This window comes from Paractinoplanes ovalisporus, assembly GCF_016834655.1.
GTDB lineage: Bacteria > Actinomycetota > Actinomycetes > Mycobacteriales > Micromonosporaceae > Actinoplanes > Actinoplanes ovalisporus.
In genome coordinates this window covers 561,027-618,697 of the sequence record NZ_JAENHP010000003.1, presented here as the reverse complement: position 1 = coordinate 618,697, position 57,671 = coordinate 561,027, and the positions used below count along the sequence as shown (strand labels likewise).

Below are 57,671 nucleotides of genomic sequence, written 5' to 3'. Positions count from 1 at the left end.
ACTCCCAGCGAGCGCAACGTGCTGCAGCTGATGGCCCGCGGACTGCCCAACGACGCCATCGCCACGTCGCTGAGCCTGAGCGCCAAGACGGTCCGCAACTACGTGAGCAACATCTTCGCCAAGATGCACGTGGCCTCGCGGGCCGAGGCGGTCGCCCGGGCCCGCGACGCCGGGATCTAACCGGCTTCGCCACGGGCGACCAGCGCCCAGCAGAGGAAGCCGAACGCGGCCGTGGTGGCGATGGTGCGCACGAGGTTCCAGGCGGTCCAGCGGGCCTCGTGGAACGCCTCCCGCACCGCGGCCGGGTCGGCCATCGTGAACGGGTCGCCGGCCGCCTTCAGGGCGTCGTTGAGGGGCACGTTGACCGCCACCGTGATGCCGAAGACGATCACGTAGAGGATCAGGGCGGCCAGGACCCAGGGCAGGATCCGGCGGTTGCCGTTGAGGAACGCGGCGACGGCCGTGAACACCAGCGCCCCCACGAAGCTGAACAGGAACCAGGGGTTGAGGATGGCCCGGTCCAGGGCCTGGAAACCGCCGATGAACGTACGGTCGTCGGAGCGGCCCAGACCCACCATCACCGTGTGCTGATAGAGCCCGAACACTCCGGCCATCAGCCCGGTGGTCATCGTCGCCGCGATCAGCGCGGTCACTCTCAGCGTGAACATGCGTCCAGTCAACCGGCGCGGCGGGCGGCGGGACATCGCTGAGGATCCAGGGCCCATACGCGTGGGGCTCACTGTGACATCCCCGACGTCCGGTCAAGTGGCAGGCCCGCGCGCCGATGTCCATCGAGTCCCGCAACTTCGGTGCAACCCAGCGGAGATCCGAATGCCCTTCCTGCCCGGCGAGCCCGCCGTCGCGACCCGGTCCGGTCGCGCCTGGCTGTGGTTCCTGCTGGCCGGGTCGATCGCCGCGGTCGCGTACATCGTGCTGCCGCAGAACCAGATCACGAACTGGATCTTCCCGGCGATCAACAGCAGCGGCGCGGTGGCGGCCTGGATCGGGTTGCGCCGCGGCCGGCCGCGCAACCGCGGGGCGTGGACCATGCTCGCGGCCGCGCTCTCGCTGTCGGCCGCCGGCGACATCATCTTCGCCGGGTACGACCTGTTCCACGCCGAGGCGCCGTTCCCCTCGGTGGCCGACGTGCTCTACATCGCGGCGCACCTGCTGGCGGCGGCGGCCGTGGTCAAGATGAGCCACCACGCGGGCCGCGACAGCATGCTCGAGGCGGGCGTGCTCACCGTGCCGCTGGCGCTGCAGTACTGGATCCACTTCATCAGCCCGACCCTGCAGAGCGGCGGCGCCACCCTGGCCGTGCTGGTCGCCGTGGTCACCCCCATCGGCACCCTGATCGTGCTGTTCGGCGCGCTGCGGGCGGGCCTGAGCATGGAGATGCGGCGGGCCCCGGCCCGTCTGCTGGTGGCGGGCATGGTGGCCTGGTTCGTCCCGGACGCCTACTACGCGACGGCCAGCCTCAACGGCACGTACGTCGGTGGCGGCTGGATGGACCTGGGCTGGATGCTGATGCCGCTGCTGCTCGGCGCGGCCGCCCTGCACCCACAGATGCCGCAGCTCAACGTGCCGCTGCACACCTCCACCAACATCCTCAGCGTGCGCCGCTATCTGCTGGTGATCGCCGGGGTGCTGGCCCTGGACGCGTACGCGGCGCTGACCGCGGACGGCGCCGACCAGCTGGTCGGGGTGGCCGTGCTGATCTCGGCCTCGCTGGCCGCCATCCGCATCCGCCGCCCGCTGCGCGACATGGGCCTGCGCGCCACCCAGGACTCCCTGACCGGGCTGCCCAACCGCACCGAGCTGCTGCGCCGGCTCACCTTCGCCCTGGCCGAGCTGCCCGCCGACGGCAGCAGCAAGGTCGCGCTGCTCTTCTGCGACCTCGACCGGTTCAAGGACGTCAACGACAGCCTGGGCCACGCGGCCGGCGACCGGATGCTGGTCACGATCGCCGAGCGGATCGTCGCCTCGGTGCGCGACGGCCGCGACATCGTGGCCCGGCTCGGCGGCGACGAGTTCGTCATCCTCATGCCGGAGGCCACCGACGCCGACACCGACGTGGTGGCCGAGCGGCTGGTCACCACGTTCACCGAGCCGATCGTCATCGACGGCGTCGAGCTCTACCCGTCGGTCTCGGTCGGGGTGCGGACCACCGACGACTACCGGGCCGACCCGGCCACGCTGCTGCGCGACGCCGACACGGCCATGTACGCGGCCAAGAACGGCGGCCGGGGCCGGGCCGAGCGGTTCGACGACCGGTACGCGGCCGAGGCCAGCGCCCGCCTCAAGCTCGACACCGACCTGCGGCACGCCCTGGTCAACGGGGAACTCTTCTGCGTCTACCACCCGGAGATCGACCTGCGCACCGGGCGGCTGTACGCGTTCGAAGCCCTCGTACGGTGGAAGCACCCGGACCGTGGGATCCTGTCGCCGGACGAGTTCGTGCCGCACGCCGAGACCGTCGGCATCGTGGGGCAGTTGTTCGAGCTGGTGCTCACCGAGGTGCTGGTCCAGCAGGACGCCTGGCTGGCCGAGTTCGGCTGGCGCCCGCCGGTCGCGGTCAACGTGTCACCGCGGCAGCTGAGCGACCCCCGGCTGGTCCCGATGGTGCTGGCCGCCCTCGAGGCTCACGGCGCCCCGCCGGAAGCCCTGATCCTCGAGGTGACCGAGACGGCCCTGGTCGACGAGACGGTCATGACCGGCACCCTGGCCGAGCTGCGGGGTCACGGCGTGGCGGTGGCCGTGGACGACTTCGGCACCGGCTACTCGTCGGTGTCGCGGCTGGCCGACCGGCACTGGGACGCGCTGAAGATCGACCGGAGCTTCGTCTCGGGCATCGCCACCGACGAGTCGCGTGAGGGCGTGGTCCGCGCCATGATCGCCCTTGCGCACTCGCTGAAGCTGCGGGCCATCGCCGAGGGGGTCGAGGACGAGGAGACCCTGGCCCGGTTGCGGGAACTGGGCTGCGACGCGGCCCAGGGCTACCTCTACACCCGTCCCATCGACGCCGCGGCGACCACCGAGATGATCGCCGCGTCGCCGCAGTGGGAGGCGGTGCCGGCCGCCGTCTAGGAGGCCGGCTCGATCCAGACGTTGCGGTACTGGACCTTGTTGCCGTGGTCCTGCAGCCGGATGGCGCCGGTGGCCGGGCCCTCCGGGATGTTGCCGCCGGTGCCGCGCGGGATCTCGACGTCGTTGTGCACGGTCTGGCCGTTCCAGACCACGCTCACCCGGGCGTTCGACGTCTTGGCACCCGCCTCGTCGTAGCGGGCCGCGCGGAACGTGATGTCGTACGTCTGCCACGTCTCGGGCGCGGTGGCCGCGTTCACGTCGGGTGCCTTGACCGTGTAGATCGCGCCGGCCTCGTTGTCGGCGAGCGTCGTGTCCCCGTACGAGTCGAGGATCTGGACCTCGTAGCGCTCCTGCTGATAGACGCCGCTGTTGCCCCGGTTCTGCCCGGTCACGTCGTCCGGCAGCAGCGGCACCTTGAACTCGACGTGCAGCTTGTAGTCGCCGAACGCCTCCAGGGTGCGCAGGTCGCCGCAGCAGACCTCGGTCGCGTCGGGTGCGACAGCAGGCCACTGCGGGCGGCGCCCGTCGGTGTGCTGCCAGTTGTCCAGGCCGTGGCCGTCGAACAGCGTGATCCGCTCGCCGGGCTTGCGGACGCTGATCTGGTCGAGGTTGATGTGCCCGGTGTCGGTGGCGTCGACCCGCCACTGGATCGTGTTGACGCCCTTCTTCAGCTTCAGCGTCTCGTAGACCGAGGCCCACTCGTCCCACGTGACCGTGGACGGCAGCGACACCTGGCGGATCTTCTTGTTGTTGACGTAGACGCTGACCGTCTTGGTGCCGCTGAACGGGTTGGGCCCGTTGGAGTAGCGCAGCCCCACCTTGTAGTCGCCGGCCTTGTCGACCGTGACGTGGTTGGTGGTCGACGCGTTCAGGCCGCCGAACCCGGCCACGAACCCGATGCCGGAGAACCCGCGGTGGTCGGTGGCCAGCGTGGCGCCGCCCTCCCGGTTGCCCTCCTCGGCCTCGTAGAAGACCTGCTGCTTCCGGGGACCCGGCTTTTCGTTCATGGTGTACCAGGCCTCGGTGCTCCACAGGGCCTCACCGTCGCGCGCGGCGAACGGGCGCGGTGAGCGCAGGTGCACGACGCGGTCCTTGCGCAGCCCCTCGACCGTCAGGGTGACCGTCTTCTTGTCGCCGGAGACCTTGGCCGCGCTCACGGCGAGCGTCTCCTTGTCGACCTCGGGCCCGCCGTACTGCGCGGTCGGCACGTAGCGCCACTGCTCCAGTGTGTACTTGGAGGCCAGCGAGGCGATGGTCTCGTCCGACAGCGGCTTGGTGTACTCGATCTTGAAGCCGGTCCGGGTGGCCTTCATCGTCTTCATGTCGAAGACGTTCTTGCCGTTCGGGGTCAGCTTCTGCAGGCCGAAGCGCAGCTTGCCCTCCTGCCCCCAGTTGCCGTCGGCGCCGAGTCCGCCGACGTAGATCGCGCCGTCCGGCCCGAGCGCCACCCGGTTGATGCCGGCCTCCAGACCCTGGGTGTGCCGGAAGATCGCGCCCTGCTCGACACCGTGCACGGTCTCGAAGGCGGCCCGCTGCAGACCGCCGTACGTGACGTCGCCGATCACGAACTGGCCCTTGTACGGGCCCGACTTGAGCAGCACCGGCGTGCTGGGGGAGTTGCCGATCTGGTTCTGCGGGATCCACAGCACCGGCCGCGTGACGGGGTTGGCGTCGAACTTGCCGTCCGGGTTGGTGAAGTGGTTGTAGAACGCGTCCTCTTCGATCTTGAGCAGCTTGGAGGAGGGGAGCCAGCCGCCCTGGTTGTCGGTGACGTAGATGTCGCCGCCCTCACCCCAGCCGATCCCGTTGGGCGTACGCAGTCCGCCCGCGACCGTGGTGACCTTGCCGCTCTTGCGGTTGACCACGATGTGCGTGCCCCGCCCGCCGACCGGCTGGGGGTCGGTGGTGGCGCCGCCCAGGTTGATCGACACCGACAGGTTGAGGTAGAAGTTCCCGCCCTTGTAGAGCAGCCCGAACGCGAACTCGTGGAAGTTGCCGCCGAACGGCCACGTGGCCACGGTCCGCTTGGTGTCGAGCACGTCGTCGCCGTTGGTGTCCTTGAGCTCGGTCAGCTCGTGCTTCTGCGACACGTAGACCAGGCCGTCGACAACCGCGATGCCCATCGGTTCCTTGAGGCCTTCGGCGATCTTCTTGTACGAGACCTTGTCCGCCCCGGTCGTGCCGGTGACGTTGGAGACCAGGTAGACCTCGCCCTTGACCTGGTCCGAACCGCCCCACGTGCTGATCAGCATCTTGCCGTCGGGCCGGAACGCGATGCCGGTGACCTGGGGCTCGAAGCCCGGCGGGCGCAGGTCGGTGAGGGTGTAGCCCGGGTTCACGGCCGTCAGGGGCAGGCCGTCGCCCGGCGTGTCGGTGCCGGCGGTGCACTCCTTCTGGCCGGGCGCGGTGACCCGCACGACCCCGGCGTCGGTGGTGAGTGCGGTGTTCGGGACGACGGCGAAGTCGTTCGCGCCGGGCGGTCGCCACGACAGGGTCAGACGCTGCCCGCCCGTACGGTCGAAGTGCTCGACCCGCAGCTTGTGCACCCCGGCGGTCAGCTCGACCTGGCCCTCGCCCGGGGGCTCGACGTCGTGCAGCCCGTCGTGGTCGACCACCAGCGCGTCGTCGAGGTAGAGCTTGGAGCCGTCGTCGCTGACCAGCCGGAACGCGTACGTGCCGGTGGCCGGAGCGGTCAGGTTGGCGATCGCGTGGGTGACGAAGTTGTCGTTCAGGCCGAACTGGTCGGTGGTGGACCAGTCGATGGTCGGCATCAGCTTGTCCACATTGGGCGTCTGGCCCGGCTTGAGCTCACAGACCTTGCTCATCGGCGCGCCGATGTCGTACGTGCGAAGGGTCACGCCCGGTTCCTGGGGCGGGTCGGCGGCGGCGTAGGCCGGCGCGGCGGTGAACGTCCCGACGAGCAGGGCGGCCACGAACAAACGTTTCATCGGCACTCCCGGGTTACCGAGTGAATTCAGGGTGGTGAATACCTTCGTTTGCTTTCGTTGGAAAGTCCATGGCTTTCCGTCGATTGGACAAAACTTTTCCCGTACGAGCCGAAAGTTGGGTGGACCTTGACTTGTCGAGCGCCGTCTGTCCAGGGTGGAGGTCCCGAGGAGCGGCCATGGCGACCACCGACGCCTTCCCGACCCGCTATCTGCCCGCACCCGAGATCCGTGAGATGCCCGACGAGCCGCGCCGCTACGGCAAGCTCATCGGCCCCGGCATCATCGCCGCCGGCGTGGGCCTGGCCTCCGGCGAGTTCGTCCTGTTCCCGTACATCGCCTCGCAGGTCGGCCTGGTCTTCGTCTGGGCCGCACTGGTCGGGCTGATCACCCAGTACTTCCTCAACATGGAGATCGAGCGCTACACCCTGGCCACCGGCGAGACCGCGCTCACCGGGTTCAGCCGCTACTGGCGGCACTGGGGTCTCGTGTTCGCGATCCTCACCTACTTCGCGAATCTGTGGCCCGGATGGGCGACCAGCTCGGCCACCCTCACCACGTACATTTTCGGCGGCAACCGCACGGTGATCGCGGTCTGCATGCTGGTCGTGATCGGCCTGATCCTCACCCTGGCCCCGGTCGTCTACGTGGCCCTGGAACGCGCGCAGATGCTCAAGGTGGCCGCCGTCCTCACGTTCTTCGTGGTGGCGGCGATCTTCGCCATCGGCGCGTCCGCGTGGAGCGACCTGCCCGACGTCGTGACCCGGCCACGCCTGCCGATCGCCGAGCTGGGCTTCGCGCTGCTGCTCGGCGCGCTCGCCTTCGCCGGGGCCGGGGGAGGGCAGAACCTGGTGCAGTCCAACTGGATCCGGGACAAGGGATACGGCATGGGCACGTACGCCCCCCGGCTCGTCAGCCCGGTGACCGGCCAGTCCGAGGCGGCGCCCAGCACCGGTTACGTCTTCGAGCCGACCGACGAGAACCTGCGGCGGTGGCGGGGCTGGTGGAAGTTCGCCAACGTCGAGCAGCTCACCACGTTCGTGCTGATCACGTTCGTGACGATCCTGTTCACGTCGCTGCTGGCCTTCTCGACGGTGTTCGGCCGCGAGGGCCTGGAGAACAGCATCGGCTTCCTCGAGGTCGAGGGCCAGGTGCTGGCCGACCGCGTCGGCAACTGGTTCCAGTACCTGTTCTGGATCATCGGGGCGTTCTCACTGTTCGCGGCCGCGCTCGGCATCGTCGACTACACGAGCCGCCTCGCGGCCGACGTCATCAAGACCTCGTACGCCCGGGACGCCGACGAGAGCAAGGTCTACGCCGGCCTGGTCTGGGGCCTGGTCGCGATCGGCATCGTGGTCCTGGTCGCCGGCTTCGACCAGCCCATCGTCCTGCTGATCATCTCAGCCGTGGTCGGCGGCTTCATGATGTTCATCTACTCCGCCCTGCTGATCCTGATCAACCGCCGCATCCTGCCCGCCCCGATCCGCGTCCGCGGCGTGCGTCTGGCCGCGCTGGTGTGGTCGTTCGCCCTGTTCGGCGTCCTCTCGGTGGCAACGTTCATCGACCGGGTCTTCTGACGCCGATCCCTGAGCCGGAATCAAGCGCCGGGTGTCCTCGGTGAACACCCGAACGGTTACTTCTCATCCGTGAGCGAGCGCGGCAAGCTTTGCCGCAAGTGGAGGGCTTACGACGGCGGAGATTCGTAGATCAGTGTCGACCAACAGTTCGCACGCCTGGCGGGCCCGGATCGAGACGATGGACGGCGTCGCCGTTCTGGGTACCGGGTTCCTGGTGGACCGCCGGAGCGTGGTGACCTGCGCGCATGTTGTCGCCGGCCGGGACCGGGTGCGGGTCACCTTTCTCGGTGCGGCTGAAGCGGTCACCTATGAGGCGGAGGTCGACTTCCGTGGGGAGTGGCGCCCGGGGAGGGATGTGGGTGACGTCGCCGTCGTCAAGCTGCCGCAGGCGGTCGCGATCGAACCCGCCGTGCTCGACGGATCGTCCACGGTGCTGCTCCGGCGCCGTGACGCGACACCGGTCGTCCTGCACGCCCACGGCTACCCACCGGCCTATCCGGAAGGCGCCGACACGCAGGTCCACGCTCCCTATCACCTGAACGGGGCGGAATGGCTCCAGCTCGAGGCCGTCAGCGATCGGGGCATCACGCTCCAGCGGGGTTTCAGCGGCGCGGCGGTGACCCGGGCCGACACCGGTGAGGTGGTCGGGATGGTCATCGGCGCCGAGGCCAGCCTGACCACGGCAACCGGCAAGATGCTGCCGCTGGGCGTCATCGAGAAGCACTGGTCCCAGCTCGGAGACTATTTGCCGCTGGGTGACCTCCCGGCCGACGCCGGACACGAGCTGCAGGAGATTCTGAGCGTGGCGAACGTCGGCTGCTCGCCGTCCGAGATCTACCGCCGTTCTCTCCGCTCCGGGATCGGCCCGACCGACGCATCCTTCGCGACGTTGTGGGAGGCGGCCCGCTTCGCGGCCGCCAACACGAACTCCCGCAGCGCCGACGTCCGGGACAACCCGCTCGTGCGCTTCTGCGCGGTCGTCCTTCGGCGGGCCGCGACGGCCCGGGCGGCCCAGCGGTTGCGCGAGTGGATGCGGCACCACCTCGGCATCGACGACATCCTCACCCTGGACGAGGACGACGGGCAACCGACCACCGGCCGGGTGGTGATCCGCGTCGTGCCCAGCGCCGAGGCCGGGCACTGCAATCTCACGATCCAAGCCTTCGCCGCTTCCAGCGGATACGTCGTCCACACCGGCCGTACCAGAGTCACCCGGCTGCGCGCCGTCGTGGAGGAAATGCTGCCGGCCGCGTTCGCCCGGATACCGGAGTGGATTCCCAAGGAGAACCTGATCGTCCAGTTCGAGTTGCCGAGATCGAAGCTCGGCCTGCCGGTCGACCAGTGGCGAGCCGGTCGGCACCGGAGTCCGATCGGATGGCGGTACCCGGTCGTGGTCCGCGACCTCGAGGACGGGGCCGACGACATGCGCCGCGAGGCCCGGGCCCGCTGGCAGATCCTCGGGACCCAGGCCAAGTCGAGCCTGCACACGGTCGACTGCCGAGACTCCCGGTCCAGCCCGGTCCTCGAGGCCTGGGTGCTCGCCGACGAGGAGCGCACCATTCTCGCCCTGTCCAACCCGCCGCAGGACGGTGTGGCCCGCAAAGCCCTGTCCGCGGGCCTCGCCAACGGTGTCCCGGCGATGCTCTGGACGCGGACGAGATGCACCGACGACCACGAGGAGATCGCGTTCTGCGGCGGCGACCGGTTCCTCGAACTGCTGGCCATGGCGTTGGAGCACGCGGCGCCGCGTGAGCTGCCGGAGAAGGTCCGCCGCCTCCGCGCCCGGGCCGAGGCCGACGGCGGCGAGCTGGCCCGATGCAAGGCGGTCACCCTGTTCTGGCGCCACCTCGACCTGGAACCTCCCGACCCGAGCCCCCTCGTCCTGGCCGAATAGGTGGAGAACCCATGAGCTGGCTGATCTACAACGGCAGCGGGCGACCGCACAACCACATCGAGCGGCTTCCCGAACCTCCCCCGTGGCGCGTCTTCGACGGCGGTCCGCCGCTGGCTCCACCCACGACCGACGCCCAGAGCCGGACCCGGGTCGCCGAGATGCACCAGGCGGTCGCGTACCAACCCGAGCCCGAAACGGTCGAGCTGGTGAACGCCGCCCTCTACCTCCGGCGGCCCCTCCTGGTCACCGGCCGGCCCGGCACGGGCAAGTCGACCCTGGCCTATGCGATAGCCCGGGAGCTGGGCCTCGGACCGGTTCTGCACTGGCCGATCACCAGCCGCTCCACCCTGAAGGACGGCCTCTACCAGTACGACCCGTTGTCGCGCCTGCAGTCCTTCCGGCCCGGCGCCGACCCCGGCACCGGCGATGACATCGACATGTACCTGCGGCTCGGCCCGCTGGGCACGGCCCTGCTCCCGTGGGAACGACCCCGGGTGCTGCTCATCGACGAGCTCGACAAGAGCGACATCGACCTGCCGAACGACCTGCTCACGGTGTTCGAACGCGGCGACTACAAGATCCCCGAGCTGGTACGCATCGCCGAGCGCTACCCGCAGTGCTCGGTGCCGGTGGAGGACAGTGCTCAGCGGGTGACCGTCACGGACGGCCTGGTCCGCTGCCGCGCCTTCCCGATCGTGATCATGACCAGCAATGCCGAGCGGGAGTTCCCGGCCGCGTTCCTGCGCCGCTGCGTCAGCCTCCACCTGAAGGAGCCGGGTGCCGGCCAGCTGGTCCAGATCGTCCGAGCCCACCTCGGCGGTCTCGCCGACAGCGGCGCCGACCTCATCGAGCGCTTTCTCGCCCGGCGCTCCCAGGGCGCCCTGGCCACGGACCAGCTTCTCAACGCGATCTATCTGCTGAACCAGGCGGAGCTGGCGCGTGAGGAGGGCACGCTCGAAGTGGACCGGCAGGTGCTGGCCGACCGGATCTTCTCCTACCTTTCGGACACCGCGGAGGACGCCGAGTTCGAGCTGAGCCTCGATGAGAGCTGACCTTCTCCGCGCGATTCTAGGGGAGGTCACCGGGCAGAGCCCGACCGCACTGGAGATCGCGGAAACGCTGTGGCTCGCCGGTCACGCCGGCGAAGGCCACCGGGGGCCCGACCCGGTGGCGGTGGAGCCGGCGGCGGCGGACCCGTTCGAGGGCCCAGCCGTGACCGCCACCGGGAACGAAGCCGAGACGGCGGCCAGCCTGTCCGAGTTGCAGGCGATGCCGGCGCCGGCCGATCCGGAGCCGGCGACCGTGCCCGCCATGGAGGATCCCGCCCTCTCCCTCCACGTCGACGCGGACGGCCAGGATTTCGAAGCCTCGACCGGAACCTTCGAGACAGTGGCGGTTCCGTCGGCGGAGACCCTGCACGACCGGCTCGGTCTGCAACGCGCTCTCCGTCCCCTGAAGCGGCGCGTGCCTTCGCCCCACGTGCGGGTTCTGGACGAGATCGTGACGGCCGAACGGATCGCGGACGAGCTGATGCGGAGCCGTCCGGAGGGTCCGGGCCGGGGCTTGTCGCTGCGGCCCGCCGAGGAGCGCTGGCTGCGGCTGGACATCGTCTTCGACGCCGGTCCCAGCATGGCGATGTGGCGCGATCACGTCGTCGAGCTGGAGCGGCTGATGAACCAGGTGGGCGCGTTCTCGGCGGTCCGATGCTGGAGCCTGGAGGTGGCCGCCGGCGTGGCGACGCTGCGGACCTTCGGAACCCGGGCCGGTGGCCGGGCGCCGGGCGCGATCCTGGGCGTCGAGGGTCGGCAGGCGATCCTGGTTGTCAGTGACTGCTCGGGCGCGAACTGGTGGCGCGGAACGCTGCCGGGGGTCGTGGCCGGCTGGGCGCGGCGAGCCCCGGTCGCCATCATCCAGCCCCTTCCCGAGAGGCTCTGGGCGCGGACGGCCGCGCCGGCCCGACCCGGCTCGATCAAGGTCGCCGAGCCGGGTCTGCCGAACAGCCGGCTCCGCTTCACCCCGTCCGCCGACTTCGCCGGCCCGGTCCGCGGCGGCGTGCCGGTCCCGGTTCTGGAGTTGTCCGCATCGTGGTTCGGGGGCTGGGCGTCGACGGTGGCCGGCGTTTCGAGCGCCGCGTTTCCCTGTGCGGTCGCCCACCTGCAAGGCTCGGGGGCCCGAGCGGTGCCGGCGTCGTTGCACGCCGACCTGACCGCCGAGGACCGGGTCCTGCGGTTCCGCTCGTCGGCCTCGCCGGACGCGTTCCGGCTGGCCGGCTTCATCGCCACCACGGTGCCGACCGTCCCGGTGATGCGGCTCGTCCAGCAGGCCATGTTCGGCCGCAGCTCCCCGGCCCAGCTGGCCGAGGTGATCCTGAGTGGTCTGTTCCGCACCGACTACTCGGGTGCGCAACGGTTCACCTTCTTCGACGGCGTCCGCGAGCTGATGCTGAGCACGCTCACCAAAGTCGACGCGCTGAGCGCGGTCCGGGTGCTCCAGGGTGTCTCGCAGCTGATCGAGTCACGCGCCGGGGAGACGGACGTCAGCTTCCCGGCTCTGCTCGGTCTCCCTCCGGGCCAGGGCGCCGGGGCGGATCGGGGCGGTGCGTCCTTCGCCCTCGTGAGTCCCGAGGCGCTGGCCCGCCTCGCGCCGGCGGCCCTGACCCGTACGTCTTCCGGCCCGGCCACCACCCCGATGCCGGAGCCGGAGCGGCGACCGCGTTATGCCCCTCTGCCGGCCTGGATACAGGTCCGACGCGTGACCTCGAGCATGCTGGTGCGCCAGCCGATGCTGTTCGTGGGGCTCGGAGGCACGGGATGCCGGGTCGGGGCGGAATTCGAGCGACGCCTGCGGGAGGCGTTGTGCGGATCCGACGGGATGGCTCTGCAGGAACGCCTTTTGGATGAAGAGCGTCTGCCGTACCAGCTTCCGCGGTGCACGCAGTTTGTCTACGCCGACCTGAGCGCATCCGAACTCGCGCGGGTGCGCCGTACGGTCGTGCCCGGCCCCGAGCACGAGCAAGCCGCGCAAATGACGATGGGTCTGGTCGAGGATCTGGTTCCGGCCGGCTTGAACAACTCTTCCGAGGTCGCTCAGAGCCTGCGGATCCACCTGGACGACGACATGATCGGCTGGCTGCCGCCGCGGGACACCGATCCGCGCATCGGCCCGCTCGTCCGCGGAGCCGGCCAGCTGCCCACCGTCGCCCGATCGGCCCTCTTCGAGACTCTGCGCCGCGACGCGGACGCCGCGACCTCAGCGATCCGTACTGCGCTCTCCGAGATCAACAAGTCTGCGGGCGATCTGCGGGAACTCAGCGGCGGCCTGCCGCGACATCGCACCGTCCTGGTCTTCGTCGCCTTCTCGGTGACCGGTGGCGTCGGCAGTGGGCTGTTCTACGACTACCTGCATCTGATCGGTGACCTGTTCGTGCGTGGTGGCCTGTCGGCCGAGATCTACCCACTGGTGCTGATGCCCTCGGCCTTCGACGAGGGGCAGGGCGGCGGCCGTGCCGTCGAGCTGAACGCCGGGTCTGCGCTCATCGACCTGTTCCGCCTGATCGACGATCAGAACGCCATGGGCAGCGTGGATGATCTGGATGTCTCTAGGCGCCAGTCGTCGGTGGCCGTGCGTCACCCGCGCTCAGGGCTGATCCGGCTGCCTCCCAACATGATTCAAACGGCGCTCCTGTTCGGTCGCTCGGCGCCCGGCATTCTCCGGGAGGATCTGCATGAGTCGATGACGTCGTTGATGACGTCGTTCATGAGCGCCGCGCCGCCGGGGGAGTGGCCGGACGCCGCGGCGGCCGATGCGCACCTGTCGTTCGCCGACAGCTTCATCAATGGGGCGGTCGAGCGCTCCTCCGTGGCCGACGCCGGTTTCGGAAGACGCGGAGTGACCACCAGCGCGGTGGCCACGGTGGCCACGCCACTGGCCGAGATCACCGATGTCATCGCCGGGCGTCTGCTGGCCCGTGCGGTGGAGGAGCTACTGGTACCCCCGGGCGCCCTGGAGAACAACAAGTCCTACATTCGGGCCTTCATTTCAGTGGCCGGGCTCGATGCCATGCTGGAGGCTCGGCCGCGACCCGTAGCCTTCCGGGGAAGCGATGCAGTCGGCCATCAAGCCGTACTGAACGCGTTGGTCGGACGAGCCGACGACATGGCCGCAAACGTACGGGACAAAGGCGTGTTAGCTCCTGCAGTCGCCGGGATGGCGCAGGGTGTCCGGTTCGAGGCGGCCACGGCCCGGGTGTTGCGCGACATAGATCTGTTCCGGGCGTGCCGAGTTGCCGTCGGGCACGCCGAGCTGACCGACCCGATCGACCGCGGTGGATTCTCGGGTCTGCTCGACAGCTGGTCGCAGACGCCGGCGCCGCCGGCTGGTCTGGATTCCGAGCTGCCGCCGAAACCGGGCGTCCTCCCGCGCAAGCTTCTTTCGCGTGTCCGGATGGCCGACCCGGAGGTGCGGGAGGTCATCCAGCGGCAGGACTCTTGGTACGCCTGGCAGACACGGCGGCTGTACAACGCCTGCTGGAACGACAGCCGGCGACTGTGGGAGCGGCCGTGGCGCTCCTACATCGACGAGCTTTCGGCACTCGTCCAAGGGTTTCATCAGCACGTGAGCGAAGACCGCCAGTCGTTCGAGGTCCGTTCTCGGGAGCTGTATCGGTCCCGGCCGGGTGCCGCGTACATCCTGCCTCCCGAGAACCGTGGCCTGGAGGGGCTGTATCGCGCCGTGGTCGACCGGATGCAGGCGGAGTACTCGGCGTCGCTGCCGTCCAACGCGCACGAGGGTCACGTGCTCAATGCCCTCCTGGGCCCGGACAACTGGCAGCGGGCGTACGAGGCCGGCCGCCGAGACCCGATGGGCGCGGTGGGTTTCGTCCGGCAGAGGGTCCGGGAGGCGGTCGCCGCGCACCTGCATCCCCCCGGCCACGATCGAGTGGCTCTCGTTCCGCGGATGGAAGACCTTCTGCGCGCCGCCGCGACCGAGCACAACCGCTTTGTTCCCGACCAATACCACGTCCAGCTGCGTGAGAAGCTCGCCGACCTGGTACCCCGGGGTCTTGTCCCGGCCGGACGGGCCCCGGTCCGCGCGCTGATCACCTACCCGTCCCTGGTGCCGAGCGAACCGATCGAGCACTATCTCCATCGCGAGGTCGCGCTCCGGATTGACCCGGAGGCCGTGGTCGAGTTCCGCGCGGTGCCCGGTGAGAGCGTCACTGTCATCATGAATCGGACCGGCATGGGTGTGACCGATGTTCCCGAGGTACGGCGTCTGCTGAAGGTCTGGTCCGACGCGCACCGCCGGCCCGAGCCGCACGACTACCTGGCCTGGCGTAGACGCCTGGAGCCTGATGTCGGCTACCGGTTGCTGGCCCGGGACGACCGCCCTCGCGTCCTGCATCACCTGCTCTGCGCGGCCTGGAACGGGGCGGTGACGGTCGGCGGCGACGTGACCAGCCCGACCGAGATCGTGGTCAGTTCCGGCGGCCGGGACAGCATCAGTATGAGGTTGGATCTCTCGTCGTTCGGCACGCTGTCCTCGTGGGGCAACCTCCTCCAGGCGTACGAGAGCTGGACCGTGACCGACGACGATCCTGCCCGCGGCGAACTTGCCGCCCGACTGATGTGGATCGAGCCGAAGGGCGTCGACCACTCGCTCCAACCGCCCAGCCCGGTGTACACCGCAATCGTGGAACAGGCCGAGCGTGAGGTGGGGAGGATCGAAGAGGCGGCGGCGAGCCGGGCGCTCAGCCGCGACCCGCAACTTGTCGTGCTCGGTGAGTTCTGGCGGGAGCTCTTGCCGGCCGCTCTCGCCATGCCGATCGGGGTCGACCGTCGCCGTCTGACCGATCTTCAGGCTCAATTCAATGTCGCCGGCGGGCCGGGCGAGTAATCCCGATGGAAGGGTGATGCGTGTGTCGCAAGTGGTGACGTATCGGCTGGACGACGCCGTCGAGGTGCAGTTCGAGGTCGACCCGGTGGCGGGCTTCGTGCCCGCGGGGGCCGAGGAGGTCGTCGTCCAGGTGCGGCAGGCCATCGAACCGGCCATAGCCGCGGCTCGGGTCGTCCTGGACCGGGCCCGGTCGCTCAGCCCCGACGGCGTCGAGGTCAAGTTCGGGATCAAGGTGACCGGCACGGCCAACTGGCTGATCGCGAAGGCCGCCACCGAGGGCAACTTCGAGGTCAAACTGTCGTGGGCCGGCGACAACGGCGCCAAGGACGACGGAGACTGACGCCCTTAGCCCCGCTTTAACCTTCAACTATCACCGGGTCGCCGGTCCCGGCCACGAGTCGCCTGACCCCGCGTACTGCCGCCTAGATCTCGTAGAAGGCCGGCGGCAAGGGAAACGGCTCGGTGCCCGGTGCGTACGCCAGCACCGGGCTTCCCTTGACCACACCCTCCTTCGGGTGGTGCCAGCCGACGTCGAGGCTGACGGCGGCGGCCACCTCGTTCGCGTCGGGGATGTCCCACCAGTCCTCGGCGTGGTCCTCCGGGCGGCCGGTCAGGCCGTCGCGTTCAAGGGCCTCGCGCTCGATCGGCAACGGCTCACCGGAACAGGTCTCCAGCGCCTCGCTGTCGAACGTGCGGACGACCACGCCGTCGCGCACGATGTGCCAGGCCGAGCCGTCACCGCGTTCTCCGAAGTAGAACGCGTGGGCCTCGCCGAACTCGACGCTCAACCGGGCGATGGTCTCCCGCACCTCCGCGGCCCGGTCGCCGAAGGCGTCGCACCACGGGCCCATCAGAGGAACCCATCCGTTGATCGAGGGGCCGACGTAGACCAGGCCGATCGGTGCGTCCTTGTCGTGCTCCAGCGTGTCGATGACGACCGAGGCGAGCGCGTACGTCGTCTCGCGGACCCCGGTCAGCCCGAGCGCCTCGATCACGGCCGCCTGGTCGTCGCCGCGGATCGTCCACCAGTAGGTCCAGCAGGACGTCACGCTGCCGATCGGGTCGGTGCGCCGCCGGATGCGGACCAGCCGTTCCACGGCCCGCCGGTCGGCCGGCTCCAGCGCGGCCTCGCCGCCCAGGGTGGCCAGCGCCTCGAGGGCGGTGCGGCGCAGCCGGCCCGGTCCGTCGCGCCGCACCGCGCGCAGCTCCTCGATAGTCTCGGTGGTGTTCTCCAGCCGGCACATCAGGGTGCGGCGCTCGGACGGGCTCGCAGCGGCCAGCTCCTCGGCAATCACGCCGGGCACCTTACGTCAGCGGCGCTTGGCGGCGATCTTCGCCCGGACGCGGGCGACGCGGATGGCCTCCTTCAGGGTCGCCACGTCGTAGGCGCCGTAGTGGCGGCGGCCGTTGATGAAGAACGTAGGCGTTCCGGAGACGCCGCTCAGGTCGGCCGACTCCAGATCGGCGGTGATGTGTTCCTTGCAGGGCGGCTTCATCATGTCGTCGTGGAACCGGTCCTGGTCGAGGTTCAGCTGGCCGGCGTAGGCGATCAGGTCGGCGATGCGCAGATGGTCCTGGCGGGTGAACATCAGGTCGTGCATCTCCCAGAACCGGCCCTGCAGACCGGCCGCCTCGGCGGCCTGCGCGGCCAGCTGGGCCTGGGGGTGCACGTCGGTCAGCGGCAGGTGACGCCACACGTAGCGCAGGTCGTCGTCGGTCAGCAGCTCGCGGACCACGGGCTCGGCGCGGCCGCAGTACGGGCACTGGAAGTCGCCGTACTCGACCAGGGTCACCGAGGCGTCGGCCGGACCCCGTACGTGGTCGCGGTCGGGGTCGACGTCGGGGATCAGGTCGGTCAGCTCCTCGACGTCGCCGAGCAGGGCCACCGCCTTGCGGGGCTTGGGCAGGCGGCTCGTCACGAAGAAGACCGTCCACGTGACCAGGGAGGCGCCGACGATCGCCAGCAGCAGGCCCAGCTTGACCTCGGACAGGTACGGCTCGTCCAGCGCCAGGTTCGCGATCAGGAACGAGACCGTGAACCCCATCCCGGCGATCGTCCCGGTGCCGAGCACGGACGCCCAGCCCGCCCCGGGGCGGATGCGGCCGCCGCTCATCCACGTGACCAGCGCCGACACCCCGGTGATGGCGACCGGCTTCCCCACCACGTACGCCAGGAAGACGCCCACCGTGACCGGGGACATGATCGCCTCGCCGAGGAAGTCGCCGTGGATCTCGATGCCCGCGTTGGCCAGGCCGAACAGCGGCACGATCAGGTAGCTCGACACCCCCGACCACGTGCGCGTCAGCCGGTCGTTCGGGGAGAGCGACCGCAGCACGCCGATCCGCGCGAACCGGGCCAGTTCGGGCGTCGGCTGCTCGCGGAACGAGCGGAACAGATCGCTGGCCTGCTCCAGTTCGCCGCGGGCGGGCGTGTACGCGGCCGCGGCCAGGCCGATGGCGAGACCCGACACCACCGGGTCGACGCCGCTGTGCAGCATCGCGCCCCAGATGACCAGGCAGAACGGCAGATAGATGAACCCGCTGCGGACGCCCAGACGCACCAGCACCAGCGTGAACGCGTAGACCGCGAGCGCCAGCAGCAGCGGGGCCAGCCGGAAGTCCTCGGTGTAGGCGGCGCCGATCACGATCAGCGCCACCACGTCGTCGACCACCGACACCGTGACCAGGAAGAGCCGCGCCTGCACGGGCACGTTCCGGCCGACCAGCGCGAGCAGGCCCAGCGCGAGGGCGGTGTCGGTCGACATCGCCGCGCCCCAGCCCGCCACACCCGGGCCGCCGTGGGTGAAGGCCAGATAGATGCCGATCGGCAGCATCATCCCGGCGATCCCGGCCAGCGCGGGCAGCACGAACCGCCGCCGGTCACGCAGGTCGCCCAGATCGAACTCGCGCCGCGCCTCGAGCCCGACGACCAGGAAGAACAGCGTCATCAGGCCGCTGTTGACCCATTCCCGCAGGCCCAGCTCGATGCCCTCGCCACCGAACCGGATGCTCAGCTCGGTGCTCCAGAACGACTCGTAGCTGCCGTCGGCGGTGTTGGCCCACAGCAGGGCGGCGACGATGGCCGCGACCAGCACCCCGGCGCTGCCGGCCTCGGTGCTGAGGAAATCCCGCAGCGGCGTCGTGACCTTGTGCGTCCACCTGGTCGTCGAGGTGGAGTCGCTGAGCTCGGTGGCGTCACTCACGGTCAAACCCAAGCACTTCGCGCCCCGCCTTTCCACCGTCTGTGACCAGCGTCCGTCAAGACCGGTTTCCCGTACGGCGGAAAGGTGTGCCCGCCATGAACATCGTTGAATGGATAAGATCCGGTGTCCAGGTTCGTGGAACGGATGCCGCGACCGCTCGGGGGGAGGCAGGTTGACCAGCACCGAAGATCTGCCGGCTCAGCTCTCCGACGCCCTCGACCAGCTCGCCCACGTGCGCCGGCAGCTCGACGGCCTGCGGACTCTGCACGAGGTCAGCCGGGCCGTGCACGCCAGCCTCGACCTCACGGCGACGATGGACGCGGTCGTGCACGGCGTCACCCGGGCCTCCGGCTTCGAGGTCGCGGTGATCAACGTGCTGCAGCCCGACGGTGACTTCATGGTCGTCTCGGCCGACGGCACCGACGAGATCCGCCGCTCGCTGCTCGGCACCCGCACCACGCCCGGCAACTGGGACGAGCTGTTCGCCAAGTCCGAGTCGTGGGGTGCGCTGCACTTCATCGGCCACGGCAACGCCATGCCCGACTCGATGATCGTCTGGACGTCGGACACGCTGCCCGTGCCCGCCGACCCCGAGGGCTGGCACCCCGACGACATGCTGCTGGCCCCACTCACCGCGCCCACCGGCGAACTGGTCGGGGTGCTCAGCGTCGACCTGCCCCTCGACGGCCGCCTGCCGGGGCCGGTGCAGCGCGAGATGCTCGAACTGTTCGCCCAGCACGCGTCGACCGCCGTGCACCACGCCCGCCTGCACCACGAGCTCGCCGAGAGCCGGGCCCGCCTGGCCCACGCCGCGACCCACGACCCGCTCACCGGGCTGGCCAACCGGGCGCTGCTGCGGGCCTTCACCGACGAGCTGGCCGGCCGGCCCGGCGCCGAGGTGGGCGTCATGGTGATCGACCTCGACGAGTTCAAGGCGATCAACGACGCGGGCGGTCACGACGCCGGCGACGAGGTGCTGCGCACGGTGGCCGGGCGGATGGCCTCGCTCGTACGGCCGGAAGATCTGCTGGCCCGGGCCGGTGGCGACGAGTTCATCGTCGTCGTGACCGGTGGTGACGTCGGGACGGTCCTGCGCGACACGGCCGAGCGGATCCACGCCGCGCTCACCGAGCCGATCGAGACCCGCGGCGGGCCGCGCAAGGTGGGCGCGAGCATCGGTCATGCGTACGGGGAAAGCTCTTCCGATTTCGCCCAGCTCGCCGCGGCGGCCGACGCCGACATGTACCGCACCAAGCAGCGCCACCGCGCGAAGCGTCCCTGGGTCGCCTAAACCGCCACGCGTAGCTGCTCGAGGCCGTTGAGCAGCAGGTCGAGGGTGAACTCGAACTCGGTCTGGCTGTCGCACCAGCCCAGCGTCGCCTCGCCCGCGTCGTGGATCTCCGAGGCGACCATCGCGGTGATGTGCGGCATCGCCTCGGCCATCGCGGCCAGCTCGGCCTCGGCCGCCTCCGGCTCGAAGTCGCCACCGGCCGCGGCCGGGCTGAAGATCTCTTGCGCGAACCCGAGCGGCATGCTGCCGAACGCGTGCAGCGCGCGGTGGGCCAGGTGGTAGGAGAAACCGGCCGCGACCAGGGTGCCGACGATGCCGTCGTAGTAGGCGTAGACGGTCGGCGGCACCGACGTGCTCGAGGCGATCAGGCCGGGCGCCCACGGATGCCGCAGCATCACCCGGCGGGCCAGCAGGAACTGCTCGCGCAGATGCCGCCGCCAGTCGCCGCCGTCGGCCGGCAACGCCCGGATCTCGCTCAGCACCGTCTCGACCACGCCGTCGAGCAGCGCCTTCTTCGCGGGCAGGTGGTAATAGAGCGACATCGCCTCGACGCCCAGGTCGGCCGCGAGCCGGCGCATCGTCAGGGCGGGGAGGCCGTCCCGGTCGACGAGCGCGACCGCCGCCGCGAGCACCCTGTCCCGGCTGAGCGGATTCCTGGTTGCCACGGCCGTACCTTACATCGTATGGTTCACCTTACAACGTAAGGGGGAATCATGATCCGTACGGCCCGCATCACCGGGCTCCTCTACCTCGCACTCGCCGTCGGCGGCGGCCTCGGCTTCCTGCTGATCCGCCCGCAGCTCTCCGACGGCGCCGCCACCATGGCCAACCTGGTCGCCGACCCCGCGCTGGCCCGCTGGGGCATCACGTTCGAACTGTTCACCGTGCTGGCCCAGGCGCTCGCCGCGGTCTGGTTCTTCCGCCTGTTCCGCGCCTCGGCGCCGGTCGCCGCGGGCGAGATCGCCGCGTTCGGCCTGGCCAACGCGTTCGCCATCCTGATCAGCGCCGCCCTGCTGGGCGCGGCCCTGACGGTGGCACAGTCGCCGTACGGCGACGCGGCCTCGACCGTGCAGACCCTCTACCTGGTGAGCGACCAGCTGTGGGCGGTCGGCGGCCTGTTCTTCGGGTTGTGGCTGATCCCGATGGGGTGGTGCGTGCTGCGCTCCGGCCTGATGCCGCGGGCCCTGGGCTGGGTCCTCATCCCCGGCGGTGTCGGCTACGTGCTGAGTGCCTTCCTGGCGTACGCGTTGCCGGACGCGCCGCTGGTCGCCGACCTGCTCGCCTATCCAGCGACGGTCGGCGAGTTCTGGATGATCGGCTACCTGCTCATCCTCGGCGTCCGGAGGCTTCCGGCCCTGGCTCCGGTTCCGGTGGGCGCCGCTTCGGCATGATGAGCGCCTTGGTCGCTGCGAAGTGGGGCGCGAACCCCTAAGGTGGGCCGCGTGCTGCTGAACGTGGAGCCGGTTCGTGTCCTCGGCGACCCCGACGAGCCGCGGTTGAGCTTCTCGGCCGACACCGAGACCAACCGCGAACGCCTTCTGCTCGTCGACGGCAAGCCCGCGTTCGAGCTGACGTTCTGGTGCGGCACCTGCCAGATCCTGTTCCAGCGGCAGGAGGGTTCCACCGAGACGTTCTCGCCCGAGGGCGACGACCCGGTCGAGGCGTTCGGATCGCTGCTGCCGCAAGGCGATTACCAGCCGTTGTCGCTCGAGATCCGGCCGCGGCTGGTGCAGCCCTCGGGCGCGGGCGACTACTTCGCCGAGGAACAGGTCGAGACGTGGGGCCTCGACTCGTTCTGGGGCCTGCCCGTCTACCCGCGCACCCCGTACTACCGGACGTTCGAAACCCCCGTCGACGGCGAGGCCCACTTCTACGAGTTCGTCGTGCCGATGGTTCCGCCGTCGTGGAACGAGCGGGCCCAGGTCGAGAAGTACGCGTCCGATCTGGAGTCGGGTGACGTGGCGACCGCGGTGGCGGTGTCGATCCTCGACGTGAGCGCCCCGGCCGGCGCCGACGGTCCCGACCACTACCAGCACTGGGCGCTCACCCACTTCCTGCTCGACGGACATCACCGCATGCAGGCGGCGGCCGAGACAGGCCATCCCGTACGCCTCCTGTCCCTCCTGGCCGTCGACTCCGGAACCGCGAGCCGGCCGATGGTCGAGCGCGTCCCCGCGCTGCGCGCCCAGGAACCGGGACGCCGGTGAACACCTGGGCGTTCGTCGCCGTGGTCGCGCTGGGGGCCATGTCGCCCGGGCCCGACTTCGCGCTGGTCGTGCGTCACTCGGTGGTCTCCGGCCGACGGCACGGCATGGCGACCGCGGCCGGGATCGCGGCCGGGGTGTTCGTGTGGGCGGCCGCCGCCGGCTCCGGTGTGGTGGCCCTGATCGCGTGGGCGCCCGACCTGCTGACCGGGCTGAAGCTGGTCGGTGCGGTCTACCTGCTCCACCTCGGCGTGAAGTCGTGGCGGGCGAAAGAGACCACCGAGCCGGTCGCCTCGTCCCACGCCTTCCGCGACGGCCTGCTGTGCAACGTGCTCAACCCCAAGGCGGCGGTGTTCTTCGTGGCGCTGCTTCCGCAGTTCCTGCCCGCATCGCCCGGACTGCTCGACACGGTGCTGCTCTCGGGCCTGGCCGTGCTGATATCGGCGGTCTGGTTCATGACGGTCGCCACGCTGGTGTCGTCCCTGCGGCGGTTGCTGGCGCGGGCGGCCGTGCGGCGCGCGATCGACCGGGTGACCGGCGTGGTGCTGATCGGCCTCGGCGTACGGCTGGCGGTCACCACCGCACGGTAAGGCTTTGTTCAGGCTCGGATGCGACGCTGTCGACATGCCTGTGATCGATGACTGGTGCCGGCGGTGGCTCGGCTCCGGAGCGGCGGAAACCCTGTTCGTCACCGGCCATCTGTCGCGGGTCGCGGGCGTCCGGCTCGAGGACGGCCGCGAGGTGGCCATCAAGGTGCGTGCGGCCGCCCCACGGCTGCGGGTGTGCACGGCCGTACAGAAAGCGTTGTGGGAGGCGGGTTTCCCGTGCCCTGAGCCGCTGGTCGGTCCGGTGCGGCTCGGCGGCTATGCGGCAACTGCGGAGACTCTGGTCGCGCCGGGCGGTCTGGGTCCGGAGGTTTCCCCGTACGCGGAACTGCTCGCCCGCCTGCTCTCCATCGCGCCCCCGCCGTCGGCCGTGGGAAGCCTGGCGCCGCACCCGCCGTGGACGGCCTGGGACCACGCCGGCCCCGTCGGCTCCCGGCCGAGCCCGGCGTCCGGCGGACTGTGGCCGCCCCCGGACGACCGCGACGGCGACCTCAACGCCCACCCGTCCTGGCTCGACGAGGTGGGCTCGCGGGCGCGGCGGCGGCTCTCGGCCCACGACGGCGCACCGGTGATCGGCCACGGTGACTGGGAGGCCCACAACGTCGGCGAGATCGTGCTCGACTGGGACAGCACGATCGCCGCACCCGAGGCGGTGATCGTCGGCCTGGCCGCCGCCGTGTGGGTGAGCGGCCTGCCTGGTCGGTCCGAGGGCGGGGCCACGGTCGACGAGTCGCAGGCCTTCCTCGACGCCTATCAGGGTGCGTCGGGCCGGCCCTGGACCGCCGATGAGATCGGGGCTGCCTGGGCCGCCGGGCTTTGGGTGCGGGCCTTCAACGCCAAGAAGGCCGAACTCGACAGCGACGATGCCGAGCCCCGCCGCTCCCCACTGACCGAGGCCGAGGCCGCCGAGCGGCTGCGGCTGGCGGCCGCCTGATCGCCCCTCGCGAGGCTCGGCGGGTCCCGATCTGGCGTGCCATGGGGTGTTTCGCGGGCGTGTGAGGTCTGCTGGGTGTGGCTCGCGAGTCGGCGTTCAAGGGCTCGCCCCCACAAGCCGGGGCCTAGGTGCTTGCAGCAGGCGTCCACGGCGCGGGCGCTGACGGGCGCTGATGAACGGTTGCCGGCACCACTACGATCGCGGGGTGACGACGGCCCTAGTTGAGCAAGAGGCAGCCCCGGCGCAGGCACCCAAGGCCGGTGTGCCGGACATCGTGCGCCGCCGCCTGGCCACGCTCGACAACTGGCTCAACCCGTACTCGTGGCTGGTGACCGGCTTTGTTGTCGTCATCGGGGCGCTGTTGCGGTTTCCGGGGCTGGGTGACCGCAAGGGTTACATCTTCGACGAGATCTACTATCCGACCGACGCCTGGGACATGCTCCAGCACGGGGTCGAGTGGGACGAGAAGACCAACGGCCCGGCGTACGTCGTTCATCCGCCCCTGGGGAAGTGGCTGATCGCCGCGGGGGAGGCGGTGTTCGGCAACAACGAGATCGGCTGGCGGGTGCCGGCCGCGGTGGCGGGCACGCTGATGATCCTCATTCTTGCGCGGGTCGCCTACCGGCTGTTCCACTCGGTGCTGCTGGCGGGGGCGGCCGGCCTGCTGATGGCGCTCGACGGGTTCCAGCTGGTGCTTTCGCGCACCTCCCTGCTCGACATCTTCCTCGGGTTGTTCATCCTGGCCGCGTTCGCCGCGATGGTGCTCGACCGTGACCACTACCGGCGGCATCTGCGGCGCAAGCTCGAAGGCGGCTACGACCCGGAGATGTCGTTCCGGGTGCCGGGCACGGTGCCGTGGTGGCTGCTCGTGGCCGGGGTGTTCTTCGGGCTGGCGCTCGGCGTGAAGTGGAGCGCGCTGTTCTTCCTGCCGTTCTTCGGCGGGCTTGTGCTCCTCTGGCGGTGGCAGGCCCGCCGGTCGGCCGGTGTTCGGAACCCGGTCAACACCGGCCTGCGGGCCGACATCGGCTGGGGGGTCACGAGCGTGGCCCTCACCCTGGTGTTCTATCTGGCCACCTGGACCGGCTGGTTCGTCACGAACACCGGCTACTTCCGGCACTACCGCGAAGCCAACGGCATGAGCGAGCCGCCGGTGCTGGGCGCGCTGCTCAACCTGTGGCATTACCACCAGGAGGCGTACGGCTTCCACAGCGGTCTCGACAAGCCGCACCCCTACCAGTCCTGGCCGTGGCAGTGGTTGCTGCTCGGCCGTCCGGTCGCGTTCGACTGGAACACCACCGGCAACTGCGGTGCGCCCAGTTGTGCCCGCGAGATTCTGCTGCTGGGCACTCCGCTGCTGTGGTGGTCGTTCCTGCCGGCGCTGGTCGGTCTGGTCTGGTTCGGGCTGGCCCGGCGCGACTGGCGGGCGTGGGCGATCTTCGTGCCGGCGTTCGCGGGTCTGGCGCCGTGGTTCTACTACGCGGTCAAGGACAGCCGGACGATGTTCTCGTTCTACGTGCTACCCGCGCTGCCGTTCCTGATCCTGGCCGTCGTCTACGTGCTCGGCGCGATCATGACGCCGCCCGAGGGCATGGCGAGCGGCAAGGCCCGCACCGATCGACAGCTGGTCGGGACGGTGGTGGCCGGGGCGTACGTCATCCTGGTGGCGCTCTGTTTCGCGTACTTCTTCCCGATCTTCACCAACCAGCTGATCCCGTACGAGGACTGGTCGTCCCGCATGTGGCTGGGCAGCCGCTGGATCTGACGGGAGCGCCCCGGTCAGACGCCGGAGCCCAGCTCACGGGCGAGATGGCCGGAGCGCCCCGGTCGCGGCCGCTTCCGCCAAGCGGTCACCCCCTCGTTGCCCGGGACGCTCCGATGTGGTCAGTGTGCGGCCAGAGGATCGCCGTGTCCTCAGCACGAAGCGCATTCCCGTACGCAATGAGCGCACTCCCACCGAGGCGCGACGCGCATTCCCGTACGCGATGAGCGCACTCCCACCGAGGCGCGACGCGCATTCCCGTACGCGATGAGCGCGCTCCCGCCGGTGAGACGCCCCCACGGAACGGGGCGTCATCCCGTACGCAATAAGCCGATTTTGCCGTTGATCCTGTGTGGCAGTCTGGGGAGATGCGCACGGTGTTCGACAGCGCCGCCCTCGCCGTCCCCGACCGTCTGGAGGCGTGGGAGAGCGCAACCTCGGCGTCGCTGATCCCGACCGAGATCGGCAGCCCCGACCCGCTCGCGTTCACCGCCCGCCTCGGGTTCGCGCCGCTCGGCGAGGCCCAGGTCACCGCCATGTCGTACACGTCGTTGTCGTCGCGGCGCTCACCCCGGACGATCCGCATCTCCGACCCCGAGTTCTATCAGGTCGCCCTGATCCGGGCCGGCCGGCAGTGCATCGACCAGGAGGGCGGCCGCGCCGTGCTGGGCGGCGGCGAGTTCGTGATCTACGACAGCTCCCGTCCGTTCGAGGCGGTCACCGGCGACGGCATCTCCGAGTCGACGATCCTGCAGTTCCCGAAGCGGCTGCTGCCCTTGGCGCCGGCCCAGGTCGCCCGGCTCTGCGCGATCCCGTTGCCGGGTGACCGCGGCGTCGGCCGGCTGCTCGCCCAGTTCCTCGTCACCGTGCAGGACGACCACGGCGACTACACCGAACGCGACGCCAAACGTCTCGGTGACACCGCGGTCGACCTCACCACCGCGATGCTCGCCCACCACCTCGAGCGCGACGACCCGCCGCTGCGGTCGCCCTCCCACCTGCTCTACCTGCAGGTCGTGTCGTTCGTCGAGAACAACCTGCACCGTCCCGGCCTCGGCCCGGCGACCGTCGCCGCCGCCCACCGGATCTCGCTGCGTTACCTGCACCGCATCTTCCAGCAGCACCACCACGTGAGCGTCAGCGCCCACATTCTTCAGCGCCGCATCGAGCGCGCCCGCCGCGACCTGATCGACCCCCGCTTCGCCCAGCACACGGTTGCCTCGATCGCGGCCCGGTGGGGGTTCGAGCGCCCGGCCGACTTCAGCCGCGCGTTCCGCCGCCACACCGGGGTCCCGCCCCACGAATACCGGCGCGGCTGACCGCTTCACTGCTGCTGGATGGCGTACGTGCCGTACCAGGTCGCCTGCACGTGCCGGGTGTAGACGCCGGGCACCTGCGCCGGTGCGGCCCGGTCCACGGTGTCACCCAGCCCCAGCTGGGACGCCCCGTTGAACCCCCAGCACCACAGCGAATAGTCGATCTTCGTGGCGCAGCTGTGCGCCCCGCCGGTCGTCAGCGTGAACCAGTCGGTGTCGGTGCCCACCTGGGCCGGTGTGTTCTGCTGCCCGCCGCTGCGGCCGAGCTGACCGTTGTTGTTGCTGCCCCAGCACCACAGCGAGCGGTCGGCCCGCAGCCCGCAGGTGTGGAAGCGGCCGGTCTGCACGTCCTGCCAGTCGGCGTCCGACCCGACCTGGGCCGGCGCCCACCGGTTGGTGGTGTCACCCGTGCCGAGCTGCCCGCGGTCGTTGACGCCCCAGCACCACAGCGTGTTGTCGGCCCGCACGGCGCAGGCCGACGAGTAGGCGCCGCTGACCCGTTTCCAGGTGGCCGAGCCGACCTGGGACGGGCTGGTGCGGCGGGCCACCGAGGTGTCGTTGATGCCGAGCCGGCCCCGGTCGTTGCTGCCCCAGCACCAGAGCGTGGCGTCGGTCTGGATCGCGCAGGTGAAGCTGTTGCCCGACGTGACCGCCGTCCAGACGTTCGCGCCCACCTTGCGCAGGGTCGCCGAGCCGCTCTGGGTGCCGATGCCGAGCTCGCCGTTGTCGTTCTCGCCCCAGCAGTAGAGCGACCGGTCGGTTCTGGTGCCGCAGACGTGGTAGTTGCCGATGCCCATGCTCGACCACGTCGTGACCGACGACCCGACCGTGGTGAACGTCGTCCGGGCGGTGTAGTCGTTCTGACCCAGCTGGCCCTGCCCGTTGTAGTCGGAACAGGCGGCCGTCCGGTCGGCGGCGATCGCGCAGATGTTGAGCCGGCCCGGCGCCGCCCGCCGCCAGGTGGTGACGCCGCCCAGCTGCTCGGGCGTGGTGACGGTGAGGCCGAGCTGGCCGCTGATGTTGTAGCCCCAGCACCACAGCCGGCCGGGGGCGCGGATGCCGCAGGTGTGCGCGACGCCGATGCCGATCTGGGTCCAGTCGGAGTCAGTGCCCACCCGTGTCGGTTCCTGGCGGGTGGCGGTGTCGCCGAACCCGGTCCGGCCCCGGTCACCCGATCCCCAGCACCACAGGCTTGCGTCCGTACGGGTGGCGCAGCTGTGCAGGGAGCTGGCGACCACAGTGGCCCAGTCGGTGGCCGAGCCGATCTGGGCCGGTTGCACCCGGGCGTTGGTGTCGCCGGTGATGCCGAGCTGGTAGTCGGTGTTGAAGCCCCAGCACCACAGCGTGCCGCCGGAGCGGATGGCGCAGGTGTGCAGCTCGCCGGCGCCGATCGCGGTCCAGACGCTGCCCGGGAGCGGCTCGGTCGGGCTGGTCCGGGTGGTGTAGTCGTTGACGCCCAGCTGGCCCTGCGAGTTCGCGCCCCAGCACCAGAGCGCGCCGGCCACGGTGATCGCGCAGGTGTGGTCGCGGCGGGTGCTGACGTCGCTGAACGTCGTGCCGGGCGAGATCTGCGAGGACACCGTACGGGCGGTGGTGTCGCCCTGCCCGAGCTGCCCGAGCGAGTTGTCGCCCCAGCACCAGAGCGTGCCGTCGGTGCGCAGGCCGCACGCGTGGCTGACCCCGGCCACGACCTTGTTCCAGTTGCTCAGCGCGCCGACCCGGGCCGGGGTGTTGCGGTCGGTGGTGTCGCCCTGGCCGAGCTGGCCCTTGGCGTTCGTGCCCCAGCACCAGAGCGTGCCGCCGGTCTGCACGCCGCAGCTGTAGCCGTACCCGGCGGTGACGTCGGTCCAGGTGGTGGCGCTGCCCCGGACCGCGCCGTACACGTAGTCGCTGACCGCGGCGTTGCCCAGCTCGCCGGTGTTGGAGGTGCCCCAGCACCAGAGGCCGCCGTTGTCGCGGATGGCGCAGCCGTGCGAGTTGCCGCCGACGACCTTGGTGTAGAGCTGCGCCGGGTTCGCCGACCGGACCGGGCTCAGCGCCGGCGTGGTGTTCATGCCCCAGCGGTAGAGCGGGCCGTTGGTCAGCGGGTCGGCGGCGGTGAACCCGGCCGCGGTCTGGGTCCGGGAAGTGAAGTCGGCCCGGGCCGGCGTCAGCAGGGCCGTGAGCACGAGCAGAGCGGCGATCAGGCCCGCCACGCCCGCGCGCCGCTTCACCCGAATCCCCCCGCCCGGTCCGTCTTCTACGCATATCGGACGGGAGAGGAGGTAACTGAGCGGAACACCGGGGAGGCCAGGCCTCCCCGGTGCCTCTGATTACGAGCGCCAGGTGTCGTTGACGGTCAGGGTGCAGGCGGTGCCGGTGTTGAGGGTGCGGTTCGAGCCGGTCTCCCAGGCCACCGTCGAGCCGTTCTTCTTGACGTACTTGTACTCGATCGCGGTGTTGGCCGGCAGGTTCACCGTGCCGCGCCAGACCGGGTAGGTCGCCGACGAGAGGGCCACGCCGCCGCTGGTGTTCCAGTTCGACAGCTCGGCCCGGTTGCCCAGGACGAACACGTTCTCGCCCCAGACCGTGGTCGCGTTGGCGGCGAAGGTCACGGCGACGGTCGAGCAACCCGTGGGAGGCGGCGTGGTGCCTCCGGTCGTGCGGGCATTGATGTGCAGCGCGAGCATCCCGCCGGCGGCCACGGTCGCGGTGAACTGACCCGAGGCATTGACGGTGTACGTCGTACCGGTGCAACTGCCCGACGAGAAGTCACCGTTCGCGACGTCGCAGTAGGTGCCGGCCGGCAGTGACGTGCTGAACGTGCGGTTGAGCGACCCGCCCCGGTTGAACACGGCGTACGCGTTGGCGCCGCGCCCGAACGCGATCTGGTTGCTGCCGTTGGACCACCAGTTGGTCAGCCCGGTGCCGTAGGACGCGTTGTGGAAGCCGACCATGTTCGCGGTCGTCCGCCAGCGGTGCTCACAGGCCCAGCCCGACGAGCAGTTGACCGCGCTGGTGGTGCCGTTGGACGAGGCCGGCGGGCCCGCGTCGGCGTTGCTGAACGTGAATGAGGACATCACCTGCGGGGTTCCGTACGGGTAGGCCAGCATGAACGCCTCGGACAGCCCGTAGTTGGTGCCGTCCTTGTAGGTCAGCTTGGCCCGCCCGTTGCGCTGGGTGTCGTGGTTGTCGATGAACGCCACCGCGTCGCCACTCGCGAGGAGCATCTGCGACGGCAGGTTCTGCAGGCCGGACAGGTTGCCGTCGCGGAACGCGTTGCCGACCACGTCGCCGTAGCGGAACTCGGTGACGTCGCCGATCCCGGTGTACTCCGACGGCGACGGCTCGCCCGCCCCGCCCTCGATCGTCTCCTGGAAGATGTACGGCGTCCCGTTGAGCCGGGAGTAGATGTTCTGCAGGTCGGCCACCGGCATGTGCTTGGCCGCGTCGACCCGGAAACCGTCGACCCCGAGCGAGATCAGATCATTGAGGTACGCGGCGAGCTTCCCCCGTACGTACTCGGCCTCGGTCTTGAGGTCCGACAGGTCGACCAGTTCGCAGTTCTGGACCTCCCAGCGGTCGCCGTAGTTGGCGATGTCGTCGTTGCCGTTGCGGCCGCAGTGGTGGAAGTCGTCGTTGCCGTAGGGCACGGCCGGGTAGCCGTAGTGGCTGTACGACGAGCCGGCCGAACCGCTGCCGGTGGACCCGCCGCCGGCCATGTGGTTGATCACCGCGTCGACATAGATCTTCACGCCGGCCGCGTGGCACGTGCTGACCATGTTCGCGAACGCGGCCCGGTCACCGCGGCGGGTCACCAGCTGGTAGCTGACCGGCTGGTAGTCCTGCCACCACGGGTAGCCCGAGCCGGGCAGCACGACGTGCTCCTGCGGCGGCGACACCTGCACGCCGCCGAAACCCTTGGGGCCGAGCACGTTCGTGCACTCGGAGGCGACCGACGCCCACGGCCATTCGAAGAGGTGGACGATCGTGTCCCGGGGACCGGGGTTGGCGTCGGCCTTGGCGTCGGCCTGTTCGGGGCGGCCGACCACCACCACCGCCACGAGTGCGGCCATCAGGGCCGCTATCAGCGGGGCGATTCGTTTCGTCTTCATGGGGGACTCCTTACTTGAGGTACGGGCCGTCGGACCCGACCTTGCCGGGGGCGGAACTGCCGAGGACGTACGCGCGGAGGTTGCCCTTGCCGCTGACGGCCGCGGTGAGGGTGCCGTTGGTGACGGTCTTGACGTCGCCGGTCACGGCATCGGTGTACGTGCCGTTGGGGATGCCGGTGAACGTGGCGCTGCCCGAGATGGTGACGAGCACGAAGCTGTCCGTACTGCCGCTCGTGTAGCGCCGTTTGAAGGCCATGTTTCCGCTGACGCCCTCGGTCGAGTACTGGCCCATCTGCAGGGCCGGGACGGCGCGGCGGATCTGGTTGAGCCGCTGGACGTGCTTGACCAGCGGCTTGGACAGCGTGGTGGCGACCGCGCCGGATGCGTTGCTGACCACGCCGTAGTCGCTCGTGGTGACGCTCCCGGCCACGTGATCGCCGTAGTAGGCGCGGCCGGTGGTGGCCAGGGGACAGGTCGGGCCGCAGTCGATGCGCTGGCCCGCCTGGAACTCGATCTCCGAGCCGTAGTACAGGGTCGGGATGCCGCGGAACGTCCACATCAGAGCCATGTTCTCGGCCCAGGCGTCGGTGCCGCCGTCATACCGTACGGAACTCTTGTTGGGCCCGTAGTCGTGCGAGTCGACATAGACCGCGTTGTAGGTGGCGTCGTTGACGGTGTCGTCCGAATCCTTTCCGTTGTGGAACGCGTTCGATGCCTCCCCGAAGTTCATGTGCATGCGCATGTCGATGATGTTCATGCCGCTGAACTGGCTGCGATCGGGTGCGTGGTAGCTGTTCCCGGTCAGGAAGGCGTTCGTGCTCGTGGGCTGGTTCGCCGTGCCCTGACCGTTCTCATAGTTGTACTGCTCGAGCGCGGCCTGGGTGTCGTCGGCGCTGTACTCCTTACGCTCCTTCCACGTGAAGAACTGGGCCGAGTGGTTGACCGAGCCACGGTTCCACTTGTCGTGCACGAAGGCGGCGACCTCACCGAACACGTAGAAGTCGCCGGCCTTCGTAGCGCCGTACTTCTGGGTCAGTTTCTGCTTGATGGCGGGCAGGAAGCGGCGGTTCCAGGTGACCCGCGGAATGTGGACGGCGGTGTCGATGCGGAAGCCGTCGACGCCCATCTCGATGTACCGGTTGTAGACGTCGATCAGGTATTGCTGGACGGTCGTGTTCTCGGTGTTGAAGTCGGCCAGGTCGTCGGCCAGCCAGCAGGAGCGGGCGTCCTCGCCCTCCCAGTTGCCGATCCAGCACTGGTGATAGAGGCTCGCCGGGAACATGCCGCTCGTGGGTGACGGCCACTGGCAGTTGTGGATCGTGTAACCCTCGGGGCTCTTCTGCCCGGTCGGCGTGCCCCAGTTGCGGCAGGTGTTGCCGGCCGGTTCCTCGGTGCTCCACAGATCCCCGTTGTACGCCCGGCCGGCGCTGTTCTCCTCCATCGGGTCGTACGCCTTGCCCGCGACCTTGGTGCTGTACATCCAGTCCCACTGGCCGTCCCGCGCGCCCCACACCTTCGGGACGGAGAGACCGTTGGCACCCCAGCGCGAGCTGTGGTTGTAGACGACGTCCTGATAGATCTTGATGCCCTTGGCGTGGGCCCGGTCGATCAGGTCCTGATAGGTGGCGCCGGCCGACTCGAGGCGCGTGTCGACGCGGTGGAAGTCCCAGCCGTGGTAGCCGTGGAAGTCGTAGTCGGAGCGGTTCAGCACGACCGGCGTGATCCACAGGGCCGAGAAGCCCAGGCCCTTGATGTAGTCGAGCTTGTCGATCAGGCCCTTGAAGTCGCCGCGGAACATGGGGTCGTTGTTGGCCGCGTTGCCCGAGCTGACGTGCTGGCTGCCGCCGCGGTTGTTGCTGGTGTCCCCGTCGGCGAACCGGGCCGTCATGACGAAGTAGATGCTCTCCTTGCGGGGGTCGCCGCCGAGCATCTCGCCGCTGCTGCTGCCTTCCGGGGGCACCGTCGGTGTCGGTGTCGGTGTCGGTGTCGGTTCTGTGCTCGTGCACGGATTCACATCTGACACGGCGCCGTTGTTGATGACGACCGTCCCGGCGCCGGTGTTGTAGTTGCGGCCCGAGTTGTTGTCCCAGGTGCCGGCGCCGTTGTTGAACGTGATCTGCAGGCTGGCGGTGGCGCTGAGCTCCTTCTTGCGCCAGCCGGTGCAGGCTGCATCCATGGAAATGCCGGGCACGGTGGTCCAGGCGCCGTTGTCCGCGGCGTAATGGATGTTGACCGTCGACCAGGCGGCCGGCGGCTTGTAATAGACGGTGGTCGTGGCGGCCGCGGCGGCGGGGACCACCGGGGCCAGGAGCAGCAGACTGGTAGGGACGGCCAGGAGCCATCGGGGTGGGGGCACGGATTCCTCCAACGACCTGGGGTTTCTTCCAACGACAGGTATCGCTGCATGGGAAGCCGGGGCACCTCCACTACCAGGGGCGGAACCGGTAGCAGGGACGTAATCCCGCGTTCACATTGGAACGGACCTTAGCAAGCGCTTGCAGCCGTTGGAAGAGTTTTCCGGCATGTTGCAAGCTGATGCCGGCTGACGGACATCGATCCGGGTCGCCTTGGTGTCCTTGCCGAAGCAGGAGCCCTGGACGAGCTCCCTGCCCTGACCGGGCACCGCACCCTGTCTTGATCCGTTCGTGTCCGGAGCGTGGCCGCCCCGCCGCGCCCCACGATTAGCGTCGCCCTCGTGAGCCCGCTGCCCACCCACGGCATGTCCCCGGTCCCGCTCCCACCGCCATACCGCCGAAGCCCCGCCTCCGTAGCCGCGGTGGTCGGCATCCTCGCGGTGCTCGCCGTGTGCGCGGTCCCGGTCTTCGGCTTCCTGGTCTACTGGTTCGCCGGTCCCGACTTGGACGAGCCGAAGAACGCCGCCGCGGCCTACTTGCAGCAGATCGAAGCGCGGGCCGACCGAAACGCGTACGGGATGCTCTGCTCGGACCTGCGCGCCGAAACCACGCCGGCCGAATTCACCGCCATGCTCGACGCCGCCCCGCGTCCCGCCCGCCATTCCGTGGGCCGGGCAGTCTTCCTCAACGAGCCCGGCACCAGCGCCGGCATCACGGTCCTCCTGACCAACCCCACGGGCGCAAGCCGAGCCCTGGACCTCTACCTGACCAGCGACAAGTCAGGTTGGCACATCTGCGGTGACACCCTCATCTAACTCCACGCTCGGCCGTCCCCGCAGAAGTGCCTCGCGCTCGGCATCCGGGATCGTCATCGTCTCGGCAAGCACCGCCGCGAGGGCATTCACTTGAGCGCTGTCGACATCGGCGTGGAACTGCCAAGAGATGTTCTCGTCGCGCGTGATGAGGTCGACGGCCATGCGCCCGCCACCGGAAGCCGTCGCGACCCGGACGTACCGCACCTGGTCGAGCGACATCTCAAGGGCGACCATGGCCAGCACCGGCCCGAGGCCGGCCGCGCCCTTCAATACGCCCGTTCCCTGCATCGGCTGGAAGCGGGCCTGGTGGATGATTTTGCCGGTGGACGTGGAGAACACGCCGCCGAGGTTCGCGCCGTCCTTGACCGCGAGCCGTCCACCCGCGGCCAGGACCGCCCGCGAGGTGTCGGTGAGTCGGTAGAGTCCCTGTGCCCCCGCGGCGGCGGTCCCGAGGGTGCCGATCACACTCGCCGAATTGCCGATCGTGGCGAGGATCGTGGAGATCCGCGGACGGTCGGCCGTCGGCACCAGACCGAAGTCGACCAACTCGTCCTTGAGCTCGGCGGGAACCTCGCCGAAGACGACGGCTATGCCGGGCAGGACCTCAGCCAGGACCATGGATCCGGCCAGCAAATCAGCGTCCGCGTCGATCGCGGCAAGCGAGTCGGTGTTCTCCGAAAGGTCCGGCATGAGGCCTCCTCTGATCAGGTGCGAAGCCAAGCTAGTGGTTGAGCACCTGGCGTCGGCGGAGCAACACAGGTCTACGTCGCACCCCGAACGGCTTGCGGACGAGGGCTGTTCGGTCAGGGGCGGTAGCTGGCTCGGATGTGGAAGCGCTCGCCCTGGGGCCCAGGATGCTCAGCAGCTCGACCGGGTTGTTGTCGGCGTTTCCGAACCAGTGGGGGAGTGCGTGTCGAACTCGGCCTGGGCCAATGGCAACAGCGGTTCCAGGCTCGGCCGGCGCTGTCCCGACTCGAGCCGGGACAGCGTGCTGATCGAGATGCCGGTTGTGGCGGCCAGGGCCGTCAGGGTGATGTCGCGTCGCTGCCTCAGCTCCCGCAGCCGCGGGCCGACCGACGTCAGTACGGCCTCCACGTCGTTGCTCATGGGGGCCACTCTGCCGTAACAGAGTCAGCCCTCGGCGGCCTCCTCGCGGGCCCACTCGCGCATCTCGACGTAGCGCTCCTTGCTGCGCCACAGGAAGAGGCGTACGAAGTCGTCGCCGATGGCGTTGTAGAGGGTGCACGCCGACTTGAAGTAGCGGCCGTACGTCAGGGTGTAGGCGAACGAGTTCCACAGGTTCGGCGTCAGGATTGTTGTCTCGTAGTCGTCGTGCCAGACCGACTGCCAGGCCGCCTCGTAGATCTCTGACGAGACCTCTTCGCGGCCCAGGTACTTGCTTCCCTCGTTGTCGCCCTCCCACCGGAAGTCCAGGTGCGCCATCGAGATCAGGTGGGGGATGTGCGTGCCGGGGTTGGCCGCGCTCTGGACGCGGGCGAACTTGAAGGCCTCGTCCCAGCTGCCGCCCCACTTGGGCAGCAGGCCCTCGTACATCTGCTTGTGCCCGTAGTAGTGACTCGGGTTGAGCTCGATCAGGTGGTGGAAGCGGCGCCACTCCTCCTCGGCGGGCAGCTGCCGGGCCCGGCCCAGGATGATCTTGTAGTGCCAGGCCTCGGCGCAGGTGGGGTCGCGTTCGAGGGCCTCGTCGAGGGAGTCCTCGGCCAGGGCCAGCCGCCGGAAGAAGACCGGCCAGGCGTCCGGGGGGACCTGGTCGGCGGTGGTGGTGCCGCGGACGTCCCACGCCCAGGAGATCGCGCGGGCGCCGCGGACCAGGCGGGGCAGCGGGTCGTCGGGGTCGCGGCGGATCACCTCGGGGATCCACTCCTCGACGCCGCGGGCGTCCGAGACGATCGACATGTAGTACATCAGCTCGTCGGTGTCGGCCCCGGCCAGGATCTTGCGGGCGGACACCCACTCCTGTTCCTCGAGGGCCTCGGCCAGCGACTCGCTGCCGTCGTCCCAGTAGTCCTGGATCTCGATGTCGTCGGCGCCGCCCGCGGGGCGCTCTTTCTTCTTGAAGAACCGCACAGCCGCGCAGCGTAGCGGTCATGATCACGTACGTCAGCCCCGCCGGGAGCGGCCTTTACGAATCGCAGGCGATGCCGTTTTTGTCGGGGTCCAGTTTGTGGCGGTCGGTGCCGTGCACGGTCAGGGACTTGAAGCCCTGCGCGGTCAGCCACGCGCACTTGTCGGTCACCGACGGGGGAAACGCCCACGGCACGCACTGCGTACGGGTGCCGTAGCCGTGGTCGCAGCCGTCGACGTTGGCCGGCACCGACACCGGGGCGGTGGGAGAGGCCAGCGCCGGCAACGGCTTCACCCCGGGCTGGGCGGCGAAGGTCTGGACGAAGGGCGCCGGGGCGGCCGAGGAGGCGGGCCGGGCCGAGAGGGTCACCGCGGTGGCGGCCGCGGCGACCCCCTCGGGTGCGGGGGACGCGGCGGCCGACGTCGACGTCGACGGGGCCGGGCGCGCGGGCGGTGCCGGAGCGGCAGAAACGGGGGCGGCGGAATCCGCGGCGGCGCGATCGGGACCGGGGCGCAGCGCGAGGAACAGCGCCACCACCGCGGCCAGCACGGCTACGACGACCGGGAGCACGCGGCGGGCCGTCATCCGACCTTCACCCACTTCGCCACCGACGGGACGCCGTTGGCGCCGACCACGAAGAGCATGTACCAGCCGGGTGGCGCCAGGTTGGGGTTGCTCGTCAGGTTGAGGCTGATCGTGGTGCCGGTGACGGTCATCGGCAGGTCGACGAAGCGCTGGTTCGGGTCGCTGGAGTGGGTCACGGCGGCCGGCCGGATCAGTTCCGCCTTCAGCACCGGCCCGTCCACCGTGATCGTGTTCGCACTCCCGTACGCCCAGGTGTTGTCGGGCATCGAGAGGATCTGCGGACGGGCGCCCTGGAACAGGTACGGCGGTGAGTACACCGACACGCGCATGTCGAACGTGCCGTCGCCGGGATTGTTGCCGACCGCCATCACGCGACCGTCGGGCAGCAGGAACGCCGACGAGTGGTAGCCGCGCGGCACCGGGTCGGTCGCCATGCCGGCCGTGAACGTGTTGGTCACCGGATCGAACATCGACGCCTCGTACACCGGGTCGGCCCGGTTGTGCAGAGCCCCACCGGTCTCGAACACCTTGCCGTCGGGCAGCAGCACCGCCGAGACGTACATCTTGCCCTGGCTCGGGGTCTGCCCGGCGCCGGTGGGCAGCAGCGGCCCGGCCGTGTAGACCGGCGCCGCCTGCTTGAGGTCGATCAGGTCGGTCAGCCGGTTGGCGTCGGGGTTGGTGTCGATGTTGCCGCCACCCATGGTGAGCACCCGCTGGTCCTGCGCGGGCGGCAGCAGCACGCTCATCGACTGGTCCCGCTCGTCCTTGTTCTGCAGGCCGGAGACGGGCGTGATGGTGTTGGCGTCGTAGTTGTAGATGGACGCACCGGTGCCGGGCAGGCCGTTGCCGAAGACGTGACTGCCCGTGTAGAAGAGCCGCCCGTCCTGCATCAGGATCATCGACGGGTAGAGGCCCCAGAAGCTCCACGTCTGGTTGGCCTCGTTCAGGCCCAGCCAGCGTTCCTGGCTCGCGTCGAAGTACTGCGTCGCGACCATGCCGGACGAGTTCTCGTTGAGCCCGCCCAGCGAGATCACGTCGCCGTTGCCGAGCACGGTGGCCGACGGGTACCACGAACCGGCCGTCATGTTGTTGACCCGCGAATAGCTGTTGGTGGCGGGGTCGAAGACGAACGAGTCGGGCAGGCCCTTGTAGCCGACTGTGCCGTCGGCCGACGGGTAGTCCTTGTTGCCGCCCATGACGAGCACCCGCCCGTCGGCCAGCTGCACGTGCCCGGCGCAGAACAGGTCGGCCGGTGTCGGCACGTCGGTGAAGGTGCCGGTCGAGGGCCGGTAGACCGCGGTCTTGAACGTGCCGGCCGCGAAGTCGTCGAGGTTGTTGCCCGAGCCCGCGACGAGCAGCACGTCACCGTTGTGCAGGACAACGGCGTGAATGGCCCGTACGGGGGTGTTGAACGGCATGACCTGCCAGACGCCCTTGGTGCAGGCCGTTCCGGCGGTGCAGGCCGTGGTTCCGGGGGCGGGTTGGGTGACGTCTTCCATCGTGTAGTCGTCGGTCCGCAGCGTGCCGGCGCCATAGATGGTGACACCCCAGACGATCTGGTCGGTGCCGGGCGGGACCTGCGGCGTACGGACGACCTGGTGCTGATAGCTGGTGGTGACGGGAAGCGTGGCCAGGTCGGTCCAGTAGACCCAGCCCTGCGCGACGTCGTGGCGGAACACTGTCATGACCGTGTTCGGCGTGGTCGTGGTGTACCAGACGCCGAGGTCGTACTGGTGGCCCGGCGTGACGGTGGGCGCGCACGACGCGTCTTCCAGCATCATCGCCTTGCGGTCGCCGGGGGCGGTCTGGGCGAGCGTGATCTGCATGGCCTTGGTGCCGGTGTGGGCCTGGGTGGTCACGTCGAACGTGTACGGCGAGTCGCCCCACCCGGAGCGTTCCCAGCAGACCGGGAAGCCGTCCCCGCCCATCGCCTCCAGGCCCCCGTTGGCGACCAGGTTGGCGCCCGCCGAGGCTGGAGGCGATGGCAGGGCCAGCGTGAGCAGGAGCGACAGAACGACCAGGATGCCGATGTCCCGGCGGTTACGCGCGCTGAGCCAAGGCCGGGGAGTCATGGGCGCCGCGCTTTGTAGATGACCCCGTCCAGGATCAGGAACCGCACCACGAACGAGATCAATAGCGTGACCAGGTTGGCGATCAGCACCCCGACGTGCAGACCCGAGACGAGCAGGGCCAGCAGCGGCACCCGCAGCACGAGGTCGGCGTTGCCGAGCACGAAGAACCGGCTGATCCGCCCGGCGAAGCTGCGATGCTGGCGGCGGTCGCGGTAGAGCAGAGTGTCGGTGAGCGCGAAGTTCCAGCCCACCGCGATGAGGTTGGCCAAAATCGCGGCCGGCACGTAATGCACACCGAGCACCGCGTGCAGGAACCACAGCGCGGCCTGGTTGGGCAGCAGCCCCGACACGCCGATCAGCGCGAAGACCAGCATCCGGGCCCGCTTGGCCCCGAACCGCAGGATGGCCAGGTGCTTGAGGAACCGGAAGCCCTCGCTCAGGCTCGACTTGGACTCGCCGGCGTGGCGCGGCTGGAACGCGTACGGGACCTCGACGATCCGCCCCGGCCGGTTGCGCACGATGAGCTCGAGCAGGATCTTGTAGCCCAGCGGACGCAGTTCGGAGGTCTCGAGCGAGCTCGTGCGGATCGCGAACAGGCCGCTCATCGGGTCGCTGACCTGCAGCAGGTTGTTCCGGAAGATCACCTTGGTGACGAGCGTGGACCCGCCCGAGACCAGGCGCCGGTAACCTCCGTCGAGGCCGGCCTTGCTGCTGCCCCCGCCCGCGTAGCGGCTGCCCACGACCAGGTCGGCGCCGTCGCGTTGCCCGGCTGCGACCAGCGTGGGCACGACCGAGGGCGGGTGCTGCAGATCGGCGTCCATCACGACGATCCACTCGCCTTGCGCGGCCCGCATGCCCTCGACCACGGCGCCGCCGAGCCCGCCGGTCGCGTGCTCCCGGTGGATCAGCTTGACCGGGATCGGGCACGTCGCGGCGGCGGCCTCGATGACGGCCGGGGTGTCGTCGGTGCTGTCGTCCACGAAGACGATCTCGGTGGTGCCCGCCGGCAGCGCCGCCACGAGCCGTTCCAGCAGCTCGGCGATGTTGTCGCGCTCGTTGTAGGTGGGCACGACGACGGTCTGCTTGACGGCCGTGGCGACCGGCAGCTCGCCCAGGGTGCCCCGCATCGTGGCCCGGACGGGCCCGGGGTCGGCGGTGATGGTCATGAGGGCTCCTTGGAAACCTGGCGAATCTCGATGACGCCGTCGGCCGGGCCGAACGACGCGATCACGGTGGAGTTCTCGAGCAGGGCGGACACCGTGGGCAGGGTTCCCGGGTCCTGCCGTACGGCCGGAGTGGAGACGATGTAGTCGACGTCGCGCCAGCCGCCGGGCAGCCGGGCCGCGACCTCGGAGTCGAGGTCGAGCTTGTAGAACCAGATCACCCGGTCCTGCGGGTAACCGGCGTTGACGCAGTCCAGCCACAGCACGTCGTCGACGACCACCGTGGAGGGCGGCTGCGCCCGCAGGTAACGGGCGGCTTCCACGTACGCCGCGTTGTCGTTCGCGGTCAGTGCCCGGCGATCGCCGACGTACCAGCGGGGTGCGACCACCGTGGCGGCGAGGACGACGGCCACGGCGATGACGGACCATCTCTGCCAGCTCTGGAAGCGCGAAACCACCCAGGCGAGCACACCGGCGACCGCGATCGCGAAGAACGGCAGCACCTGCACCACGTACATGGCCGGCAGGTAGCCGCCCGGGCGTAGTGCCACGGCGATGAGGATCGCGCCCGCCACCGCCACGGGACGCATCCGGCGAAGAACCAGCGCGGCCACGGTGGCGACGGCCCCGGCCACCAGCAGCACGCTGTCGTAGTAGAGCCAGGAGTGCAGCAGCGAGTTGGCGCCCGAGCCGGCCGTGAAGATGCTGCCCGAACCGGACCGCGAGCCGAGCTGGAACTGGATCGCCCCGAACAGCGACACGTGCCCCTCGCCCGGGAACAGTTCGCCGCGCAGCAGCGCATACAGCGGGTAGAAGCAGCCGACCAGCACCAGGCCGCTGGCGAAGGCGCCGAACGCCCACGGGCGGGTGGTGCTGCGGGCGGTGTTCTGCCACAGCGCCACCAGCACGGCGGGCAGGATGACCAGGATGGTCTCCTTGCTCAGCACCGCCACCGCGGCCGCGGCACCGGCCGCCGCGAAGTGCCACAGGTGTTTGCGCGGGGTGAGCGCCAGGGCCAGGGCGGCCAGGATCCACACCACCGCGAAACTGTCCAGGTAGATCTGCCGGCCCATGGTCAGGAAGAGCGGGGAGAGCCCGTACGTCAGGAGGCCCACCGCCGCGGCCCAGCGCGGCAGCCCGATCCGTCGGCCCACCACGTAGACGAGCAGCAGACCGGCCGCCTGCAGGGGCAGCATGGCCATGCGGCCCGCGGCCACCGCAAGCAGCCCCGGGGCGATCAGTCCGGGCAGCCAGGAACCGGCGGCCAGCTGGATCCAGGCGAGTGGCGGATGGTCGTACCAGTAGGTGTAGTGGGCGAGGCCCTTGCCGTGCTGCACCGCCCAGGCCTGCGCGAGGTAGGTGCCCTCGTCGTCGCTGGCGGTCGGGAAGCCGGCGATGTTCCACGCCAGCAGGGCCAGCACCACGGTGGTGAGGCCGACCGACAGGTAGAGGTCGGTGCGGTCCTTGCGGACCGGTGCGGCCGTTGAAGGCGCGGGCGCTGGTTCGACGAGCTCCAGGATGGTCATGCCGCGGCCTCAGCAGGGATGTGCGCGCCGACGTGCGCGGTCAGTTCCCAGTTGCGGCGGCCCGTGTACTCGCGCCACACCGCGCGCAGCGCCGCCGTGGACAGGACCAGGGCGTACGGGAAGGAACCGAGGACCAGCTTGGCGTAGTGGTGCCATCGGATGCGCAGGTCGTACTGCTGCCCGAAGTCGTGCAGGCCGACGATCTGGAACATCAGGGTGGCCGCCATCGGCAGCACCGGCAGGAAGGTGACCAGGGCGACGGAGACCGGCAGCTGGGCCCAGATCGCGATGGCGACGCCGAGCGGGATGACGACACCCGAGAAGGCCTGCAGGAACGGGCTGGTCAGCGTGTACCGGGCGAGCATGCGGGCCCGCCACGTGGGCAGCCGGCGCCATTCGCCCTTGCGCAGCACCTGCAGGAAGCCCTGGTGCCAGCGGGTGCGCTGCTTGAGCAGCGCGGTCACCGAGCCCGGTGTCTCCTCGCGGGTGACGATCGTCGAGTCGTACGCGACGACGACCTTCTTGCCCCGGCTGGACAACCGCACGCCGAGATCGCAGTCCTCGGCCAGGCAGGTGCCGTCCCAGCCGTTGGCCTCGCGCAGCACGTCGGAGCGCACGAACACGGTGTTGCCGCCGAGCGGGATGAACCCCTTCCGGGCGTGCAGATGCAGGCGGCTGCGGAACCAGAAGAAGTACTCCAGGCAGTTGTGCAGGCTGTACCAGCTGGAGTGGAAGTTGATCAGTTGGACGCCGCCCTGCACGACGTCGGCGCCGGTGGCCCGGAACGCGTGGTCGACGTGTTCGAGCAGCAGCGGGTGCACCTGGTCCTCGGCGTCGAAGACCCCGACCACATCACCCCGTACGTACGGCAGGGCCGTGTTGAGGGCGCGCGGCTTGTTCTTCTGCTCGTTGTGGTCGGTCACCACGAGGATCCGGCCCGGTGAGCCGGCCGCGACGCGGTTGGCCACCTCGGCCGTCTCCGGGTCGTCGTGCCCGACGATGATGATGATCTCGAAGGCCTCGTGGGTGGAGCGTAGGAGCCGCTCGACCGTGTGCTCGAGGACGGCTTTCTCGTGCCGGGCCGGCAGCAGCAGGGAGAAGGTCAGGTGTTGTTCCCCGTCGGGCGGGGCGAAGCGCGTGCCGGCGAGGGTCTCCGGCGTGCGCCAGGCATGCATGGTCCACCACAGGGTGACCGCGGCGAAGACCGCGAGCACCAAGGACACGGCAATCATGATGACGGCAGCCAATGTCATGGCCTCTTCCCAGGAATCTCTGGCGGGCCCCACCCCCGCCGGACAGAAAGACCCTAACCGGGTTCGCCTCGTACCTATCAAGTGGACTGTCGGGGGTTTTACAGCTCGCCGGAAAGCGTTATCCGATCAGAAATACCGGCGCAACACGGCGTCCGTCATGTCCGCTTCGGCCGGTCTTTCGCGCGCCGGGATTCCTTACTGCACAACGGGATCCCGGCGCAACGGACCGTTCCGCCGAATCATTGATTCCAATGTGTTACGGAGCCGGATCCGATGTGGAACGGCGAAACATCTGTCGTTTCCGGCTCTTCGCCAGGGCGGTGCCGAGCAGTTCCCTTTTATTCGGCCGGTGGCTGTGACGCGACCAATCGAAGAGCGAATCGTGAATAACCGAGCCGTTCGAAGGTGGCCGCCATCGGGGTATTCGTGCTGTCGGTGTCGGCCCGGATCGTCGTCGCCCCCTCGGCGGCGAGGATCCACGTGGTCTCGGCGAGCAGATCCGCCGCGTAGCCGTGGCCGCGCTGCGACGGCAGCACGCCGATATAGCCGACCACCGGGCCGCCGGCGTTGGCCGACGGCAGCGCGCACCCGACCAGCGCTCCCGACCGGTCGTAGGCGAGCCGCCACAGCTGCCGCGGCCCGGGCATCATCTTGTAGTCCTCGACGTCTTCGAGGGCCTGGGCGCGGGCTCCCTGGCGAGCGACGCCCTCGCGGGTGGCGACGTCGAGGCTGCCCACCGAGATCTGTTCGAACGCGTCGGCGAACGCGTCGTCGCCGGCGGGCTCGAACCGCAGCCGCGAGGAGCGGTCGGGCAGCGGGTCGTCGGCCGTCCACTGGTAGCGGTAGCGCTCGTTGACCGTGGTGAGCCCGGCCTCGGCGGCGGCCCGCAGCCGCAGGGCGATGTCGGGATCGTCGCGCTGGGACGGCACGGTGAAGATGTGGTACTCGGCCGGTGGCGGCACCTGCCGGATGAGCTCGGCCCACACAGCGACCGGATCGGGGACGGCGGCCCAGAGCCGGTCGAGGGCCAGGGGCCGGTCACCGGCGGGGAATCCCCACCAGACCGCGAGGCCGGTCAGGGTGTCGCCGTCGAATGCCAGCCAGGTCCACTCGTGGCGGTAGCTGCCGGCCGCGAGATGGTCGAGGAAACGTTCGGGGGTGGCGGTGTCGACCGACGGTTCGGCCAGACAGGTCAGGACAAGGTCGAGATCGTGCTCGGCCATGGTGCGGAACAACAAGAAAGCCTCCATGCGAGAACCGGTGCGTACACGGCACTCCTCCTTTCCTGTTGGGCCGCGCGAAACGACGCGCTGCGACTCCTCCGGACGGGCCCGATGATGCCCGGAACCCGGCCGGGCCGCATCCGATTAACCGGGCAGCAGCGCGCGGTGCAGGTCGGTGGGGGAGAGCGGCCCGCTTTCCCGGGCGGCCAGCCAGGCGGCGGCCGCAGCCGGGTCGTGGCTCGTCGTGGTCGCGACACCCCGGCCGCGCAGGATGGCCCGCACGGCGTCCCGCACCGGAGTGTCCGAGCTGAGCAGGCTGCCGGCCAGCACCACCGGCCCGTCGGCCCCGAGCTCGTCCAGCGTCTGGATCAGCTCGGCCGCCGCGTCCGAGGTGATCGACCGGGCGATCGGATCGGCCTCGCGGGCCAGCCGGCACACCAGAGGCGCGAGCGCGTCGATCTCGGTGAACGGCAGCGCCTGGGCCCAGCCGATCATCTCGTCGGCCGAGCGGACACCGGCCTGGGCCGCGATCTCGGACGCGAAGGGTGACGGCCATCGGCGTACGGCCGTGCGCAGTGCCGTCAGCCCGATCCAGCGCCCCGACCCGAAGTCGCCCAGCAGCCAGCCGTTGCCGTCGACCGTGCGCACCACCCGATCGCCGCTGACCTCGGCCGCGATGGCGCCGGTGCCCGCGATCAGCACCACCCCCGAACCCGCGTGGCTGCCCGCCGCGAAGGCCGTGACCGCGTCGCCGACCATCGCCATCGGGCACGTCAGACCAAGACCTTCCCAGACCTTCCCGTACGCGGTGAGCCCGTTGTCGCGGGCCAGTGCGCTCGCCCCGGCCACGCCCAGCACGCCCCGCACGACCCGCTCGGCCGGCAACCCGCCGAGGGCCGCCCGCAGCGCCTTGCCCAGCGAGTAGGCCGCCGCCGTGGCGCCGGTGGTGAGCGGGTTGCCGGCCCCGGCCGACCCCCGCCCCACGATCTCGCCCCGCAGGGTGGCCACGACCACTTTGGACGAGGTGCCACCGGCGTCCGCACCCACAACCAGCTCCATGGCTGGAAATCGAAACATAGGAAACAGTTATTGACTAGAGGCGTCGACGGTCGTAATTTTCATCGGCAACAGCATCTGATGAAAAGGATGACCGACGTGACCGGTGAGAGCGGAGGCCTGCTCGGCCGCCTGCGCATGGAGGGCCAGCAGATGCCGGAGGCCCTGGCGCGCATCGCCGAGACGATCCTGGCCGACCCCGAGACCGCGGCCCACGCCAGCATCGTCGACCTGGCCGAACGGTCGGGCACCTCGACGGCGACCGTGACCCGGTTCAGCCGCACCCTCGGTTTCAAGGGCTACGCCAACCTGCGCGTCGCCATCGCGACCGAGACCGGCCGGGCCGAGCAGGCCCGCTGGGAGACCGACATCAGCGGCGACATCGCGCCCGGCGACCCCCTGGCCGACGTGCTCGGCGTGGTCACCGCGGCCGACACCCGGGCCATCCAGGGCACCGCGGCCGGGCTCGACGTGACCGCGGTCGAGCGGGTGGCCGAGGCGATCGCCGGCGCCAAGCGGGTCGAGATCTTCGGGCTCGGCTCCAGCGGGACGGCCGCCCGCGAGATGGCCTTCCGGCTCGAGCGCATCCGGGTGCCGGTCTGGTTCCGTACGGATTCGCACACCGCGCTCACGAACGCCGCCCTGACGCTGCCGGGGGACGTGGCCATCGGCCTGAGCCACTCCGGGCGTACGCGGGAAGTGATCGAAACGCTGGCCGAGGCGGCCGACCACGGCGCGCTCACCGTCGCCGTGACGAGCTTCAGCCGCTCGCCGCTGGCCGAGATCGCCGACGTCGTGTTCACCACCGCCGTGCAGGAGACCACGTTCCGGCTGGCCGCGCTCTCCGCCCTGCACTCCCAGCTGCTGATCCTCGACCTGATCTATGTCGCGGTCGCGCAGCGCACCTTCGAGCGGACCGCCGACGCGCTGGAGCTGACCGTGCGCGCGGTCGACGCCCACCGCCTCCCCGAGAAGATCCCCTCCCGCAAGCGCGGGCGCCCTGATCCCCGCGCCCAGACCGAGCGCGGGCGCCCTGATCCCCGCGCCCAGACCGAGCGCGGGCGCCCTGATCCCCGCGCCCAGACCGAGCGCGGGCGCCCTGATCCCCGCGCTCAGACCGAGCGCGGGCGTTCGAAAGGACAGCCGTGAGCGTCACCAGCACTGAGTACCTGTCTCGGATCCAGGCCGCTGTCGAGAAGGTCGGCAACGGTCAGGCCGAGGCCAAACAGCAGGCCGCCGAACTCCTGGCGTCGGCCGTTCTCAACGGGGGAGTGATCCAGGCCTTCGGCTGCGGGCACTCCGAGGCGCTGGCCATGGAGATCGCCGGTCGGGCGGGGGGACTGGTGCCCACCAACCGGATCGCCCTGCGCGACATCGTCCTCTACGGCGGGGAGCCCATCGAAGCCCTGGCCGACCCGACCGTCGAGCGCAAGACCGGCATCGCGCACCGGCTCTACGAGCTGGCCCCGATCAAGCCCGACGACGTCTTCGTCATCGCCTCCAACTCCGGCATCAACGGCGCCGTCGTCGAGATGGCGCTGCTGGTCAAGGAGCGGGGCCACAAGCTGATCGCGATCACCTCGGCCGAGCACTCGGCGGGCGTCGAGTCGCGGCACCCGAGCGGGCGCAAGCTCGGCGAGATCGCCGACGTGGTGCTCGACAACGGCGCCCCGTACGGCGATGCCACGATCCCGCTGCCCGGCGGGGGAGCGGTCGGCGCCGTCTCGTCGATCACCGCGGCCCTGCTGGCCCAGCAGATCGTCACCGACGTCGTCGCCCGCCTGATCGACGCGGGGATCACCCCGCCCGTCTACCTGTCGGACAACGTGCCCGGCGGCAAGGAACACAACGCAGAGATCGAGGCGCGGTACGCCGGGCGCATCCGGCGCACCGCATAGGAAGAGAGCCCTGTGATGAACCCTGATTCCCAGCTCAAACCATATCCCACACGACGAACGCTCCTCCGTACGGCCGGTATCGCCGCTGTCGCCGTGCCCGCGCTCGCCGGCTGTGTGACGTCCGGCTCCGACGACAAACCGGCGGCCGACAGCGGCGCCGAGAAGACCGCCGACAATCCCCTGGGCGTGAAGGCCGACGCCCCGCTCGAGGTGGTCGTCTTCAAGGGCGGCTACGGCGACGACTACGCGGTCAAGGCCGAGGCCAAGTACACCGAGAAGTACCCGCAGGCCAAGGTCGACCACAAGGGCCTGCAGAAGGTCGGCGAGGCCATGCAGCCCCGCTTCGTCGGCGGCAACCCGCCCGACGTGGTCGACAACACCGGCGCCGGCCGCCTCGACATCGGCACCCTGGTCAGCGCGAACCAGGTGAGCGACCTGGCCGACCTGCTCGACGCCCCCAGCCTCGACCAGGAGGGCAAGAAGGTCCGCGACACGCTGCTGCCCGGTGTGATCGAGGACGGCACGTTCGGGGGCAAGACCGTCGCGCTCAACTTCACGTACACGGTCTGGGGTCTCTGGTATTCCAAGCCGCTGTTCGCCGAGCGCGGCTGGACCTACCCGAAGACGTGGGACGAGATGCTCGCCCTCTGCGCCACGATCAAGAAGGCCGGCCTCGCCCCCTGGACCTACCAGGGCAAATACCCCGAGTACATGAACGACCCGCTGCTCACCATGGCGGCCAAGGCGGGCGGGCTCGACCTGGTCAAGGCGGTCGACAACCTGCAGCCCGACGCCTGGAAGCAGGAGGGTCTGGTGCAGGCGGCGACCGCGTTCGCCGAGCTGGCCGGACAGGGCTACCTGATGAGCGGCTCCGAGGCGCTCTCGCACACCGAGTCGCAGGCCGCCTGGTGCCAGAAGAAGGCGGCGTTCATCCCGTGCGGGTCGTGGCTCGAGAGCGAGCAGAAGGGCGTGGCGCCCGACGGCTTCGACATGGTGATGGGCACGGTCCCCGCGCTCGGCGGCTCGGACAAGCTCCCGGTCACCGCGGTGCAGGCTGCCAGCAGCGAGTCGTTCCTGGTGCCGGCCAAGGCCAAGAACGCGGCCGGCGGCAAGGAATACCTGCGCATGTTGTTCTCGAAGGCCTCGGCCACGGCGTTCGCCGAGGCCAACAGCACCCTGCCGGCCGTGGCCGGGGCGACCGACGGGCTCACCCTCTCGTCCGGTCTGGGCTCGGTGCGGGACGCGGTGACGGCGGCCAGGACCGACACGCTCGCCTTCAAGTTCCGTACGTGGTACGGCCCGCTCGCCAAGGCGGCCGACGACGCGACCGGCGAGCTGATCAACAAGCGGATCTCGCCCGCCGACTGGTCGACGCGGATCCAGAAGGCGGCCGACGCCCTCGCCAAGGACTCCACCGTCACGAAGTACACACGCTGATGCGGCACGGCCGCTGGCGGTTCCTGCTCGGCGCGCTGGTGCCGGCCCTGGTGCTGCACGTCGTCTTCGTGCTGTCGCCGTACGCGCAGGCGTTCTGGCTCTCGCTGACCGACTGGACCGGGGTGGCCGGCGAGGCGCGGTTCGTCGGGGTGGACAATTTTGTCCGCCTCGGCGGCGACTCCCTGTTTCTCGACGCGGTGCGCAACAACCTGGTCATCCTGGCCGTGGTGCCGCTCGTGACGATCGCGATCGGGCTGTTCCTGGCCTCGATGCTGCGCAGTTCCTCGGCGCGGGTGGGGCAGGGCTACCGCATTGTCTATTTCTTTCCGCAGCTGCTGTCGCTCGTGGTGATCGCGGTGCTGTGGAGTTTCGTCTACAACCCGAACACCGGCCTGCTGAATTCGGGACTGCGCGCGGTCGGCCTCGGCGGTCTCGCGCAATCGTGGCTGGCCGAGCCGGCGTGGGCACTGATCGCCGTGATGGCGGTGCTGGTGTGGTCGTCGGTCGGCTTCTACGTGGTGCTGTTCAGCGCGGCCATCGAGGGCATTCCGGTCGAGCTGTTCGAGGCGGCGAAACTCGACGGCGCCGGCCGGTGGGCCACGTTCTGGAGCGTCACTCTGCCGCTGGTCCGCGAATCGGTGCAGGTCGCGTTCGTTTATCTGGGCATCGCGGCGCTGGACGCCTTCGCCGTCGTCCAGGTGATGACCGTCGGGCCGGGCGGACCGGACGGCGCGACCGAGGTGATCGGGCTCTCGCTGTACCGGACCGCGTTCTCGTACGGGAAATTCGGTTATGCCTCGGCCATGGGGGTGGCGCTGTTCTTCGCCACGCTGACCCTGGCCGTGCTCGCCCTCCGGTCAGGTCGCAAGGAACGGTTGGAGATGGCATGACCGTGCTCAAGGACCGCCCCGCCGTGCATACGGCCGCGCCCTTGCCGGTGAAGCAGGCGAGGCCGAATCCGCTGCCACACATCGCGATGTTCTGCTGGGCCGTGGTCACCGCGTTGCCGCTGCTCTGGGCGGTGGTGAGCTCGTTCAAGTCGGACAACGAGATCCTCAACGAACCGTGGTCGCCGCCGTCGTCGCTGCGGTTCGAGAACTGGGAACGGGCCTGGACCGCGGCCAGCATCGGGCGCTATTTCCTCAACAGCCTGATCGTGGTCGGGGGTGCGTTGCTCCTCACCATGCTGCTCGGATCCTTGGTCGCTTATGCGCTGGCCCGGTACGAATTCCGCGGCAACCGGATCATCTACTACGTCTTCATCACCGCGATGTTCTTCCCCGTGTTCCTGGCGCTGGTCCCGCTCTTCTTCGTCGTGCAGCAGCTGGGACTGCTCGGCACCTATCCGGGGCTGATTCTGGTCTACGCGGCGTACGCGGTGCCGTTCACGGTTTTCTTCCTGCATTCCTTCTTCCGTACGCTCCCCAGCGAGATCGCCGAGGCCGCTTTCCTCGACGGCTGCTCGCACGGCGCGGTGTTCTTCCGCGTGATGCTGCCGCTGGCCCGTCCCGGGCTGTTCGCGGTCGGCATCTTCAATTTCCTCGGGCTCTGGAACCAGTACCTTCTGCCGCTGGTTCTCAATCCCGACCCGGACCGGTACGTCCTGGCGCAGGGCCTGGCCGCCCTGTCGGTCAGCCAGGGGTATCGCAGCGACTGGAGCGGCCTGTTCGCCGGCCTCACGATTGCCATGTTGCCGGTGCTCATCGCCTACGTCGCTTTTCAGCGCCACATCCGTGCCGGTATGACCGCCGGCGCGGTCAAGTGACGACGAGCCGTTTTCGCGGCCGGTAACTCGAGACTGTCCGCGGGAACGGCTCGCACCCATCCCCATTCCTCTTTGGGAGGAGTCTGCTCGTGAAGATCGACAGACGTCAATTCGCGGCCGCCATGGTCGCGGTCCTGGCCGGAGCGGGCGCCGTTGCCCTCTCGTCGGAACCGGCCAAGGCCGCCGACTGCGGCTACCTGTTCGACGACTTCCACTACAACTCGTCCGCCGACCCCGCGCTGACCGCCAACGGCTGGACCCCGCGCAGCTACCAGGGCGGACCGGGCGTGCCCGGCGCGAACTGGTCCCCGAACAACATCACCTTCCCCACCACCGACGGTCAGAAGGTTCTGCAGCTGACCGCCTCGACCGACGGCACCGGCGCCGGCACCAACCACGCCGAGCTCTACTCGACCCAGAAGCGCTACCTGGAAGGCACCTACGCCAGCCGGGTGCGGTTCACCGACACGCCGGTCAGCGGGAACGACGGCGACCACATCAACCAGACCTTCTTCACGATCAGCCCGCTCAGCGGCGACCTCGACCCCACCTACAGCGAGCTGGACATCAGCGAGTACCTGCCCAACGGCGGGTGGGGCGAGCAGGGCCCGATCAACTACCAGACAACCTGGTACACCTATCGCAACGAGCCCTGGTACGCCGACAACCTGCACTCCGAGCAGCGCTCGTCGCTGGCCGGCTGGCACGACCTGGTGGCGCAGGTGGCCAACGGGCACGTCGTCTACTACATCGACGGCGTGCAGGTCGGCGACCACGGCGGCAAGTACTTCCCGCGCCAGACGATGACGATCAACTGGAACCTGTGGTTCATCGACACGGCGACGCACACCGGCGGTCTCTCGACGTACGTGGAGCAGGTCGACTGGGTGTTGTTCGCCAAGAACCAGGTGCTCTCGCCGTCGCAGGTGACGTCGCAGACCTCCGGTTACCGAACGGCGGGCAGCCGGTTCGTCGACACGGTGGCGTCGACCGGCGGGTGCACCACCAACCCGCCGACGACTCCGCCCACCACGCCCCCGACGACTCCGCCCACGACACCCCCGACGACTCCGCCGGGAACCTCGTGCGCCGACTCGCCGAACTGGGCCTTCAGCTCGGTCTACACCGGCGGCAACCTGGTGAAGCACGAGAAGAGCAAGTACGGCGACCCGAACGGCCCCAAGTCGGGTGAGGGTGTGCACCTGTGGCGCGCCCGCTACTGGACACAGGGTTCGGAACCGGGCTGGACCGAGCAGTGGCAGGACCTCGGCCGCTGCTGACGCGTTAACCTGGGGGAAGCGGGGTCTTCGGGCCCCGCTTTCTCACGTCCCTGAGGAGCCGTTTCCGTGGCCGTTTCCGTTTTCGACCTGTTCTCGGTAGGCATCGGACCGTCCAGCTCACACACGGTCGGACCGATGCGCGCCGCCCGCATGTTCTCGGAGCTGCTCGACGGCCGGGCCGCCCTGGTGCGGGCCGAGCTGTTCGGCTCGCTCGGCGCGACCGGGCACGGGCACGGAACCCCCAAGGCGGTGCTGCTCGGGCTCGAGGGCGCCGAACCGGAGACGGTCGACGTCTCGACCGCCGACGAGCGGGCCGCGGCGATCCACGAGCGGGGTGGTTTCGCCCGCGGCGGGTCGATCGTCCAGGTCGACCTCGTGCTGCACCGGCGGCGCACCCTCCCCGGGCATCCCAACGGCATGACCTTCACCGCGTACGACGGCGCCGGCGCGGAGATCCTGCGGAAGACGTACTACTCGGTGGGCGGCGGATTCGTGCTCGACGAGTCGGGCCTGGTGCGGGCCGACACGACGCCGCTGCCGCACCCGTTCTCCAGCGGCGCCGACCTGCTCGGCCTGACCTCGTCCACCGGACTGTCGATCTCACGGCTGATGCTGGTCAACGAGTCGGCGTGGCGGGCGCCGGCCGAGACCCGGGCCGGGCTCCTGGAGATCTGGCGGGTCATGCGGGACTGTGTGGCGGCCGGGCTCGAGGCCGAGGGTGTGCTGCCCGGCGGCCTCAAGGTGCGCCGGCGGGCGGCGGCCACGGCCCGCCAGCTGCGGGCGGCCGGCAAGCCGGTCGAACACTCGATGGAGTGGCTGACCGCGTACGCGATGGCCGTGAACGAGGAGAACGCGGCGGGCGGCCGGGTCGTCACGGCGCCGACCAACGGCGCGGCCGGCATCATCCCGGCGGTTCTGCACTATTACACGAACTTCGTCCCCGGCGCCGACGACGAGGGCGTGGTCCGGTTCCTGCTGGCGGCCGGGGCGATCGGCCTGCTCTTCAAGGAGAACGCCTCGATCTCCGGCGCCGAGGTGGGCTGCCAGGGCGAGGTGGGTTCGGCGTGCGCGATGGCCGCGGCCGGGCTGGCCGAGGTGCTGGGCGGCACACCCGAGCAGGTGGAGAATGCGGCCGAGATCGGCATGGAGCACAACCTGGGCCTGACCTGCGATCCGGTGGGCGGCCTGGTGCAGATCCCGTGCATCGAGCGCAACGGCATGGCCGCGGTCAAGGCGGTCACGGCGGCCCGGATGGCCCTGCGCGGCGACGGCCGCCACCACGTCTCCCTCGACAAGGTCATCAAGACCATGAAGGAGACCGGGGCCGACATGAAGGTCAAGTACAAGGAGACGGCGCGGGGCGGCCTGGCCGTCAACGTCATCGAATGCTGACCATTTGTTCGTGACCCGAACATCACCGCGGGTGGTCGAGGTTGATTCCGTTTGCCAGGATCTTCGCGTGCCCCGCTCCCGGTCCGTCCCGCGCCCGCGTGATGCCACCGGTTTGCCCTGGTGGCGCCGCCTCCGATCCGGCGCCCCTTCGATCCCCGCCGCTTCCTCGCCCTCCCGTGCTTCCTCGCCCTCCCGCGCTTCTCTGTCCTCCGCCTCGCCGGGCCGGGGTTCGCGCTGGCGGGCGCGGTTGCGGCTGCCGCTGGTGCTGGTCGTGGGGCTGGGCCTGGCCGCGATCGGTCTGCACGGGCGCTTTCCCGATCCGCGTGACTTCCTGGGCGCGTTCACCGGCGCCAACTACTGGTGGGTCGCCCTGGCGGCCGCGCTGCAGGTGGTCTCGCTGGCCGCTTTCGCCGGGCAGCAGAGACAGATCCTGAGAGCTTTCGGCGTACGCGTGAGCGCCGGTTACGCCATGGCGGTCACCCTGGCCCGCACCGCCATCTCCATCTCGATGCCGGTGGGCTCCGCGGTCTCGGCCGGATACGCGGGCCGGCAATACCTGCGCACGGGCGCCTCCAAGGAGACCACGGCCGCCTCGCTGATCGTCTCCGGTCTGGCCTCGATCGGCGGCCTGGCCCTGCTCTACCTGGTCGGGGCGGCCGCCCTGCTGACCCGCGACCCTCACTTGCTGGCCGGAGCGCAGCCGCTCGCGGTGGTCGGCGGCCTGATCGTCCTCACCGCGGCGGCGGCCGTCGGGGGCCGCCGCCTGATGCGCCGCCCCGCCGGCCCGTCCCGTCCGCGCTCCGACGGCCGGGCCGCCGCGTGGTTCCGCCGCCTGCTGAGCTCGGCCCGCGAGGCCTGGCAGGCGGGCGCCGCCCTGCGGGCCCGGGAGTGGATCGTCGGCGCCCTCTACTACGCGGTCAACTGGCTGACCGACCTGCTCTGCCTGGTCGCGACGTGTCACGCGGTCGGCCTGCCGGTGGGCCTGACCACGCTGGCCGGCATCTACCTGGGCGTGCAGATCGTGCGCCAGGTCCCCCTGACCCCCGGCGGCGTCGGCGTGATCGACACGGCCCTGGTCGCCGGCCTGACCGCCGCCGGAGCCACCACAGCCACCGCCGCCGCGGCGGTCGTCGTCTACCGCCTCATCTCCTGCTGGCTGCTCCTGCCCGCCGGCGGGGCGGCCGCCCTCTGGCTACGCCGCGACCCAGCCCCCGTTGCCCCCTGACGGCCGCGCCCGACGTCCGTTCCGCGGCCGCGCCCGACGTCCGTTCCGTGGCCGCGCCCGACGTCCGTTCCGTGGCCGCGCCCGTCCTCCGCGTTCTGCGGCCGTGCCTGGCTTTGCGCTGGTCGGGTCGGGGGTTACGGCTGTTTGCGGCGGCGGTGGGCGGCCTTGAGATGGGACTTGTCGGGGCGGGGCATGCCGCCCATGCGCAGCAGGACGCCGCGGCGGGTCTCGGCGGCCACTCGGGTCTGGGGGTGGGTGGCGCCGAGCTTGGTCACCAGGCGGTCGACCGTGTCGTCGAGGAGTTTGCGGGCGGGGAGCAGGGCACCGGCGGCGACCAGGGCCCGGGCCAGCTCGTGGGCGCAGCGCAGCGTGTCGGGGTGGTCGGGGCCGAGCAGCTCGCTCCAGCCGCCGTGCAGTTCGGCTGCGATGGTGCGGGCCGGGCGGGCCTTGCCGCGGTGCAGCAGGCTCACCACCAGCCGGCAGGCGGCGCGGCGCAGGGCCGGGTCGGCACTGTGGGCGGCGTCGGAGGCGATCAGGTGCGGGGCGAGCGCGGCCCAGCGCGGCCACGACGACGGCGCGGCCACGTCGTCGGGCACGGCCGCGGCGACCAGCAGGCCCGCGTAGGACCGGCACACGCCCGAAGCCTCGTCGCCGAGCTCTTCCCGTACGGCGTCACGCACCGGCTCGGGCAACCGCAGCCCCTGGGTGCTGCGCTGGGCCAGGCCGGGCTCGACCAGGGCCGCGACCAGGCCGTTGAACTGCAGCGGCGCCACCCCGCCGAGCGGCCGCGGCAGAAGCGGCAGCGACCGGGTGAAGACGTCGACCGGAACCGGCGCCGCATGCAGGACGGCGCAGAGGCACAGAAGCTGCGCGGCCGCCGGATGCTGGTCGCTCAACGTCGCGAGGGCACCCTCGATGTCGTCGGGCACCTCGGCCGGAGGTCGCTGCCGGGGCAACTCGGGCGCGGCCGGCCGCAGTGTCACGGGCGCTCCGGCGCGCGGCAGCTCATCGCCGCCCGACCGCGGAGCCGGCACGCCAGGCACCAACCCCTCGCTACGGGGCGTGGCGGCGCTCGGAGCTGGGGAGCCGGGTAGGTCCGCCGGCGGCGCCGGGATGCCGGGTGGGGCGGCGACGGTGGACTCGGGCCGGGCGGGTGGAGCGGAGTCGGGCGCCCCCATGACGGCAACCTCCTCGAGAGCGACGGGATGCGCGTACGACATGGGTTATAGCCGCCCCGCCGAAGGGGTGCGGCCCTGCGGGCGTACGTGGGAAGGCTCTTGAGAATCGGCTCGGGGCGGACACTTCCGCTGGTGGGGGACTCGACGTGGAAGATCGCGGGGGAGACGGGCCCTGCGGGAGGCGGCACTGGCGTGCGGGGTGCGGGCGCGTGCATCAGCCGAACGAGTGACGGTTGCGGGGTGTGGGGACGCGGCGAGGCATCGGCGTTCATGCCCGGGGACGGTAGCGCCATCGCCCGATCTTGGGACGGTTATCCACAATTGGCCGAGCTCGATGCGAGTTATCCACAGGGGACTTCCCATCGAGGGTTGCTGATGGTTACGTGTGCGCATGAGACGGACCGGCGCCTTCATCGCACTGTTGGTCGCCGCCATGGTCGGGGCCTCGGCAACCCCGGCCGGCGCGGCGGCACCCTCGCACCGATACCAGTTCCTCGATCCGGGCGGGCCGCCCCGGCTCACCGAGACCGTGCCGGTGAACGTGGTCTTCGTGGGCTACGAGCCGGGCGCGGTCGGAAAGGCGGCCTTCTCGGGCGAGCTGGCCCGGAAGTACGAACCGGTGGTGCGCTCGCGTCTGACCTACGACGTGGTCGAGAAGCTCGGCATCACCTACAAATACAATTACCGCCTCAAATACGCCGACAAGACGTACGAGGACAGGTTCTTCAAGCAGCTGTCGAAACTGGCGAAGCCGGCGCCGCTCACGCAGTACCAGACGGCGTACAACGCGCAGGCCGGCGCCGTCCTCGACATCACGGCCAACCACACCATCGACGCGCCCAGCGTCGAGAAATACCTGGCGTTCCACCCGCCGTCCGGCGTGGACACGCGGCGCAACACGGTCTACTTCATCAACTGGTACGGCCGGTCCGACTTCAAGTTCCACGTCTACACCAAGACCGGCGAGCCCGACCCCGACACCGGCTACGACTTCGGCGCCAACCGCGACAGCCGCAAGATGATCGCGTGGGGCGGCACGACGGCCGACGACGAGGAGACCGGTCTCGGCTCGACCCGCCGGGTCTGGTTCCACGACCTGTCGGCCGGCCCGGAGTCGTGGACGGCGAACTACGACGTGACCAACGCCGATGTCGACGGCGACGGCGAGGCCGACTACCGCATGCCGCCGATCTGGGAATACACGGCCGGCGGCTTCCGGGCGCCGGGTGCTCTCGCCGGCGATCTCGGCAAGATCACCCGCTTCGTGGCGATGAACCTGCTGATGACGACCTCGCCGCTCTACCCGGTCGAGCTGCCGACGGCCGAGCCGCCGCGATCCATCAACATCGACAGCAACACGTACGAGGGGTGGCCCGGTGTCGACGCCTCGGCCAAGTACACCAAGCCCAAGCTCGTCGTGCAGGAGCTGTCCGAGCTGCGCTGGCGCAACAAGCTCGACTACGACAACCAGGACTTCGCCCTCGACGCCAAGAACCGCGAGTGCTACGACGGGTTCGAGGCCGGGGTGGCGTGCTACCCCGAGAGCGGCCTGCCGGCCGACGCGAACCTGTTCCTCTACAACCGCGACAACCTCGACCGCACCAAGGACGACGGCAACAAGGTCGACTACGAGCTGCCGGTCTTCAACTACGTGCTGCCGCCCGACGTCGACCCGTCGCTGCTGGGTTACGCCGACGACGACTGGGCCACCGGCAACCAGTCCTACGTGTTCAACTTCCTGTCGCAGAGCATCGTCGAGAGCGGCTATGGCCTGAGCACCACGACGATCCACGAGGTGGGCCACCACCTGGGCATGTCACACCCGCACGACGGTTACGACAGCGAGACCGGCGTCGACTACGGGCCCAGCGGTGACACGTTATTCGCGTGGTCGGGCGACGAGAGCAACTCGATGATGAGCTACATCGACGTCAACTGGGACTTCTCGCAGTTCGACCGGGACAACAGCGATCGCTTCCTGACCGCCGCCTACTGGGAGGCCGCGAACCGCCTGGCCGCCACCATCCCGAACGGCAAGGCCCGCGGTGACCTGGCCGCCGCCGACGCCCGGCTGGGCCTGGCCAAGGCGGCGTTCGCCAAGCACGAATACCGGGTCGCGTACGCCCTGGCCGAGGCGGCCTACTACAAGGTGTTCGGCGCGGCCAAGAAGACCGGCGTCGACCCGTCGTCGGCCGCCAGGGCGATGGCCGCGGAGGCCACCGCCGAGCGCGCCAAGGCCGACGTCAAGAGCCCGCACGAGTTCATCGACACCCTCGACCCGCAGGGCCCACGGGCCCAGCCCTGACGACAGCAGACCGCCGCGCCCACCAACCCGGGCGCGGCGGCCGTCGTGTCAGGACGTGCCCTTGATCTCGCCGTTGACGAAGTCGATCACGTAGAACGTGCGGCCCCGGGTGTCGCCGGTGACGCCGTGGAAGTCGCGGTCGCCCGCGTCCCGGACGGGAATTTCCTGCTGGGTCCGGTCACCGCGGGCGTCGAGCGCGACCAGCGTGATCACGAAGTGGAACGTGACATCGAGATTGTCGCCGTCGAGGTAGG

Annotated in this window: 43 protein-coding genes and 1 pseudogene (2 of these 44 cut by a window edge); 24 read left to right on the top strand and 20 right to left on the bottom strand. The window is 70.0% G+C overall.

Annotated elements, in window-relative coordinates:
* Nucleotides 1-180, top strand: partial view of a response regulator gene (locus tag JIG36_RS13105; protein WP_203376381.1) — the final stretch only. Its footprint begins 444 nt before the window's first position; only the last 180 of its 624 coding nucleotides appear in the window; the start codon falls outside the window, past its left edge; its stop codon occupies nt 178-180.
* On the opposite strand, the gene JIG36_RS13100 is transcribed toward JIG36_RS13105, so the two are convergent.
* Complete coding sequence (locus tag JIG36_RS13100) at nt 177-668, bottom strand: anthrone oxygenase family protein (RefSeq protein WP_236046689.1); 492 nt, start codon at nt 666-668, stop codon at nt 177-179. The genes JIG36_RS13105 and JIG36_RS13100 overlap by 4 nt on opposite strands.
* A 163-nt stretch (nt 669-831) precedes the next feature.
* Here JIG36_RS13100 and JIG36_RS13095 point away from each other — a divergent pair, with 163 nt between their 5' ends.
* Complete coding sequence (locus JIG36_RS13095; protein ID WP_203376380.1) at nt 832-3,087, top strand: putative bifunctional diguanylate cyclase/phosphodiesterase; 2,256 nt, start codon at nt 832-834, stop codon at nt 3,085-3,087.
* Here the strand turns inward: JIG36_RS13095 and JIG36_RS13090 are convergent.
* Entirely contained in the window at nt 3,084-6,035 is a 2,952-nt protein-coding gene (locus JIG36_RS13090; protein ID WP_203376379.1) for a 3-keto-alpha-glucoside-1,2-lyase-like domain-containing protein, read from the bottom strand. The genes JIG36_RS13095 and JIG36_RS13090 overlap by 4 nt on opposite strands.
* 176 nt (nt 6,036-6,211) lie before the next feature.
* Between JIG36_RS13090 and JIG36_RS13085 the strand changes: the two genes are divergently transcribed.
* The 5 genes from JIG36_RS13085 (at nt 6,212) to JIG36_RS13065 (ending at nt 15,738) form a co-directional block, all read left to right on the top strand.
* Nucleotides 6,212-7,609 (top strand): Nramp family divalent metal transporter, encoded by a 1,398-nt coding sequence (locus tag JIG36_RS13085; RefSeq protein WP_203376378.1) that lies wholly within the window; start codon nt 6,212-6,214, stop codon nt 7,607-7,609.
* Nucleotides 7,610-7,742: 133 nt separating this feature from the next.
* Entirely contained in the window at nt 7,743-9,503 is a 1,761-nt protein-coding gene (locus JIG36_RS13080; protein WP_203376377.1) for a VMAP-C domain-containing protein, read from the top strand.
* A gap of 11 nt (nt 9,504-9,514) precedes the next feature.
* Complete coding sequence (locus JIG36_RS13075) at nt 9,515-10,555, top strand: AAA family ATPase (RefSeq protein WP_236046686.1); 1,041 nt, start codon at nt 9,515-9,517, stop codon at nt 10,553-10,555.
* On the top strand, nt 10,545-15,398 hold the full coding sequence (locus tag JIG36_RS13070; protein WP_203376376.1) for an SAV_2336 N-terminal domain-related protein: 4,854 nt from the start codon (nt 10,545-10,547) through the stop codon (nt 15,396-15,398). Before JIG36_RS13075 ends, JIG36_RS13070 begins: the two co-directional genes overlap by 11 nt.
* 22 nt (nt 15,399-15,420) lie before the next feature.
* Nucleotides 15,421-15,738, top strand: coding sequence for a CU044_2847 family protein (locus JIG36_RS13065; protein ID WP_438870723.1), 318 nt, complete (start codon nt 15,421-15,423; stop codon nt 15,736-15,738).
* Nucleotides 15,739-15,820: 82 nt separating this feature from the next.
* Here the strand turns inward: JIG36_RS13065 and JIG36_RS13060 are convergent, their stop codons facing one another.
* Nucleotides 15,821-16,693: a hypothetical protein gene (locus JIG36_RS13060; RefSeq protein WP_203376374.1), complete on the bottom strand. Its 873-nt coding sequence runs from the start codon at nt 16,691-16,693 to the stop codon at nt 15,821-15,823.
* 15 nt (nt 16,694-16,708) lie between these two features.
* Nucleotides 16,709-18,601, bottom strand: coding sequence for a Na+/H+ antiporter NhaA (locus JIG36_RS13055; RefSeq protein ID WP_203376373.1), 1,893 nt, complete (start codon nt 18,599-18,601; stop codon nt 16,709-16,711).
* Nucleotides 18,602-18,773: 172 nt separating this feature from the next.
* Between JIG36_RS13055 and JIG36_RS13050 the strand changes: the two genes are divergently transcribed.
* A complete protein-coding gene (locus JIG36_RS13050) occupies nt 18,774-19,892 on the top strand; it encodes a diguanylate cyclase domain-containing protein (RefSeq protein WP_203376372.1) in 1,119 nt (372 codons plus the stop codon).
* Here JIG36_RS13050 and JIG36_RS13045 read toward each other — a convergent pair.
* Nucleotides 19,889-20,557, bottom strand: a complete 669-nt coding sequence (locus JIG36_RS13045; RefSeq protein WP_307872688.1) for a TetR/AcrR family transcriptional regulator C-terminal domain-containing protein — start codon at nt 20,555-20,557, stop codon at nt 19,889-19,891. The genes JIG36_RS13050 and JIG36_RS13045 overlap by 4 nt on opposite strands.
* Nucleotides 20,558-20,605: 48 nt before the next feature.
* Between JIG36_RS13045 and JIG36_RS13040 the strand changes: the two genes are divergently transcribed.
* The 6 genes from JIG36_RS13040 to JIG36_RS13015 all read left to right on the top strand — a co-directional run bounded on the left by JIG36_RS13040 (nt 20,606) and on the right by JIG36_RS13015 (nt 26,713).
* Entirely contained in the window at nt 20,606-21,283 is a 678-nt protein-coding gene (locus JIG36_RS13040) for a DUF4386 domain-containing protein (RefSeq protein WP_203376371.1), read from the top strand.
* Between the two features lie 51 nt (nt 21,284-21,334).
* On the top strand, nt 21,335-22,099 hold the full coding sequence (locus JIG36_RS13035) for a hypothetical protein (RefSeq protein ID WP_203376370.1): 765 nt from the start codon (nt 21,335-21,337) through the stop codon (nt 22,097-22,099).
* A complete protein-coding gene (locus tag JIG36_RS13030) occupies nt 22,096-22,686 on the top strand; it encodes a LysE family translocator (RefSeq protein ID WP_307872687.1) in 591 nt (196 codons plus the stop codon). The genes JIG36_RS13035 and JIG36_RS13030 overlap by 4 nt, the downstream gene beginning before the upstream one ends.
* A gap of 34 nt (nt 22,687-22,720) precedes the next feature.
* Nucleotides 22,721-23,635 (top strand): aminoglycoside phosphotransferase/kinase family protein, encoded by a 915-nt coding sequence (locus JIG36_RS13025; protein WP_203376369.1) that lies wholly within the window; start codon nt 22,721-22,723, stop codon nt 23,633-23,635.
* Nucleotides 23,636-23,807: 172 nt separating this feature from the next.
* Complete coding sequence (locus JIG36_RS13020; protein WP_203376368.1) at nt 23,808-25,397, top strand: dolichyl-phosphate-mannose--protein mannosyltransferase; 1,590 nt, start codon at nt 23,808-23,810, stop codon at nt 25,395-25,397.
* Between the two features lie 365 nt (nt 25,398-25,762).
* Entirely contained in the window at nt 25,763-26,713 is a 951-nt protein-coding gene (locus JIG36_RS13015; protein WP_203376367.1) for an AraC-like ligand-binding domain-containing protein, read from the top strand.
* A 5-nt stretch (nt 26,714-26,718) separates the two neighbouring features.
* On the opposite strand, the gene JIG36_RS13010 is transcribed toward JIG36_RS13015, so the two are convergent.
* The 3 genes from JIG36_RS13010 to JIG36_RS13000 form a co-directional block, all read right to left on the bottom strand.
* Nucleotides 26,719-28,923: an RCC1-like domain-containing protein gene (locus tag JIG36_RS13010; protein ID WP_203376366.1), complete on the bottom strand. Its 2,205-nt coding sequence runs from the start codon at nt 28,921-28,923 to the stop codon at nt 26,719-26,721.
* 99 nt (nt 28,924-29,022) lie between these two features.
* Nucleotides 29,023-30,804 (bottom strand): carbohydrate-binding module family 20 domain-containing protein, encoded by a 1,782-nt coding sequence (locus JIG36_RS13005; protein WP_203376365.1) that lies wholly within the window; start codon nt 30,802-30,804, stop codon nt 29,023-29,025.
* Between the two features lie 10 nt (nt 30,805-30,814).
* Nucleotides 30,815-33,160, bottom strand: a complete 2,346-nt coding sequence (locus JIG36_RS13000; protein WP_203376364.1) for an alpha-amylase family glycosyl hydrolase — start codon at nt 33,158-33,160, stop codon at nt 30,815-30,817.
* Nucleotides 33,161-33,499: 339 nt separating this feature from the next.
* Between JIG36_RS13000 and JIG36_RS12995 the strand changes: the two genes are divergently transcribed.
* A complete protein-coding gene (locus JIG36_RS12995; protein WP_203376363.1) occupies nt 33,500-33,973 on the top strand; it encodes a hypothetical protein in 474 nt (157 codons plus the stop codon).
* Here the strand turns inward: JIG36_RS12995 and JIG36_RS12990 are convergent.
* The 10 genes and pseudogenes from JIG36_RS12990 to JIG36_RS12945 all read right to left on the bottom strand — a co-directional run bounded on the left by JIG36_RS12990 (nt 33,938) and on the right by JIG36_RS12945 (nt 44,940).
* The gene (locus JIG36_RS12990; RefSeq protein WP_203376362.1) at nt 33,938-34,663 is read right to left on the bottom strand and encodes a hypothetical protein; all 726 of its coding nucleotides are present in this window, start codon (nt 34,661-34,663) and stop codon (nt 33,938-33,940) included. The genes JIG36_RS12995 and JIG36_RS12990 overlap by 36 nt on opposite strands.
* Before the next feature lie 231 nt (nt 34,664-34,894).
* Nucleotides 34,895-35,080: pseudogene (locus JIG36_RS12985) on the bottom strand (helix-turn-helix domain-containing protein); the annotation flags it as partial.
* Between the two features lie 24 nt (nt 35,081-35,104).
* Nucleotides 35,105-36,061, bottom strand: coding sequence for a hypothetical protein (locus JIG36_RS12980; protein WP_203376360.1), 957 nt, complete (start codon nt 36,059-36,061; stop codon nt 35,105-35,107).
* Nucleotides 36,062-36,116: 55 nt separating this feature from the next.
* A complete protein-coding gene (locus tag JIG36_RS12975; RefSeq protein WP_203376359.1) occupies nt 36,117-36,644 on the bottom strand; it encodes a hypothetical protein in 528 nt (175 codons plus the stop codon).
* Nucleotides 36,641-38,716 carry a galactose oxidase early set domain-containing protein gene (locus tag JIG36_RS12970; protein WP_203376358.1) on the bottom strand — a complete coding sequence of 692 codons (2,076 nt, stop codon included), beginning with the start codon at nt 38,714-38,716 and terminating at the stop codon, nt 36,641-36,643. Before JIG36_RS12970 ends, JIG36_RS12975 begins: the two co-directional genes overlap by 4 nt.
* Nucleotides 38,713-39,882: a glycosyltransferase gene (locus tag JIG36_RS12965; RefSeq protein WP_203376357.1), complete on the bottom strand. Its 1,170-nt coding sequence runs from the start codon at nt 39,880-39,882 to the stop codon at nt 38,713-38,715. The genes JIG36_RS12970 and JIG36_RS12965 overlap by 4 nt, the downstream gene beginning before the upstream one ends.
* On the bottom strand, nt 39,879-41,405 hold the full coding sequence (locus tag JIG36_RS12960; protein ID WP_203376356.1) for an ArnT family glycosyltransferase: 1,527 nt from the start codon (nt 41,403-41,405) through the stop codon (nt 39,879-39,881). The genes JIG36_RS12965 and JIG36_RS12960 overlap by 4 nt, the downstream gene beginning before the upstream one ends.
* The gene (locus JIG36_RS12955) at nt 41,402-42,658 is read right to left on the bottom strand and encodes a glycosyltransferase (RefSeq protein WP_236046684.1); all 1,257 of its coding nucleotides are present in this window, start codon (nt 42,656-42,658) and stop codon (nt 41,402-41,404) included. Before JIG36_RS12955 ends, JIG36_RS12960 begins: the two co-directional genes overlap by 4 nt.
* Nucleotides 42,659-42,996: 338 nt before the next feature.
* Nucleotides 42,997-43,908, bottom strand: coding sequence for a GNAT family N-acetyltransferase (locus tag JIG36_RS12950; protein WP_203376355.1), 912 nt, complete (start codon nt 43,906-43,908; stop codon nt 42,997-42,999).
* 117 nt (nt 43,909-44,025) lie between these two features.
* Nucleotides 44,026-44,940, bottom strand: a complete 915-nt coding sequence (locus JIG36_RS12945; protein ID WP_203376354.1) for an N-acetylglucosamine kinase — start codon at nt 44,938-44,940, stop codon at nt 44,026-44,028.
* 87 nt (nt 44,941-45,027) lie between these two features.
* Here JIG36_RS12945 and JIG36_RS12940 point away from each other — a divergent pair, with 87 nt between their 5' ends.
* The 8 genes from JIG36_RS12940 to JIG36_RS12905 all read left to right on the top strand — a co-directional run bounded on the left by JIG36_RS12940 (nt 45,028) and on the right by JIG36_RS12905 (nt 53,934).
* Nucleotides 45,028-46,086, top strand: coding sequence for a MurR/RpiR family transcriptional regulator (locus JIG36_RS12940; protein WP_236046682.1), 1,059 nt, complete (start codon nt 45,028-45,030; stop codon nt 46,084-46,086).
* Nucleotides 46,083-46,835 (top strand): sugar isomerase domain-containing protein, encoded by a 753-nt coding sequence (locus JIG36_RS12935; RefSeq protein WP_203376353.1) that lies wholly within the window; start codon nt 46,083-46,085, stop codon nt 46,833-46,835. The genes JIG36_RS12940 and JIG36_RS12935 overlap by 4 nt, the downstream gene beginning before the upstream one ends.
* A 93-nt stretch (nt 46,836-46,928) precedes the next feature.
* Nucleotides 46,929-48,272, top strand: coding sequence for an N-acetylglucosamine/diacetylchitobiose ABC transporter substrate-binding protein (gene ngcE / locus JIG36_RS12930; protein ID WP_307872686.1), 1,344 nt, complete (start codon nt 46,929-46,931; stop codon nt 48,270-48,272).
* On the top strand, nt 48,272-49,162 hold the full coding sequence (locus JIG36_RS12925) for a carbohydrate ABC transporter permease (protein WP_203376351.1): 891 nt from the start codon (nt 48,272-48,274) through the stop codon (nt 49,160-49,162). Before ngcE ends, JIG36_RS12925 begins: the two co-directional genes overlap by 1 nt.
* Entirely contained in the window at nt 49,159-50,037 is an 879-nt protein-coding gene (locus JIG36_RS12920) for a carbohydrate ABC transporter permease (RefSeq protein WP_203376350.1), read from the top strand. The genes JIG36_RS12925 and JIG36_RS12920 overlap by 4 nt, the downstream gene beginning before the upstream one ends.
* An 89-nt stretch (nt 50,038-50,126) precedes the next feature.
* Nucleotides 50,127-51,317 (top strand): glycosyl hydrolase, encoded by a 1,191-nt coding sequence (locus JIG36_RS12915; RefSeq protein WP_203376349.1) that lies wholly within the window; start codon nt 50,127-50,129, stop codon nt 51,315-51,317.
* A 66-nt stretch (nt 51,318-51,383) separates the two neighbouring features.
* Nucleotides 51,384-52,709 carry an L-serine ammonia-lyase gene (locus JIG36_RS12910; RefSeq protein WP_203376348.1) on the top strand — a complete coding sequence of 442 codons (1,326 nt, stop codon included), beginning with the start codon at nt 51,384-51,386 and terminating at the stop codon, nt 52,707-52,709.
* 247 nt (nt 52,710-52,956) lie between these two features.
* The gene (locus JIG36_RS12905; RefSeq protein WP_236046680.1) at nt 52,957-53,934 is read left to right on the top strand and encodes a lysylphosphatidylglycerol synthase transmembrane domain-containing protein; all 978 of its coding nucleotides are present in this window, start codon (nt 52,957-52,959) and stop codon (nt 53,932-53,934) included.
* A 134-nt stretch (nt 53,935-54,068) separates the two neighbouring features.
* On the opposite strand, the gene JIG36_RS12900 is transcribed toward JIG36_RS12905, so the two are convergent.
* The gene (locus tag JIG36_RS12900) at nt 54,069-54,917 is read right to left on the bottom strand and encodes a tetratricopeptide repeat protein (RefSeq protein WP_203376347.1); all 849 of its coding nucleotides are present in this window, start codon (nt 54,915-54,917) and stop codon (nt 54,069-54,071) included.
* A 586-nt stretch (nt 54,918-55,503) separates the two neighbouring features.
* Between JIG36_RS12900 and JIG36_RS12895 the strand changes: the two genes are divergently transcribed.
* Complete coding sequence (locus tag JIG36_RS12895) at nt 55,504-57,417, top strand: zinc metalloprotease (RefSeq protein WP_203376346.1); 1,914 nt, start codon at nt 55,504-55,506, stop codon at nt 57,415-57,417.
* Between the two features lie 48 nt (nt 57,418-57,465).
* On the opposite strand, the gene JIG36_RS12890 is transcribed toward JIG36_RS12895, so the two are convergent.
* Nucleotides 57,466-57,671, bottom strand: the 3' end of a protein-coding gene (locus tag JIG36_RS12890) for a hypothetical protein (protein WP_203376345.1). It continues 685 nt past the right edge of the window; 206 of the gene's 891 nt are visible here — the last part of the coding sequence; its start codon lies off the right edge, out of view — the gene reads right to left on this strand; the stop codon is at nt 57,466-57,468.

Excerpts from the sequence above, each read along its gene's own strand:
- JIG36_RS13100 (WP_236046689.1), bottom strand. The coding sequence starts at position 668 with ATGTTCACGCTGAGAGTGACCGCGCTGATCGCGGCGACGATGACCACC.
- JIG36_RS13095 (WP_203376380.1), top strand. The coding sequence starts at position 832 with ATGCCCTTCCTGCCCGGCGAGCCCGCCGTCGCGACCCGGTCCGGTCGC.
- JIG36_RS13090 (WP_203376379.1), bottom strand. The coding sequence starts at position 6,035 with ATGAAACGTTTGTTCGTGGCCGCCCTGCTCGTCGGGACGTTCACCGCC.
- JIG36_RS13085 (WP_203376378.1), top strand. The coding sequence starts at position 6,212 with ATGGCGACCACCGACGCCTTCCCGACCCGCTATCTGCCCGCACCCGAG.
- JIG36_RS13075 (WP_236046686.1), top strand. The coding sequence starts at position 9,515 with ATGAGCTGGCTGATCTACAACGGCAGCGGGCGACCGCACAACCACATC.
- JIG36_RS13070 (WP_203376376.1), top strand. The coding sequence starts at position 10,545 with ATGAGAGCTGACCTTCTCCGCGCGATTCTAGGGGAGGTCACCGGGCAG.
- JIG36_RS13040 (WP_203376371.1), top strand. The coding sequence starts at position 20,606 with ATGATCCGTACGGCCCGCATCACCGGGCTCCTCTACCTCGCACTCGCC.
- JIG36_RS13025 (WP_203376369.1), top strand. The coding sequence starts at position 22,721 with ATGCCTGTGATCGATGACTGGTGCCGGCGGTGGCTCGGCTCCGGAGCG.
- JIG36_RS13020 (WP_203376368.1), top strand. The coding sequence starts at position 23,808 with ATGAACGGTTGCCGGCACCACTACGATCGCGGGGTGACGACGGCCCTA.
- JIG36_RS13015 (WP_203376367.1), top strand. The coding sequence starts at position 25,763 with ATGCGCACGGTGTTCGACAGCGCCGCCCTCGCCGTCCCCGACCGTCTG.
- JIG36_RS13005 (WP_203376365.1), bottom strand. The coding sequence starts at position 30,804 with ATGAAGACGAAACGAATCGCCCCGCTGATAGCGGCCCTGATGGCCGCA.
- JIG36_RS12990 (WP_203376362.1), bottom strand. The coding sequence starts at position 34,663 with ATGCCGGACCTTTCGGAGAACACCGACTCGCTTGCCGCGATCGACGCG.
- JIG36_RS12975 (WP_203376359.1), bottom strand. The coding sequence starts at position 36,644 with ATGACGGCCCGCCGCGTGCTCCCGGTCGTCGTAGCCGTGCTGGCCGCG.
- JIG36_RS12970 (WP_203376358.1), bottom strand. The coding sequence starts at position 38,716 with ATGACTCCCCGGCCTTGGCTCAGCGCGCGTAACCGCCGGGACATCGGC.
- JIG36_RS12965 (WP_203376357.1), bottom strand. The coding sequence starts at position 39,882 with ATGACCATCACCGCCGACCCCGGGCCCGTCCGGGCCACGATGCGGGGC.
- JIG36_RS12960 (WP_203376356.1), bottom strand. The coding sequence starts at position 41,405 with ATGACCATCCTGGAGCTCGTCGAACCAGCGCCCGCGCCTTCAACGGCC.
- JIG36_RS12955 (WP_236046684.1), bottom strand. The coding sequence starts at position 42,658 with ATGACATTGGCTGCCGTCATCATGATTGCCGTGTCCTTGGTGCTCGCG.
- JIG36_RS12950 (WP_203376355.1), bottom strand. The coding sequence starts at position 43,908 with ATGGAGGCTTTCTTGTTGTTCCGCACCATGGCCGAGCACGATCTCGAC.
- JIG36_RS12945 (WP_203376354.1), bottom strand. The coding sequence starts at position 44,940 with ATGGAGCTGGTTGTGGGTGCGGACGCCGGTGGCACCTCGTCCAAAGTG.
- JIG36_RS12940 (WP_236046682.1), top strand. The coding sequence starts at position 45,028 with ATGACCGACGTGACCGGTGAGAGCGGAGGCCTGCTCGGCCGCCTGCGC.
- JIG36_RS12925 (WP_203376351.1), top strand. The coding sequence starts at position 48,272 with ATGCGGCACGGCCGCTGGCGGTTCCTGCTCGGCGCGCTGGTGCCGGCC.
- JIG36_RS12920 (WP_203376350.1), top strand. The coding sequence starts at position 49,159 with ATGACCGTGCTCAAGGACCGCCCCGCCGTGCATACGGCCGCGCCCTTG.
- JIG36_RS12895 (WP_203376346.1), top strand. The coding sequence starts at position 55,504 with ATGAGACGGACCGGCGCCTTCATCGCACTGTTGGTCGCCGCCATGGTC.